This window comes from Streptomyces sp. NRRL WC-3618, from assembly GCF_001280005.1.
Classification (GTDB): domain Bacteria; phylum Actinomycetota; class Actinomycetes; order Streptomycetales; family Streptomycetaceae; genus Streptomyces.
On sequence record NZ_LGDW01000349.1, the window covers coordinates 1 to 57671 of the forward strand.

54 protein-coding genes are annotated in these 57671 nt (G+C 70.1%); 42 read left to right on the forward strand and 12 right to left on the reverse strand.

The genetic code is table 11. From position 1 onward, the window contains the following. Positions 1 to 35 precede the first annotated feature (35 nt). From ADL01_RS25950 to ADL01_RS26015, 14 genes are all read left to right on the forward strand, one after another. Positions 36 to 1988 (forward strand): peptidoglycan D,D-transpeptidase FtsI family protein, encoded by a 1953-nt coding sequence (locus tag ADL01_RS25950; RefSeq protein WP_324614637.1) that lies wholly within the window; start codon positions 36 to 38, stop codon positions 1986 to 1988. Between the two features lie 177 nt (positions 1989 to 2165). Next, positions 2166 to 3692 carry a UDP-N-acetylmuramoyl-L-alanyl-D-glutamate--2,6-diaminopimelate ligase gene (locus ADL01_RS25955; protein WP_053744443.1) on the forward strand — a complete coding sequence of 509 codons (1527 nt, stop codon included), beginning with the start codon at positions 2166 to 2168 and terminating at the stop codon, positions 3690 to 3692. A gap of 4 nt (positions 3693 to 3696) precedes the next feature. Then, the gene (locus ADL01_RS25960; RefSeq protein WP_053744444.1) at positions 3697 to 5127 is read left to right on the forward strand and encodes a UDP-N-acetylmuramoyl-tripeptide--D-alanyl-D-alanine ligase; all 1431 of its coding nucleotides are present in this window, start codon (positions 3697 to 3699) and stop codon (positions 5125 to 5127) included. Continuing rightward, positions 5127 to 6215 carry a phospho-N-acetylmuramoyl-pentapeptide-transferase gene (gene mraY / locus ADL01_RS25965; RefSeq protein WP_107090997.1) on the forward strand — a complete coding sequence of 363 codons (1089 nt, stop codon included), beginning with the start codon at positions 5127 to 5129 and terminating at the stop codon, positions 6213 to 6215. Before ADL01_RS25960 ends, mraY begins: the two co-directional genes overlap by 1 nt. After that, entirely contained in the window at positions 6197 to 7630 is a 1434-nt protein-coding gene (murD, locus tag ADL01_RS25970; RefSeq protein WP_420719738.1) for a UDP-N-acetylmuramoyl-L-alanine--D-glutamate ligase, read from the forward strand. The genes mraY and murD overlap by 19 nt, the downstream gene beginning before the upstream one ends. Positions 7631 to 7869: 239 nt before the next feature. Further along, on the forward strand, positions 7870 to 9249 hold the full coding sequence (gene ftsW / locus ADL01_RS25975) for a putative lipid II flippase FtsW (RefSeq protein ID WP_053744446.1): 1380 nt from the start codon (positions 7870 to 7872) through the stop codon (positions 9247 to 9249). A gap of 6 nt (positions 9250 to 9255) precedes the next feature. Next, positions 9256 to 10347 (forward strand): undecaprenyldiphospho-muramoylpentapeptide beta-N-acetylglucosaminyltransferase, encoded by a 1092-nt coding sequence (gene murG / locus ADL01_RS25980; RefSeq protein ID WP_053744447.1) that lies wholly within the window; start codon positions 9256 to 9258, stop codon positions 10345 to 10347. Positions 10348 to 10384: 37 nt separating this feature from the next. Further along, on the forward strand, positions 10385 to 11203 hold the full coding sequence (locus ADL01_RS25985) for a cell division protein FtsQ/DivIB (protein ID WP_053744448.1): 819 nt from the start codon (positions 10385 to 10387) through the stop codon (positions 11201 to 11203). A 275-nt stretch (positions 11204 to 11478) separates the two neighbouring features. Further along, positions 11479 to 12672, forward strand: coding sequence for a cell division protein FtsZ (ftsZ, locus tag ADL01_RS25990; protein WP_053744449.1), 1194 nt, complete (start codon positions 11479 to 11481; stop codon positions 12670 to 12672). After that, the gene (gene pgeF / locus ADL01_RS25995; RefSeq protein WP_199834928.1) at positions 12669 to 13406 is read left to right on the forward strand and encodes a peptidoglycan editing factor PgeF; all 738 of its coding nucleotides are present in this window, start codon (positions 12669 to 12671) and stop codon (positions 13404 to 13406) included. The genes ftsZ and pgeF overlap by 4 nt, the downstream gene beginning before the upstream one ends. 6 nt (positions 13407 to 13412) lie before the next feature. Then, positions 13413 to 14132, forward strand: a complete 720-nt coding sequence (locus ADL01_RS26000; protein ID WP_053744450.1) for a YggS family pyridoxal phosphate-dependent enzyme — start codon at positions 13413 to 13415, stop codon at positions 14130 to 14132. Positions 14133 to 14262: 130 nt separating this feature from the next. Then, positions 14263 to 14931 (forward strand): cell division protein SepF, encoded by a 669-nt coding sequence (gene sepF / locus ADL01_RS26005; protein ID WP_053744451.1) that lies wholly within the window; start codon positions 14263 to 14265, stop codon positions 14929 to 14931. Between the two features lie 84 nt (positions 14932 to 15015). Beyond that, positions 15016 to 15306, forward strand: coding sequence for a YggT family protein (locus ADL01_RS26010; RefSeq protein WP_053744452.1), 291 nt, complete (start codon positions 15016 to 15018; stop codon positions 15304 to 15306). 46 nt (positions 15307 to 15352) lie between these two features. Continuing rightward, on the forward strand, positions 15353 to 16624 hold the full coding sequence (locus ADL01_RS26015) for a DivIVA domain-containing protein (RefSeq protein ID WP_053744453.1): 1272 nt from the start codon (positions 15353 to 15355) through the stop codon (positions 16622 to 16624). Between the two features lie 172 nt (positions 16625 to 16796). Here ADL01_RS26015 and ileS read toward each other — a convergent pair whose 3' ends face one another. After that, the gene (gene ileS, locus ADL01_RS26020; protein WP_053744454.1) at positions 16797 to 19946 is read right to left on the reverse strand and encodes an isoleucine--tRNA ligase; all 3150 of its coding nucleotides are present in this window, start codon (positions 19944 to 19946) and stop codon (positions 16797 to 16799) included. Positions 19947 to 20525: 579 nt separating this feature from the next. Here ileS and ADL01_RS26025 point away from each other — a divergent pair. The 4 genes from ADL01_RS26025 to ADL01_RS26040 all read left to right on the forward strand — a co-directional run bounded on the left by ADL01_RS26025 (position 20526) and on the right by ADL01_RS26040 (position 23551). Continuing rightward, entirely contained in the window at positions 20526 to 21365 is an 840-nt protein-coding gene (locus ADL01_RS26025; protein WP_053744455.1) for a TraR/DksA family transcriptional regulator, read from the forward strand. Between the two features lie 115 nt (positions 21366 to 21480). After that, positions 21481 to 22053, forward strand: coding sequence for a signal peptidase II (lspA, locus tag ADL01_RS26030; RefSeq protein WP_053744456.1), 573 nt, complete (start codon positions 21481 to 21483; stop codon positions 22051 to 22053). A 77-nt stretch (positions 22054 to 22130) separates the two neighbouring features. Beyond that, positions 22131 to 23075, forward strand: a complete 945-nt coding sequence (locus ADL01_RS26035; protein ID WP_053744457.1) for an RluA family pseudouridine synthase — start codon at positions 22131 to 22133, stop codon at positions 23073 to 23075. Positions 23076 to 23080: 5 nt separating this feature from the next. Further along, entirely contained in the window at positions 23081 to 23551 is a 471-nt protein-coding gene (locus ADL01_RS26040) for a GNAT family N-acetyltransferase (protein WP_053744493.1), read from the forward strand. 99 nt (positions 23552 to 23650) lie between these two features. On the opposite strand, the gene ADL01_RS26045 is transcribed toward ADL01_RS26040, so the two are convergent. After that, positions 23651 to 24766: a mechanosensitive ion channel family protein gene (locus ADL01_RS26045; RefSeq protein ID WP_053744458.1), complete on the reverse strand. Its 1116-nt coding sequence runs from the start codon at positions 24764 to 24766 to the stop codon at positions 23651 to 23653. Between the two features lie 93 nt (positions 24767 to 24859). Between ADL01_RS26045 and ADL01_RS26050 the strand changes: the two genes are divergently transcribed. After that, positions 24860 to 25429, forward strand: a complete 570-nt coding sequence (locus tag ADL01_RS26050) for a dienelactone hydrolase family protein (protein WP_053744494.1) — start codon at positions 24860 to 24862, stop codon at positions 25427 to 25429. Positions 25430 to 25474: 45 nt separating this feature from the next. Here ADL01_RS26050 and ADL01_RS26055 read toward each other — a convergent pair whose 3' ends face one another. From ADL01_RS26055 to ADL01_RS26070, 4 genes are all read right to left on the reverse strand, one after another. Then, entirely contained in the window at positions 25475 to 27148 is a 1674-nt protein-coding gene (locus ADL01_RS26055) for an alkaline phosphatase D family protein (RefSeq protein ID WP_053744459.1), read from the reverse strand. A 136-nt stretch (positions 27149 to 27284) separates the two neighbouring features. Further along, on the reverse strand, positions 27285 to 28133 hold the full coding sequence (locus ADL01_RS26060; protein WP_053744460.1) for a thioredoxin domain-containing protein: 849 nt from the start codon (positions 28131 to 28133) through the stop codon (positions 27285 to 27287). A 112-nt stretch (positions 28134 to 28245) separates the two neighbouring features. Beyond that, positions 28246 to 28944 carry a hypothetical protein gene (locus ADL01_RS26065; RefSeq protein ID WP_053744461.1) on the reverse strand — a complete coding sequence of 233 codons (699 nt, stop codon included), beginning with the start codon at positions 28942 to 28944 and terminating at the stop codon, positions 28246 to 28248. Positions 28945 to 29026: 82 nt separating this feature from the next. Then, complete coding sequence (locus ADL01_RS26070) at positions 29027 to 30352, reverse strand: DUF2252 domain-containing protein (protein ID WP_053744462.1); 1326 nt, start codon at positions 30350 to 30352, stop codon at positions 29027 to 29029. Between the two features lie 216 nt (positions 30353 to 30568). Between ADL01_RS26070 and dnaE the strand changes: the two genes are divergently transcribed. Continuing rightward, positions 30569 to 34108, forward strand: coding sequence for a DNA polymerase III subunit alpha (dnaE, locus tag ADL01_RS26075; protein WP_053744463.1), 3540 nt, complete (start codon positions 30569 to 30571; stop codon positions 34106 to 34108). Between the two features lie 121 nt (positions 34109 to 34229). Here the strand turns inward: dnaE and ADL01_RS45470 are convergent, their stop codons facing one another. After that, positions 34230 to 34403 (reverse strand): hypothetical protein, encoded by a 174-nt coding sequence (locus tag ADL01_RS45470; protein ID WP_199834929.1) that lies wholly within the window; start codon positions 34401 to 34403, stop codon positions 34230 to 34232. Positions 34404 to 34640: 237 nt separating this feature from the next. On the opposite strand from ADL01_RS45470, the gene ADL01_RS26080 reads away from it, so the two are divergent. From ADL01_RS26080 to ADL01_RS26095, 4 genes are all read left to right on the forward strand, one after another. Further along, a complete protein-coding gene (locus ADL01_RS26080; protein ID WP_053744495.1) occupies positions 34641 to 35864 on the forward strand; it encodes an NYN domain-containing protein in 1224 nt (407 codons plus the stop codon). 120 nt (positions 35865 to 35984) lie between these two features. Then, on the forward strand, positions 35985 to 36956 hold the full coding sequence (locus ADL01_RS26085; RefSeq protein ID WP_053744464.1) for an ABC transporter ATP-binding protein: 972 nt from the start codon (positions 35985 to 35987) through the stop codon (positions 36954 to 36956). A 112-nt stretch (positions 36957 to 37068) separates the two neighbouring features. Continuing rightward, positions 37069 to 37896: an ABC transporter permease gene (locus ADL01_RS26090; RefSeq protein WP_053744465.1), complete on the forward strand. Its 828-nt coding sequence runs from the start codon at positions 37069 to 37071 to the stop codon at positions 37894 to 37896. A gap of 34 nt (positions 37897 to 37930) precedes the next feature. Beyond that, entirely contained in the window at positions 37931 to 38647 is a 717-nt protein-coding gene (locus tag ADL01_RS26095) for a hypothetical protein (protein WP_078960756.1), read from the forward strand. Between the two features lie 226 nt (positions 38648 to 38873). Here the strand turns inward: ADL01_RS26095 and ybaK are convergent, their stop codons facing one another. The 4 genes from ybaK to ADL01_RS26115 all read right to left on the reverse strand — a co-directional run bounded on the left by ybaK (position 38874) and on the right by ADL01_RS26115 (position 42908). Next, positions 38874 to 39371: a Cys-tRNA(Pro) deacylase gene (gene ybaK / locus ADL01_RS26100; protein ID WP_053744467.1), complete on the reverse strand. Its 498-nt coding sequence runs from the start codon at positions 39369 to 39371 to the stop codon at positions 38874 to 38876. Between the two features lie 11 nt (positions 39372 to 39382). Beyond that, positions 39383 to 40123, reverse strand: a complete 741-nt coding sequence (locus tag ADL01_RS26105; protein WP_053744468.1) for an LON peptidase substrate-binding domain-containing protein — start codon at positions 40121 to 40123, stop codon at positions 39383 to 39385. Positions 40124 to 40134: 11 nt separating this feature from the next. Continuing rightward, a complete protein-coding gene (locus ADL01_RS26110; protein WP_053744469.1) occupies positions 40135 to 41211 on the reverse strand; it encodes a hypothetical protein in 1077 nt (358 codons plus the stop codon). A 98-nt stretch (positions 41212 to 41309) separates the two neighbouring features. Further along, the gene (locus tag ADL01_RS26115) at positions 41310 to 42908 is read right to left on the reverse strand and encodes a hypothetical protein (RefSeq protein WP_053744470.1); all 1599 of its coding nucleotides are present in this window, start codon (positions 42906 to 42908) and stop codon (positions 41310 to 41312) included. Positions 42909 to 43115: 207 nt separating this feature from the next. Here ADL01_RS26115 and hisD point away from each other — a divergent pair, with 207 nt between their 5' ends. Genes hisD through hisF form a run of 8 tightly spaced genes read left to right on the forward strand, consistent with a single transcriptional unit; the run spans position 43116 to position 48832 of the window. Then, the gene (gene hisD, locus ADL01_RS26120; protein ID WP_053744471.1) at positions 43116 to 44441 is read left to right on the forward strand and encodes a histidinol dehydrogenase; all 1326 of its coding nucleotides are present in this window, start codon (positions 43116 to 43118) and stop codon (positions 44439 to 44441) included. Further along, positions 44438 to 45550, forward strand: coding sequence for a histidinol-phosphate transaminase (locus ADL01_RS26125; protein WP_053744472.1), 1113 nt, complete (start codon positions 44438 to 44440; stop codon positions 45548 to 45550). The genes hisD and ADL01_RS26125 overlap by 4 nt, the downstream gene beginning before the upstream one ends. Further along, the gene (gene hisB / locus ADL01_RS26130; protein WP_006377508.1) at positions 45547 to 46140 is read left to right on the forward strand and encodes an imidazoleglycerol-phosphate dehydratase HisB; all 594 of its coding nucleotides are present in this window, start codon (positions 45547 to 45549) and stop codon (positions 46138 to 46140) included. Before ADL01_RS26125 ends, hisB begins: the two co-directional genes overlap by 4 nt. A 4-nt stretch (positions 46141 to 46144) precedes the next feature. After that, the gene (locus ADL01_RS45475) at positions 46145 to 46309 is read left to right on the forward strand and encodes a hypothetical protein (protein ID WP_053744473.1); all 165 of its coding nucleotides are present in this window, start codon (positions 46145 to 46147) and stop codon (positions 46307 to 46309) included. Next, positions 46300 to 46956, forward strand: a complete 657-nt coding sequence (gene hisH, locus ADL01_RS26140; RefSeq protein WP_053744474.1) for an imidazole glycerol phosphate synthase subunit HisH — start codon at positions 46300 to 46302, stop codon at positions 46954 to 46956. Before ADL01_RS45475 ends, hisH begins: the two co-directional genes overlap by 10 nt. A gap of 3 nt (positions 46957 to 46959) precedes the next feature. Beyond that, the gene (gene priA / locus ADL01_RS26145; RefSeq protein WP_053744475.1) at positions 46960 to 47685 is read left to right on the forward strand and encodes a bifunctional 1-(5-phosphoribosyl)-5-((5-phosphoribosylamino)methylideneamino)imidazole-4-carboxamide isomerase/phosphoribosylanthranilate isomerase PriA; all 726 of its coding nucleotides are present in this window, start codon (positions 46960 to 46962) and stop codon (positions 47683 to 47685) included. Continuing rightward, the gene (locus ADL01_RS26150) at positions 47682 to 48080 is read left to right on the forward strand and encodes a RidA family protein (RefSeq protein ID WP_053744476.1); all 399 of its coding nucleotides are present in this window, start codon (positions 47682 to 47684) and stop codon (positions 48078 to 48080) included. Before priA ends, ADL01_RS26150 begins: the two co-directional genes overlap by 4 nt. Further along, the gene (hisF, locus tag ADL01_RS26155; RefSeq protein WP_053744477.1) at positions 48077 to 48832 is read left to right on the forward strand and encodes an imidazole glycerol phosphate synthase subunit HisF; all 756 of its coding nucleotides are present in this window, start codon (positions 48077 to 48079) and stop codon (positions 48830 to 48832) included. Before ADL01_RS26150 ends, hisF begins: the two co-directional genes overlap by 4 nt. A gap of 108 nt (positions 48833 to 48940) precedes the next feature. Here hisF and ADL01_RS26160 read toward each other — a convergent pair whose 3' ends face one another. Next, entirely contained in the window at positions 48941 to 49576 is a 636-nt protein-coding gene (locus ADL01_RS26160; RefSeq protein ID WP_053744478.1) for a TIGR03085 family metal-binding protein, read from the reverse strand. 83 nt (positions 49577 to 49659) lie between these two features. Here ADL01_RS26160 and hisI point away from each other — a divergent pair, with 83 nt between their 5' ends. The 10 genes from hisI to ADL01_RS26205 all read left to right on the forward strand — a co-directional run bounded on the left by hisI (position 49660) and on the right by ADL01_RS26205 (position 57625). After that, complete coding sequence (hisI, locus tag ADL01_RS26165) at positions 49660 to 50085, forward strand: phosphoribosyl-AMP cyclohydrolase (protein WP_053744479.1); 426 nt, start codon at positions 49660 to 49662, stop codon at positions 50083 to 50085. An 11-nt stretch (positions 50086 to 50096) separates the two neighbouring features. Continuing rightward, positions 50097 to 51575 carry an anthranilate synthase component I gene (locus tag ADL01_RS26170; RefSeq protein WP_053744480.1) on the forward strand — a complete coding sequence of 493 codons (1479 nt, stop codon included), beginning with the start codon at positions 50097 to 50099 and terminating at the stop codon, positions 51573 to 51575. A 106-nt stretch (positions 51576 to 51681) separates the two neighbouring features. After that, complete coding sequence (locus tag ADL01_RS26175) at positions 51682 to 52335, forward strand: TIGR02234 family membrane protein (RefSeq protein ID WP_053744481.1); 654 nt, start codon at positions 51682 to 51684, stop codon at positions 52333 to 52335. A gap of 133 nt (positions 52336 to 52468) precedes the next feature. Beyond that, positions 52469 to 52723: an HGxxPAAW family protein gene (locus ADL01_RS26180; protein ID WP_053744482.1), complete on the forward strand. Its 255-nt coding sequence runs from the start codon at positions 52469 to 52471 to the stop codon at positions 52721 to 52723. 94 nt (positions 52724 to 52817) lie between these two features. Continuing rightward, positions 52818 to 53267, forward strand: a complete 450-nt coding sequence (locus ADL01_RS26185) for a DUF2752 domain-containing protein (RefSeq protein ID WP_053744483.1) — start codon at positions 52818 to 52820, stop codon at positions 53265 to 53267. 164 nt (positions 53268 to 53431) lie between these two features. Beyond that, complete coding sequence (gene trpC / locus ADL01_RS26190; RefSeq protein WP_053744484.1) at positions 53432 to 54241, forward strand: indole-3-glycerol phosphate synthase TrpC; 810 nt, start codon at positions 53432 to 53434, stop codon at positions 54239 to 54241. 22 nt (positions 54242 to 54263) lie between these two features. After that, a complete protein-coding gene (gene trpM / locus ADL01_RS47885) occupies positions 54264 to 54437 on the forward strand; it encodes a tryptophan biosynthesis modulator TrpM (protein ID WP_107090998.1) in 174 nt (57 codons plus the stop codon). Positions 54438 to 54661: 224 nt separating this feature from the next. Further along, complete coding sequence (gene trpB, locus ADL01_RS26195) at positions 54662 to 55945, forward strand: tryptophan synthase subunit beta (RefSeq protein WP_053744485.1); 1284 nt, start codon at positions 54662 to 54664, stop codon at positions 55943 to 55945. Further along, positions 55942 to 56760, forward strand: a complete 819-nt coding sequence (trpA, locus tag ADL01_RS26200; protein ID WP_053744486.1) for a tryptophan synthase subunit alpha — start codon at positions 55942 to 55944, stop codon at positions 56758 to 56760. The genes trpB and trpA overlap by 4 nt, the downstream gene beginning before the upstream one ends. An 88-nt stretch (positions 56761 to 56848) precedes the next feature. Next, positions 56849 to 57625 carry a DsbA family protein gene (locus tag ADL01_RS26205; RefSeq protein ID WP_053744487.1) on the forward strand — a complete coding sequence of 259 codons (777 nt, stop codon included), beginning with the start codon at positions 56849 to 56851 and terminating at the stop codon, positions 57623 to 57625. Positions 57626 to 57671 lie beyond the last annotated feature (46 nt).

Here is a 57671-nt window from a genome sequence, read left to right on the forward strand (position 1 = left end):
ACCCTCCCCTCCACGACCCCCGGCAGGTGACGGAAGTGTCCGACAGGGAACCGCCGCGCCGCCGGGTGCCCGCCCCGGCCAGGCCCGTCCGCCCCGGCGCCCCCCGGCGTCCGGCCTCCGGAGCCGGCCCCGCCCGTCGTCCCGCCGCAGGCCGCCCCGGCGGGCCGAAGGTCATCCGGCTCGGCAGCCCCCGGCCCCGGCTGCGCATGGTCAGCCTCGCGCTTGCCCTGGTGATGATCGCCTTCGTCGTACGGCTGCTTCAGGTGCAGGCCGTCGACGCGAGCGTGTACGCCGCCAAGGCCGAGCAGAACCGGTACGTCGGCCGCACTCTGGCCGCCGAACGCGGCGAGATCACCGACCGCAACGGCATCGAACTGGCGACCAGCGTGGACGCGTACGACATCACCGCCGACCCGACGATGTTCACGCCGGAGAGCACGAAACTGGGCGATGCCCCTGAGCAGGCCGCCGCTCTCCTCGCCCCGATCCTCGGGCAGGACGCGAGTGACATCGCCAGGAAGCTGAAGACGCCCAACACGCGCTACACGCTGCTCGCGCACCGCCAGACCCCCCAGGTGTGGACGCAGATCAAGGACCTGAAGTCCACCCTGGCCGCCAAGACCGGAACCGACCCGACCACCGTCAGCGTCCTCGCCGGTGTGCTGGCCGTGCCCGCGAGCAAGCGCGTGTATCCGAACGCCGAACTCGCCGCCGGACTGCTGGGATGGGTCAGCGCCGACGGCAAGGGCGGCGGCGGCCTCGAACAGAAGCTGAACGGGGAGCTGTCGGGGAAGGACGGCGAGATCCGGTACGCGCAGTCAGGGGGACGGCAGGTGCCCACCGCCGACTCCACCGAGACGCCCGCGGTGCCCGGTTCCGACGTCGAACTGACCATCGACCGTGACATCCAGTGGGCCGCGCAGAACGCCATCACCGAGCAGGTGAAGGAGTCGAAGGCGGACCGCGGGTACGTGATAGTGCAGGACACCAGGACCGGTCAGATCCTGGCCATGGCCAACTCGCCCGGCTTCGACCCCAACGACCTCACCAGGGCGAACCCGGGCGCGCTCGGCAACGCGGCCCTCCAGGACGCCTACGAGCCCGGTTCCACCGCCAAGGTCATGTCGATGGCCGCCGTACTCGAGGAGAACGTGGCGACGCCCGCCACGCATGTCGTCGTGCCCAACCGGCTGCACCGGGGCGACCGGCTCTTCAAGGACGACATCGACCACCCGACCTGGTACCTCACCCTCAACGGCGTGCTCGCCAAGTCCAGCAACATCGGCACCATCCTGGCCACCGGGCAGCTCGGGAAGACACAGGCGCAGTCCAACCGGATCCTCTACTCCTACCTGCGCAAGTTCGGCCTCGGCAGCTACACCGGGCTGGACTTCCCCGGCGAGACCAAAGGCATCCTCGCGCCGCCCGGCCAGTGGTCGACCTCCCAGCAGTTCACGATCCCCTTCGGCCAGGGCGTCTCCCTCAACGCGCTGCAGGCGGCCTCCGTGTACTCGACGATCGCCAACGGCGGTGTCCGCGTGGAGCCGAGCCTGATCCGGGGCACCAACGGCGCGGACGGCAGGTTCACCCCCGCCGCCCAGCCCAGAAAGACCCGGGTCGTCAGTGAGAAGACGGCGAAGACCCTCGCCAAGATGCTGGAGTCGGTCGTGGACGACGAGGAGGGCACCGGCGCCAAGGCGCGCATTCCCGGCTACCGCGTGGCGGGCAAGACGGGTACCGCCAACCGCGTGGATCCGGCCACCGGCCGCTACCACGGATACACGTCGTCGTTCGCCGGGTTCGCACCCGCAGACAGCCCCCGCGTCACCGTGTACTGCGCCATCCAGAACGCCACCAAAGGCAGTTACTTCGGAGGTCAGATCTGTGGCCCCATCTACAAGGAGGTCATGGAGTTCGCCCTGAAAACCCTTCAGGTACCGCCCACCGGGGCCAAGGCCGCGAATCTCCCCGTGGCCTTCACACCCTGATCAGCACGGAAACCAGCCAGGAAACAGCTCGTGACTACGAACTCTCCCGACCCGGGGCCCAGCGCACCGTCGCCCACCCCGCCCGCGCCCTCACTTCGCTCGTCCGGGGGTGCGCCCGGTACGCTCACCGCCGTGCCACACGCTGATCAGTACCAAACCACCCAGAAGGGCGTTCCTGTGACATATCCGGGGCCGCCGAGGCCGGTTCACGTCTCCGCCACACCCCTCGCGGAACTCGCCGGACAACTGGGTGCCCCGCAGCCCCAGACCCCTGAGGACGCCGGAATCACGGGTATCACCCATGATTCACGCGCCGTCCGCCCCGGCGACCTGTACGCCGCCCTCCCGGGTGCCCGGCTGCACGGCGCGGACTTCGTGACGCAGGCCGCCGGACTCGGTGCCGCCGCCGTGCTGACCGACCCCACGGGCGCCGAACGCGCCGCCGCCACCGGCCTGCCGGTGCTGGTGGCCGACGACCCGCGCGCGCGGATGGGCGAACTGGCGGCCACGATCTACGGCCGTCCGGGGCGCGACCTGCTCCAGATCGGCATCACGGGCACCTCCGGCAAGACCACCACCGCGTACCTCGTCGAGGGCGGCCTGAAGACGGACCGGGCCACCGGGCTGATCGGCACGGTCGAGACGCGCATCGGCGATGAACGCATCAAGTCCGAGCGCACCACGCCCGAGGCCACCGATCTCCAGGCGCTGTTCGCGGTGATGCGCGAGCGCGGGGTCGAGGCGGTCGCCATGGAGGTCTCCAGCCACGCGCTGGTCCTCGGCCGGGTCGACGGCTGCGTCTTCGACATCGCCGTGTTCACCAACCTCAGCCCGGAACACATGGAGTTCCACTCCGACATGGAGGACTACTTCCAGGCCAAGGCGCGGCTGTTCACTCCCGAACGCAGCAGACTCGGCATCGTCAACCACGACGACGCGTACGGCCGACGGCTCGCCCAGGAGGCCACCGTCCCGGTCGTCACCTTCTCCGCCGAGGGCCACCCGGACGCCGACTGGCGCGCCGAGAACGTCCAGGTCGGCCCGATGGACTCGACGTTCACGGTGGTCGGCCCCAAGGAGCAGCGGATCGGCGCCAGAGCGCCGCTCGCCGGAACCTTCAACGTCGCCAACACCCTCGCCGCGATCGTCGCCCTCGCCGAGGCCGGGCTCGACCCGCAGGCCGCCGCCGACGGCATCGCCGCCGTACCGGGAGTGCCGGGGCGCCTCGAGCGGGTGGACGCGGGGCAGCCGTATCTCGCGGTCGTCGACTACGCGCACAAGACGGACGCCGTCGAATCGGTGCTGCGCGCGCTGCGCAAGGTCACCGAGGGAAGCCTGCACGTGGTGCTCGGCTGCGGCGGCGACCGGGACACGACCAAGCGCGGCCCCATGGGTGCCGCCGTGGCCAGGCTCGCCGACACCGCCGTACTGACCTCCGACAACCCCCGCACCGAGGACCCCCTCGCGATCCTCGCGGCCATGCTCCAGGGCGCGGCCTCCGTGCCGGCGCACGAGCGCGGTGAGGTCCAGGTGTTCGAGGACCGGGCCGCGGCCATCGCCGCCGCCGTGGCCCGCGCGCGGCCCGGGGACACCGTGCTGGTCGCGGGCAAGGGCCATGAGCAGGGCCAGGACATCGCCGGGGTGGTCCGTCCGTTCGACGACCGCCTGGTGCTTCGCGAAGCTATCCAGCAGACCCAGGGATGAACTTGTGATCGCCCTCTCTCTCGCCGAGATCGCAGCAGTCGTCGGCGGGCAGACCCACGACATACCGGATCCGTCGGTCCAGGTCACCGGACAGGTCGTCAGGGACTCCCGTGAGGTGGAGCCCGGCAGCCTGTTCGTCGCCTTCGCCGGCGAGCGCGTCGACGGCCACGACTTCGCGGCCGCGGTCGTCGAGGCGGGCGCGGTCGCCGTACTGGCCTCCCGGCCCGTCGGTGTGCCCGCGGTCGTCGTGGACGACGTCCAGCGGGCGCTGGGCGCCCTCGCACGGCACGTGGTCCAGAAGCTCGGCGCGACCCTCGTGGCCCTCACCGGCTCCGCGGGCAAGACCAGCACCAAGGACCTGATCGCCCAGGTGCTCCAGCACAAGGCGCCGACGGTCTACACCCCCGGCTCGCTCAACAACGAGATCGGGCTGCCGCTGACCGCGCTGAGCGCCACCGAGGAGACCAGGTTCCTGGTCCTGGAGATGGGCGCCCGCGGAATCGGTCACATCCGCTACCTGACCGAGCTGACGCCGCCGCGCATCGGCCTCGTCATCAACGTCGGCACCGCCCACATCGGCGAGTTCGGCGGACGCGAGCAGATCGCACAAGCGAAGGGCGAACTCGTCGAGGCACTGCCCTCCGAGTCCGACGGCGGTACCGCGATCCTGAACGCAGACGATCCCCTCGTACGGGCCATGGCGGTTCGAACAAAGGCGAAGGTGATCTTCTTCGGCGAGTCCGGCGAAGCGGATGTACGCGCCGAGAACGTGCGACTCACGGACAAGGGGCAGCCCGCCTTCAGGCTCCACACACCCTCCGGTGCAAGCGACGTGACCATGCGCCTGTACGGTGAGCACCACGTGTCGAACGCGCTCGCCGCCGCCGCCGTCGCCCATGAGCTGGGCATGTCCGCAGACGAGATCGCCACCGCGCTCTCCGAGGCGGGCTCCCTCTCCCGCTGGCGGATGGAGGTCACCGAGCGCCCGGACGGCGTGACGATCGTCAACGACGCCTACAACGCGAACCCCGAGTCCATGCGAGCGGCTTTGCGCGCGCTCGCGGCCATGGGCTCAGCCTCACGGGCCAAGGGGGGTCGTACGTGGGCGGTGCTCGGCAAGATGGCCGAGCTCGGGGACGAGGCGCTCGCCGAGCACGACGCGGTCGGACGGCTGGCCGTCCGGCTCAATGTCGGCAAGCTCGTCGCGGTCGGGGGCAGGGAAGCGTCCTGGCTCCAACTGGGCGCATATAACGAGGGTTCGTGGGGTGAGGAGTCGGTGCACGTGTCCGACGCACAGGCGGCTGTCGACCTGTTGCGCAGCGAGCTGCGCCCGGGGGATGTCGTGCTCGTGAAGGCGTCCCGGTCGGTCGGGCTGGAGAGCGTGGCGCAGGCGCTCCTGGCGACCGGTGCCGAGGGTGAGGTTTCCGCCCGATGATGAAGCAGATCCTGTTCGCAGGAGTCATTGGTCTTTTCCTGACCCTGATCGGCACCCCGCTGCTGATCAAGCTTCTTGCCCGCAAGGGCTACGGTCAGTACATCCGCGACGACGGCCCGCGCGAGCACCATGCCAAGCGCGGTACGCCGACGATGGGCGGTATCGCCTTCATCCTGGCGACGGTCGCCGCCTACTTCCTGTCCAAGGTCTTCACGGGCCTGGGAGAGGCCAGAACACCCGCGCCGACCTTCTCGGGCGTGCTGGTGCTCGGCCTGATGGCGGGCATGGGCCTGGTCGGCTTCCTCGACGACTACATCAAGATCGTCAAGCGCCGTTCACTCGGTCTGCGGGCCAAGGCGAAGATGGCGGGTCAGCTCGGCGGCGGTATCGCCTTCGCCGTCCTGTCACTCCAGTTCGCGGACAGCCGCGGCAACACGCCCGCCTCGACGAAGCTCTCCTTCGTCCAGGACTTCGGCTGGACGATCGGCCCGGTGCTGTTCGTCGTCTGGGCGCTCTTCATGATCCTGGCGATGTCGAACGGCGTGAACCTGACGGACGGTCTGGACGGCCTCGCCACCGGCGCCTCCGTCCTCGTCTTCGGCGCCTACACGTTCATCGGCGTCTGGCAGTTCCAGGAGTCCTGCGCCAACGCGGTGACCCTGACCAACCCGGCGGCCTGTTACGAGGTGCGAGATCCGCTGGACCTCGCTGTCGTCGCCTCGGCGCTGATGGGTTCCTGCCTCGGTTTCCTCTGGTGGAACACGTCACCCGCCAAGATCTTCATGGGCGACACCGGATCCCTGGCCCTGGGCGGCGCGCTGGCCGGCCTCGCGATCTGCTCCCGTACGGAACTGCTGCTGGCCCTGCTCGGCGGCCTGTTCGTCCTGATCACCATGTCGGTGGTCATCCAGGTCGGCTCGTTCCGCACGACCGGCAAGCGCGTCTTCCGGATGGCACCACTCCAGCACCACTTCGAACTCAAGGGGTGGTCCGAGGTCCTTGTCGTGGTCCGCTTCTGGATCATCCAGGGCATCTGCGTGATCGTCGGACTGGGCATCTTCTACGCGGGATGGGCGGCCGGCAAGTGACATCGGGTCAGGGCAGCGACTGGGAGGGCATGCGGGTCACCGTCGCCGGCCTCGGCGTCAGCGGCATCAGTGCCGCCCGCGCCCTGACCGCCCTCGGCGCCTCCGTCATCGTCGTGGACGGCGGGGACTCCGAGGCCCACCGGGAACGCGCGGCGGCCCTGGAGGGCATCGAGGTACGCCTCGGAGACGCGGAGACCCTGCCCGAGGGCACCCGGCTCGTCGTCACCTCGCCCGGCTGGAAGCCGAGTTCACCGCTCTTCGCGGCGGCGGCCGAGGCGGGCGTGGACGTGGTCGGCGACGTCGAGATCGCCTGGCGGCTGCGCGGCCCCGACGCCGCGCCCTGGCTGGCGATCACCGGCACCAACGGCAAGACGACCACCACCCAGATGCTCGCGTCGATCCTGCGCGCGGCAGGCCTGCGTACGGCCGCCGTCGGCAACATCGGCACACCGATCATCGACGTGGTCCTCGGCGAGGAGACGTACGACGTCCTCGCCGTCGAACTATCCAGCTACCAGCTCCACTGGGCGCCCTCCCTGCGCGCCCACTCCGCCGCCGTCCTCAACCTCGCCCCCGACCACCTCGACTGGCACGGCTCCATGGAGGCGTACGCCGCCGACAAGGGCCGTATTTACGAGGGCAATCGGGTCGCCTGTGTCTACAACGTTGCCGACAAGGCCACCGAGGACCTGGTGCGCGGCGCGGACGTCGAGGAGGGGTGCCGGGCCGTCGGGTTCACGCTCGGCGCGCCCGGACCCTCCCAACTCGGCGTCGTGGACGGCATCCTGGTCGACCGCGCGTTCGTGGAGAACCGGCAGCGCAACGCCCAGGAACTGGCCGAGGTCGGGGACGTCGACCCGCCCGCCCCGCACAACATCGCCAACGCCCTTGCCGCCGCTGCCCTCGCCCGCGCCTACGGGGTGCCCGCGAAGGCGGTCCGGGACGGCCTGCGGGCCTTCACCCCGGACGCGCACCGCATCGCGCGCGTGGCCGCCGTGGGCGGGGTCACGTACATCGACGACTCCAAGGCGACCAACACCCACGCGGCCGAGGCCTCCTTGGCGACGTACGAGTCGATCGTGTGGATCGCCGGCGGACTCGCCAAGGGCGCGACCTTTGATGAACTCGTAGCCAAGTCGGCAAAGCGACTTCGTGGGGTGGTGCTGATCGGCGCCGATCGTGCGCTGATCGGCGAAGCCCTTGCGCGACACGCGCCGGAAGTACCCGTCGTCGACCTCGACCGGACCGACACTGGGGCGATGCTCGCCGCTGTTCAGGAGGCCCAGCGGCTGGCCGCGGCGGGCGACACGGTACTGCTGGCCCCGGCCTGTGCCTCCATGGACATGTTCGCCAACTACAACGAGCGCGGTGACGCGTTCGCGCAGGCCGTTCTCGAACTAGGTGCGGGGACCTGACGGTCGGTCTTCGGCCGTGGTGGGTGCCTTTTGGGGGCCTTGGAGGGACGCGTGAGATCGGTTGTGGCTCGGGAACCATCGGTGGTTCGTTCGCCGCAGGTCGGTGGGGGCTGGTCGCTCCCCCACTCTCGGCTTCGCTCGAGCGGGGGGACCCCCATCGCGGCGGAGCCGCAGATCGACACAGCCCCGCGCCCCTTCGAGGGCGCTTCGCGCCGCTCTCGGTCGCGTCGGAGGCGCTGATGTCCAGTAGCCGTACCGGGCGGCCGCCCGTGCAGCGGGCTGTGAAGGTCCGTAGGCCCTCCGGGCCCCGCAGCCCCCGGCCGCCCCGGGACAACCCCGTACGGCGGCTTCACAGGCGCGTGCAGCGGACCTGGGACCGGCCGTTGACCGCGTACTACGTCATCCTCGGCGGCTCGATGCTGATCACGGTGCTCGGGCTGGTGATGGTCTACTCGGCCTCCCAGATCAAGGCGCTCCAGCTGTCGCTGCCCGGGTCCTACTTCTTCCGCAAGCAGTTCCTCGCGGCGACGATCGGTGGCGTGCTGCTGTTCGCGGCCTCGCGCATGCCGGTGAAGCTGCACCGGGCCCTCGCCTACCCGATCCTCGCCGGTTCCGTCTTCATGATGATCCTCGTGCAGGTGCCCGGGATAGGAGTGGCGATCAACGGGAACCAGAACTGGATCTCGTTGGGCGGCTCCTTCCAGATTCAGCCGAGCGAGTTCGGCAAGCTCGCCCTGGTGCTGTGGGGCGCCGACCTGATCGCGCGCAAGGAGGACAAGCGGCTGCTCACGCAGTGGAAGCACATGCTGGTGCCGCTGGTCCCGGTGACGTTCATGCTGCTCGGTCTGATCATGCTCGGCGGCGACATGGGGACGGCGATCATCTTGACCGCCATCCTTTTCGGCCTGCTGTGGCTGGCCGGTGCGCCCACGCGACTGTTCGTGGGTGTGCTGTCCGTCGCCGTGTTCATCGGGCTCGTACTCATCAAGACCAGCCCCAACCGCATGGGCCGCTTCCAGTGCATCGGCGCCACCGAACCCGGCACCGGGGCCACCTCCTGCTGGCAGGCCGTGCACGGCATCTACGCGCTCGCCTCCGGTGGCGTGTTCGGTTCGGGCCTCGGAGCGAGTGTGGAGAAATGGGGACAACTACCCGAACCGCACAACGACTTCATCTTCGCCGTCACCGGTGAGGAACTGGGCCTGGCGGGGACTCTGTCGGTGCTCGCCCTCTTCGCGGCTCTAGGCTATGCGGGTATCCGCGTGGCCGGACGCACGGAGGACCCCTTCGTGAGGTACGCCGCGGGAGGTGTGACCACCTGGATCACCGCTCAGGCAGTGATCAACATCGGTGCGGTGCTCGGCCTGCTGCCGATCGCCGGTGTCCCCCTCCCGCTGTTCTCCTACGGGGGTTCCGCCCTGTTGCCGACCATGTTCGCCATCGGACTGCTGATCGCCTTCGCACGCGACGAACCGGGTGCGCGGGCGGCGCTTTCGTTGCGGCAACCTCGCTTTGGTAGAAAGCGGGGGGCCGGGGGCCCGGTGTCCGATCGGAGCCCCCGGAGATGGAACACGATGAGACGGCGTGCCTCGGCGGCGCGTACGTCCGGAGAGCGGTGAATTTCGGTGCATGTCGTACTCGCCGGTGGGGGGACCGCCGGCCACATCGAGCCCGCGCTCGCCCTCGCGGACGCCCTGCGCAGGCAGGATCCCAGCGTGGGGATCACGGCCCTGGGCACGGAACGCGGTCTGGAGACCCGGCTCGTTCCCGAGCGGGGCTATGACCTGGCGCTGATCCCAGCGGTCCCCCTGCCGCGCAAGCCCACCCCCGAACTGATCACCGTCCCCGGGCGGCTGCGCGGCACGATCAAGGCCGCCGAGCAGATCCTGGAGCGGACCAAGGCCGACGCGGTCGTCGGCTTCGGCGGTTACGTGGCCCTGCCCGGCTATCTCGCCGCCAAGCGCCTGGGTGTGCCGATCGTCGTCCACGAGGCCAACGCCCGCCCCGGCCTCGCCAACAAGATCGGCTCGCGGTACGCCGCCCAGGTCGCCGTCTCCACCCCGGACAGCAAGCTCCGGGACGCCCGCTACATCGGCATCCCGCTGCGCCGTTCGATCGCCACCCTCGACCGGGCGGCGGTGCGCCCCCAGGCGCGGGCCGCGTTCGGGCTCGACCCGAGCCTGCCGACGCTGCTGGTCTCCGGCGGCTCGCAGGGCGCCCGGCACCTCAACGAGGTGGTCGAGCGGGTCGCGCCGTACCTCCAGCAGGCCGGTATCCAGGTGCTGCACGCGGTCGGCCCGAAGAACGAACTGCCGCAGGTACACCAGATGCCGGGGATGCCCCCCTACATCCCGGTACCGTACGTGGACCGGATGGACCTCGCGTACGCCGCGGCCGACATGATGCTCTGCCGCGCGGGCGCGATGACCGTCGCCGAACTCTCCGCCGTCGGACTCCCGGCCGCCTACGTCCCGCTGCCCATCGGCAACGGCGAACAGCGGCTGAACGCCCAGCCGGTGGTCAAGGCAGGCGGCGGCCTCCTGGTCGACGACGCGGACCTGACGCCCGAGTGGGTGCAACGACAGGTCCTGCCGGTGCTCGCCGACCCGCACCGGCTGTACGAGATGTCGCGCGCCGCCAGCGAGTTCGGCCGCCGGGACGCCGACGAGCTGCTCGTCGGCATGGTGTACGAGGCGATCGCCTCGCGCCACCGCTAGGGCCTGTCAGGGCGACGACGAGGGAAGGCAGGCAGGCGTGGCCGCAGGAGCGACGACCGCCGAACGCGGCGAACGACAGCCGGACAGCTCCGGCCCGCCCCGCCTGCCGGGGCTCCTGGGCAGGTTGGGGCCGCGCGGGCTTCGTACGGTCGTCGTCCTGGCACTCGCCCTGCTCGTTGTCGGCGGGGGCGCCCTGTGGGTGTTCTACTGGTCCCGGTGGACGCGTGTGGAGCGCGTGTCGGTGTCGGGAACCGACGTTCTGGCACCGGCGCAGGTGCGCGAAGCCGCCGACGTGCCGGTCGGGGAACCGCTCGTCTCCGTCGACATGGACGCCATTGAGTCCCGACTGCTCCAGAAATTGCCCCGAATTGACTCGGTTGAGGTCGCGCGATCATGGCCGCACGAAATCGGCTTGAAAGTGATCGAACGCACCCCTGTCCTGATTGTCGAAAGCACCGGTAAAGGGGGCAAGTATGTCGAAGTCGACGCGAAAGGCGTGCGATTCGCGAGGGTTTCAGTCGCCCCGAACGGTGTACCCGCGTTGCAATTGACGCTGTCCGGGACCGGTTCGCAGGCCGCCAGTCTGCGTCGCTTCGGCAGCGACCGGCTGGTGCGCGAGGCGGTACGGGTGGCAGGCGACCTGCCCAGTACCGTCGCGCGCGCCGTCAAGACGGTCAAGGTCCGCTCGTACGACTCCGTCTCGCTGGAGTTGGGCGACGGCCGGACCGTCGAGTGGGGGAGCGGCGAGAGGGGTGGTGCGAAGGCCCGTGCGCTCACCGCTCTGATGAAAGCGGCTCCCGGGGCTCGGCACTTCGACGTGAGTGTGCCCACGGCCCCTGCGTCATCAGGGAGTTGACGCCTGCCGACGCAGGCCACCACCCTGGTTGGGCATCGCTATGGCTGATCACATAGGGTGAAAAGAAAAACGGGAGGTTCGGCGTGTTCGTTGAACGTGCGCCACTTGTCGACTTAGTGTCCTGTTCGGAAGAGTCCAAGGAACAGACACACTGGTAACCCTAAACTTCAACGTTAGGGTTCGGGTCGGCGTTCGGACCGTCCCACTTCGGCATGAGTTGTCCGTTCGCCGTATCGCGAACGGCGACACGTAACTCGAGGCGAGAGGCCTTCGACGTGGCAGCACCGCAGAACTACCTCGCAGTCATCAAAGTCATCGGTGTCGGCGGCGGTGGTGTCAACGCCATCAACCGGATGATCGAGGTCGGTCTGAAGGGCGTCGAGTTCATCGCCATCAACACCGATGCTCAGGCGCTGTTGATGAGCGACGCCGACGTCAAGCTCGACGTCGGCCGCGAACTCACCCGCGGACTCGGCGCCGGCGCCAACCCGGCCGTCGGCCGCAAGGCGGCCGAGGACCACCGCGAGGAGATCGAGGAGGTCCTCAAGGGGGCCGACATGGTCTTCGTGACAGCCGGCGAGGGCGGCGGCACCGGCACCGGCGGCGCGCCCGTCGTGGCCAACATCGCCCGCAACCTCGGCGCCCTCACCATCGGCGTGGTCACCCGCCCGTTCACCTTCGAGGGACGGCGCCGCGCCAACCAGGCCGAGGACGGCATCGCGGAACTCCGCGAAGAGGTCGACACCCTCATCGTCATCCCCAACGACCGGCTGCTGTCCATCTCGGACCGCCAGGTCTCGGTCCTCGACGCCTTCAAGTCGGCGGACCAGGTCCTGCTCTCCGGTGTCCAGGGCATCACCGACCTGATCACCACCCCCGGTCTGATCAACCTCGACTTCGCCGACGTCAAGTCCGTGATGTCCGAGGCCGGTTCGGCCCTGATGGGCATCGGTTCGGCCCGCGGCGACGACCGCGCGGTGGCGGCGGCCGAGATGGCGATCTCCTCGCCGCTCCTCGAGGCCTCCATCGACGGCGCCCGGGGCGTCCTGCTCTCCATCTCCGGCGGCTCCGACCTCGGCCTGTTCGAGATCAACGAGGCCGCCCAGCTGGTCAGCGAGGCCGCACACCCTGAGGCGAACATCATCTTCGGCGCGGTCATCGACGACGCGCTCGGCGACGAGGTCCGCGTCACGGTCATCGCGGCCGGCTTCGACGGGGGCCAGCCCCCGGCCAAGCGCGACAACATCCTCGGCTCGGCCGGCGCCAAGCGCGACGAACCCACGCCGGTACGGTCCTCCTCCGAGAGCCGTCCGTCCTTCGGGTCGCTGGGCAGCGTCACGCCGAGGGAGGCCCCGGCACCCGCCCCGGAGCCGGTCAACGAACTCCCGGTCTCCCCGCCGGTCCCGCCGTCCCGGTCCTACTCGGACAGCGCGGCCGAGGAGCTGGACGTGCCGGACTTCCTGAAGTGATAGGACTGCGCTCCGAAACGAGCGACACGAGCGGCGCGCACTTCGCCTTCACCGACCGGTGGGGCGGAGTGAGCGCCGTTCCGTACGAGGAGCTCAACCTCGGCGGCGCGGTCGGCGACGACCCGGCCGCCGTCCGCACGAATCGTGAACTGGCCGCCAAGTCCCTGGGTCTCGACCCGGACCGGGTGGTCTGGATGAACCAGGTGCACGGCAACGACGTCGCAGAGGTCGACGGGCCGTGGACCACCCCGCTCACCCCGCCCGTCGACGGGCTGGTCACCGCCACTCGCGGTCTCGCCCTCGCCGTCCTCACCGCCGACTGCGTCCCGGTCCTGCTGGCCGATCCGGTCGCCGGAGTGGTCGCCGCGGCCCACGCGGGCCGGCCCGGCCTGGTCGCCGGGATCGTCCCCGCCGCCGTGGACGCCATGGAGTCGCTCGGCGCCGACCCCGCCCGAATCGTCGCCCGCACCGGCCCCGCGGTCTGCGGCCGGTGCTACGAAGTTCCGGAGGAGATGCGCGCCGACGTCGCCGCCGTCGAACCCGCCGCGTCCGCCGAGACCAGCTGGGGCACCCCGGCGGTCGACGTGGTCGCGGGCGTGCACGCGCAGTTGGAGCGGCTCGGGGTACGCGACCGGCAGCAGTCGCCGGTGTGCACGCGCGAGTCCGCCGACCACTTCTCGTACCGCCGAGACCGCACCACCGGGCGGCTCGCAGGCTATGTCTGGCTGGACTGATAGGACATGACGGACCGTAAGGGAGAAATCGCCGCGAATCTGGCGGCGGTCGAGGAGCGTATCGCGGCGGCCTGCTCGGCGGCGGGCCGCAAGCGAGAGGAGGTGACGCTGATCGTCGTCACCAAGACCTACCCCGCGAGTGATGTGCGGATCCTGTGGGAGCTCGGTGTGCGGCATGTGGCCGAGAACCGTGACCAGGACGCGGCGCCCAAGGCCGCGGAGTGCGCGGATCTGTCGCTCACCTGGCACTTTGTGGGTCAGTTGCAGACCAACAAGGTGCGTTCCGTGGTCGGTTACGCCGATGTCGTGCAGTCCGTCGACCGTGACCGGCTGGTCTCCGGGCTGTCCAGGGAGGCCGTACGGGCCGGGCGCGAGGTGGGCTGTCTGATCCAGGTCGCGCTGGACGCAGGGGAGGGCGGACGGGGGGAACGCGGGGGCGTGGCGCCGGGCGGAGTCGGGGAGTTGGCCGACCTCGTCGCCGAGGCCGAGGGGCTCAGGCTCGACGGGCTGATGACGGTCGCCCCGCTGACCGGACCGTACGCCGGACGTGAACGTGCGGCGTTCGAGCGGCTGATGGATTTGTCGACTGCTATGCGCCACAGGCATCCGGCTGCGAACATGGTGTCCGCAGGGATGAGTGCGGACCTCGAAAAGGCCGTGACGGCCGGAGCGACACATGTGCGCGTCGGCAGTGCGGTACTCGGAGTCCGTCCCAGGCTCGGGTAACGTCGCCAGGAAGTCGGACCACAGCAGAAAATATGGTCATTATCGCTGAGAGGCGGTAATAACGACCTCGTGGATCGCGGGCACTTGGCATTCGTCAGTCGATCCACCACAGAGCGGAGGACTCAGAGCAATGGCCGGCGCGATGCGCAAGATGGCGGTCTACCTCGGCCTCGTGGAGGACGATGGGTACGACGGCCGGGGTTTCGACCCCGATGACGACTTCGAGCCCGAACTCGACCCGGAGCCAGAGCGCGACCTGCGGCGGCGTGAGCCCTCGCACCAGCCGCACGGTTCGCATCAGTCCCACCAGTCTCATCAGCCCCACCAGTCCCAAAGGGACGAATCGGTACGAGTGGTGCAGCCGTCCGCTCCGCGCGATCCGGTGCCGCATTCCGCTTCGCTCGGTGCCGATTCCGGGCGTCCGGCGAGGATCGCGCCCGTGGCGTCCATCACACAAGAACGCCAAAGCATGGAGAAGAACGCACCGGTGATCATGCCCAAGGTCGTGTCGGAACGAGAGCCTTACCGGATCACCACGCTTCACCCTCGGACGTACAACGAGGCCCGTACCATCGGGGAACACTTCCGTGAGGGCACGCCGGTGATCATGAATCTCACTGAGATGGATGACACAGATGCGAAGCGACTTGTCGACTTTGCGGCCGGTTTGGTGTTTGGTCTTCACGGCAGCATCGAGCGGGTGACGCAGAAGGTGTTCCTGTTGTCGCCTGCTAACGTCGATGTCACGGCGGAGGACAAGGCCCGCATCGCAGAGGGCGGGTTCTTCAACCAGAGCTGAGACGCACGACCGGAACAGCAGTGACCAGGCAGTACCAGTAGCAGTACCAGCAGCATGGAAACAGGGGAGAGGTAAGCGCGGATCATGAGCGTGGTTGGACAGGTTATCTACATCGCGCTGATGTGCTTCCTCATCGTGCTGATCTTCCGGTTGGTCATGGACTACGTCTTCCAGTTCGCCCGCTCATGGCAGCCCGGCAAGGCGATGGTGGTCATTCTGGAGGCCACCTACACTGTCACCGATCCACCGCTCAAGCTTCTGCGGCGGGTCATCCCGCCGTTGCGTCTCGGGGGCGTGGCGCTCGACCTGTCCTTCTTCGTACTGATGATCATCGTGTACATCCTGATCACTGTCGTCAGGCAGGTGTTGGTGTGAACGATACGGTCTTGCCGAATGCCGACGACTACGTTGAGGTGAAGAGATGCCATTGACCCCCGAGGATGTGCGGAACAAGCAGTTCACGACCGTCCGCCTCCGAGAAGGCTATGACGAGGACGAGGTCGATGCCTTCCTCGACGAGGTCGAAGCCGAACTGACCCGCCTGCTCCGCGAGAACGAGGATCTGCGCGCCAAGCTGGCCGCTGCCACGCGCGCCGCTGCCCAGAACCAGCAGCAGGGCATGCGCAAGCCTCCTGAACAGCAGGACCAGCAGCAGGGCATGCAGCAGCAGGGGATGCAGCAACAGGGCATGCCCCAGCAAGGGATGCCGCAGCAGGGCATGCGAGGCCCGGGCGGCCCGGTGCCCGCCGGCATATCGGGCCCGCCGCAGCAGATGGGTGGCCCCATGGGTGGCCCGCCCCAGCTGCCCAGCGGCGCGCCGCAGTTGCCCCCCGGCGGTGGCCAGGGCGGTCCGCAGGGTCCCGGCCCGATGGGTCAGGGCCCCATGGGCCAGAACCCCATGCAGGGGCAGATGGGCCAGGGCGGCATGCCCGGCCAGATGCAGGGTCAGATGGGGCAGATGGGTCAGGGCGGCATGCCCGGCCAGATGCAGCAGATGCCCGGTCAGCAGATGCAGGGACAGATGCAGCAGATGGGCGGCCCGATGGGCGGTCCCATGGGTGGTCCCCCGCAGATGGGCGGCCCCGGTCAGGGTCCCGGTGGAGACAGCGCCGCGCGCGTTCTCTCGCTGGCCCAGCAGACCGCCGACCAGGCGATCGCCGAGGCTCGTTCCGAGGCCAACAAGATCGTCGGCGAGGCACGCAGCCGCGCCGAGGGCCTGGAGCGCGACGCCCGCGCCAAGGCCGACGCTCTTGAGCGGGACGCCCAGGAGAAGCACCGCGTCGCGATGGGCTCCCTGGAGTCCGCCCGCGCCACGCTGGAGCGCAAGGTCGAGGATCTGCGTGGCTTCGAGCGCGAGTACCGCACGCGTCTGAAGTCCTACCTGGAGTCGCAGCTGCGTCAGCTGGAGACCCAGGCCGACGACTCGCTGGCCCCGCCGCGCACTCCGGCCACGGCCTCTCTGCCGCCGTCCCCGGCGCCCTCGATGGCCCCGGCCGGCGCCGGTGTCCCGTCGTACGGCGGGAACCAGGGCATGGGTGGTCCCGGCCCGGCTGCCCCGTCCTACGGCGGCCAGCAGCAGATGTCTCCGGCCATGACCCAGCCCATGGCTCCGGTCCGGCCGCAGGGCCCGTCTCCGATGGGGCAGGCTCCTTCACCGATGCGCGGCTTCCTGATCGACGAGGACGACAACTGACGGCCTCTAGTACGCCTTAGGCGTCGTCGGCGTTCAGGGCGGGGCCCCGGATTTTCTTCCGGGGCCCCGCCCTTTTGCGTGTGCCGGTGACGCCGAAGGCCCGCTCCCGCCGACGACCGCAAGAACGGAAGTCGGGGGGAGCGGGCCTTCGTGTGTGCTGGGCGTGTCGCCGTTACGCCTTGCGCAGGCGGAACGTCAGTGACAGACCCTCGTCCGTGAACGGGTCCCCGAAGGTGTCGTCCGTCTCACCCTGGCCGAAGTCGGTGGCCAGGACCTCGTCGGAGATCAGACCGGAGTGCTCGGTCAGGGCGGCGGTGACCGCCGGGTCCGTGGACGTCCAGCGCAGGGCGATGCGGTCGGCCACGTCGAGGCCGCTGTTCTTGCGGGCCTCCTGGATCAGCCGGATCGCGTCACGCGCGAGGCCCGCCTGACGCAGCTCCTCCGTGATCTCCAGGTCGAGGGCGACCGTCGCGCCCGAGTCGGACGCCACCGACCAGCCCTCGCGCGGGGTCTCCGTGATGATGACCTCGTCCGGCGCCAGTGTGACCGTCTCGCCGTCGACCTCCACCGACGCCGTGCCCGCGCGCAGGGCGAGGGACAGCTCGGCGGCGTCGGCGTTCGCGACGGCCTTCGCCACGTCCTGGACGCGCTTGCCGAACCGCTTGCCCAGGGCGCGGAAGTTGGCCTTGGCGGTGGTGTCGACCAGCGAGCCGCCGACATCGGAGAGGGACGCGAGGGAGCTGACGTTGAGCTCCTCCGTGATCTGCGCGTGCAGTTCACGGTCGAGGGTCTCGAAACCGGCCGCCGCCACCAGGGCGCGGGACAGTGGCTGACGCGTCTTCACGCCCGACTCCGCGCGCGTGGCACGGCCGAGCTCGACCAGCCGCCGTACGAGCACCATCTGCTTCGACAGCTCCGGGTCGATGGCGGACAGGTCCGCCTCGGGCCAGGTGGTCAGATGGACGGATTCGGGGGCGCCCGGGGTCACCGGCACCACCATGTCCTGCCAGACCCGCTCGGTGATGAACGGGGTCAGCGGGGCCATCAGCTTCGTGACCGTCTCGACGACCTCGTGCAAGGTGCGCAGCGCGGCCTTGTCGCCCTGCCAGAAGCGGCGCCGGGACCGGCGCACGTACCAGTTGGACAGGTCGTCGACGAACGCCGACAGGAGCTTGCCGGCGCGCTGGGTGTCGTACGCCTCCAGGGACTGCGTCACCTGGTCGGTGAGCGCGTGGAGTTCGGACAGGAGCCAGCGGTCCAGGACCGGGCGGTCGGCGGGGGCCGGGTCCGCCGCGGAGGGGGCCCAGTTCGACGTACGCGCGTACAGGGCCTGGAAGGCGACCGTGTTCCAGTACGTGAGGAGCGTCTTGCGGACGACCTCCTGGATCGTGCCGTGGCCGACGCGGCGGGCCGCCCACGGGGAACCGCCGGCCGCCATGAACCAGCGCACCGCGTCCGCGCCGTGCCGGTCCATGAGCGGGATCGGGTCCAGGGTGTTGCCCAGGTGCTTGGACATCTTGCGGCCGTCCTCGGCGAGGATGTGGCCGAGGCACACCACGTTCTCGTAGGACGACTTGTCGAAGACGAGGGTGCCGACCGCCATCAGCGTGTAGAACCAGCCGCGGGTCTGGTCGATGCCCTCGCTGATGAACTGCGCCGGGTAGCGGGACTCGAACAGTTCCTTGTTCTTGTACGGGTATCCCCACTGCGCGAACGGCATCGAACCCGAGTCGTACCAGGCGTCGATGACCTCGGGCACGCGTGTGGCCGGCTGTCCGCAGTCGCCCTGGGGGCAGGCGAAGGTGACCGCGTCGATGAAGGGGCGGTGCGGGTCGAGGTTCGACTGGTCCGTGCCGGTCAGCTCGGTCAGCTCGGCCCTGGAGCCGACGCAGGTGAGGTGGCCCTCCTCGCAGGTCCACAGCGGCAGCGGAGTGCCCCAGTAGCGGCTACGGGACAGGGCCCAGTCGATGTTGTTGCTCAGCCAGTCGCCGAAGCGGCCGTTCTTGACCGTGTCCGGGAACCAGTTGGTCTTCTCGTTCTCCTGGAGGAGACGGTCCTTGACGGCCGTGGTGCGGATGTACCAGGACGGCTGCGCGTAGTAGAGGAGCGCGGTGTGACAGCGCCAGCAGTGCGGGTAGCTGTGCTCGTACGGGATGTGCTTGAAGAGGAGGCCGCGCTGCTGGAGGTCCTCGGTGAGCTGTTCGTCCGCCTTCTTGAAGAAGACGCCGCCCACGAGGGGGACGTCCGCTTCGAAGGTGCCGTCCGGGCGCACCGGGTTGACGACCGGCAGGCCGTAACTGCGGCACACCTTGAGGTCTTCCTCACCGAAGGCGGGGGACTGGTGGACCAGGCCCGTACCGTCCTCGGTCGTCACGTAGTCCGCGTTCACCACGTAGTGGGTGGGCACGTCGGCCGGGAACTCGATCAGCTCGAACGGACGTTGATAGGACCAGCGCTCCATCTCGGCGCCGGTGAAGGTTCGGCCGGTGGACTGCCAGTCCTCGCCGAGCGCCTTGGTGAGCAGCGGCTCGGCGACGACGAGCTTCTCTTCACCGTTCGTCGCCACCACGTAGGTGACGTCGGGGTGGGCGGCGACCGCGGTATTGGAGACCAGCGTCCAGGGCGTCGTCGTCCAGACGACGAGGGCGGCCTCGCCGGCCAGCGGACCGGAGGTGAGCGGGAAACGGACGTACACGGACGGGTCGACGACCGTCTCGTAGCCCTGGGCCAGCTCGTGGTCCGACAGGCCCGTGCCGCAGCGCGGGCACCAGGGGGCGACGCGGTGGTCCTGGGTCAGCAGTCCTTTGTTGAAGATCTCTTTCAGCGACCACCAGACCGACTCGATGTACTCGGGGTCCATCGTGCGGTAGGGGTCGTGGAGGTCGGTCCAGTACCCCATGCGGTTCGTGAGCGCCTTGAAGGCGTCCGTGTGCCGGGTCACCGACTCGCGGCACTTGGCGTTGAACTCGGCGATGCCGTACGCCTCGATGTCCTGCTTGCCGGAGAAGCCGAGCTCCTTCTCGACCGCCAGCTCCACCGGGAGGCCGTGGCAGTCCCAGCCGGCCTTGCGGGCCACGTGGTAGCCGCGCATGGTGCGGAAGCGCGGGAACACGTCCTTGAAGACGCGGGCCTCGATGTGGTGGGCCCCTGGCATGCCGTTGGCGGTGGGCGGGCCCTCGTAGAACACCCATTCGGGGCGGCCCTCGGACTGCTCGAGGCTCTTGGCGAAGATCTTCTGCTCGTCCCAGAACTCGAGCACGGCGTGCTCAAGGGCGGGCAGGTCGACCTGGGCGGGCACCTGGCGGTACGTCGGCGTTGTCATCAGCGAGCTTCCTCCGGCGGACTTTCTGCCTTCCGTCGGAGGGACGAGAGCCGGAATTCTCCGGACGCCGTGTACGGCGTACTCCCGCGGTACCACCCTCCTTGGCTCCCCGGTGCGCCGTGCGCACCCGTGAGCCCCCTCATTGGGGTCGCGATACCGGGTCTACTGGCCTTGGCTGTCCTGCTCGCCTCGCTGCGGCTTTCTTCCGGCGGCTCCGGGGTGATCTTCGCGTCGCGCTCGCCCCCGGGCTTCCACCGTCCCCGGGTCGCTCTGGGCTGCGTACGCCGCTACTCGTCCCCATCCACGCTTCTCGCTCCGCCCAGTGTACGGCGCCCCGCCGACAGCGGCCGACCGGTTTTCCGGCCACCCGAACGGCGAGGGCCGAGTATCCGGATTCCAGGACGCCCGGCTCGGCGGATTACCTGGCCAAGAGCTGGGCACAACGCTTGCAGGCTTGCCCCGCGGGACCGGCGAGGTGGGCGGATCGGGTGGCGTTCCGCGTTGCCGCGGGACTCAAGTCGATTTATCGTCCCAGCACGATTCGCGAGCAGGATCCCACTATGTGAAGGGGCCGCGGTCATGGTGGCGAAGAAGACCGCCGTACAGCAGTCGGCGTCCAGCAGTTCCACGGGATCCACGGCCGCGGAGGCCTCCGGCGGTGGCAAGGGCACGGACGCGAAGAAGAGCGCCCTCAAGAAGGGCGCCGCGAAGAAGACGGCGGCCACGAAGACGGTGGCCGGGAAGGCCGTCGTGAAGACAGCTGCCAAGGCGGCTGCCGTGAAGACAGCCGTCGTGCAGACGGCTGTCGAGAAGAAGGCCGCCGCGTCCCGACGCGACGCGGCTGCGGGCGGCGCCGGCAAACGCACCTCCAAGAAGAGCACGGCCAACAAGGCGGGCGCGGCCGAGGCCGCGAAGAAGACGGGAGCCACGACGGTGGTTGCGAAGAAGAGTCCTGGCACGGCCACGGCGGCGGAGAAGCCCGGCGCGGTACCCAAGGCGCGGATCGTCACGGCGGCCGAACCGGGCGAGCTCGCCGTACGCCCCGGTGAGGACCCCTGGACACCGCAGGAGGTGGCTCAGGCGCGCGCCGAGCTGCAGTCCGAGGTGCTGCGGCTGCGCGCCGAGATCGAGACGTCCGAGCAGTCGCTCGTGGGTCTCATGCGGGACTCGGGGGACGGCGCGGGCGACGACCAGGCGGACACCGGTACCAAGAACATCACGCGCGAGGGAGAGATGGCCCTGGCGGCCAACGCGCGCGAGATGCTGAGCCAGGACGAGCGGGCCCTGGAGCGGCTGGACGCGGGCACGTACGGCCTGTGCGAGAACTGCGGCAACCCGATCGGCAAGGCGCGTATGCAGGCCTTCCCGCGCGCGACGCTGTGTGTCGAGTGCAAGCAGAAGCAGGAGCGGCGCTACTGACCGTTCCGGGAAGCCCTGTCGTGCCGATTCGCGCCGTGCGCCTCCTGCACTCATGTGTGCCAGGAGGCGTGTCGTACTCTCGTCCTCAGTCAGGAACCTAGGTTGAGGGACTCACGTGGCAGAGGCGGAGCGCATCATCGGTACGCCGGACATCCCAGACGCGGCGGGAGCCGATCCGGAGACCCCGGACCAGCGGCCCCGGGGCAGGCGCCGGATCGTCGTCCTGTTCACGGTCGCCGCGCTGGCATACGCCCTGGACCTCGTCAGCAAGATGGTCGTCGTCGCCAAGCTGGAGCACCACGCGCCGATCGAGATCATCGGGGACTGGCTGAAGTTCGAGGCGATCCGCAACGCGGGCGCCGCCTTCGGCATGGGCCAGGCCTTCACCGTGATCTTCACGGTCATCGCGGCGTCCGTGATCGTCGTGATCGTCCGCCTGGCCCGCAAGCTCTACAGCCTGCCCTGGGCGATCGCGCTCGGTCTGCTGCTCGGCGGCGCGCTGGGCAATCTGACCGACCGGATCTTCCGCTACCCGGGCGTCTTCAAGGGCGAGGTCGTCGACTTCATCGCGCCCAAGCACTTCGCGGTCTTCAACCTCGCCGACTCGGCGATCGTCTGCGGCGGCATCCTGATCGTCCTGCTGTCCTTCAAGGGGCTCGACCCGGACGGGACCGTCCACAAGGACTGAGGGCTTCAGGGGGGCTTGAGGGGGGTTTGTCCACAGGCCCGGTCGGGGGTTCCGGGCCGGTCCGGCATACTCGACGGGTGAGTACGATTCCCGAGATCCGCAACCTGCCCGTGCCGGACGGCCTGGAGGGCGAGCGCGTCGACGCCGCCATCTCCCGGATGTTCGGCTTCTCCCGTACGAAGGCCGCCGAGCTGGCCGCGGCGGGGAAGGTCATGGTCGACGGCTCGGTGGTCGGCAAGTCGGAGCGGGTGCACGGCGGCGCCTGGCTCGAGGTCGAGATGCCGCAGGCACCCGCGCCCGTGCAGGTGGTGGCCGAGCCGGTCGAGGGCATGGAGATCGTGTACGACGATGACGACATCGTCGTGATCGTCAAGCCCGTGGGCGTGGCCGCGCACCCGTCGCCCGGCTGGACGGGGACGACCGTCATCGGCGGGCTCGCCGCCGCCGGCTACCGCATCTCCACTTCCGGCGCCGCCGAGCGCCAGGGCATCGTGCACCGGCTTGACGTCGGCACCTCCGGCCTGATGGCGGTCGCCAAGTCGGAGCGCGCGTACACGTCGCTCAAGCGCCAGTTCAAGGAGCGCACGGTCGACAAGCGCTACCACACGCTGGTCCAGGGCCACCCCGACCCGATGAGCGGCACGATCGACGCACCCATCGGTCGGCACCCGAACCACGACTACAAGTGGGCGGTCACGGCCGAGGGCAAGCCGTCCGTCACGCACTACGACCTCATCGAGGCGTTCCGTGCGGCCTCCCTGCTCGATGTGAAGCTGGAGACCGGCCGCACCCATCAGATCCGCGTCCACATGGCCGCCCACCGGCACCCCTGCGTCGGCGACCTGACGTACGGGGCGGACCCGACGCTCGCCAAGCGGCTCGGCCTGACCCGCCAGTGGCTGCACGCCGTACGTCTCGGCTTCGAGCACCCCGGTGACGGCACGTGGGTCGAGTTCGAGAGCGTCTACCCGGACGACCTGGCGGGCGCCCTGGAGCGGGTCCGCGAGGAGACCTACGCGTGACCTCGCTGACTCCGCCGCCGTACGTGGTGCGTGTCGCCGAGGATTCCGCCGACCGCGAGGCCTGCTTCGCGTTGCGCAAGGAGGTCTTCGTCGCCGAGCAGCGGGTGCCGGAGGATCTGGAGTACGACGAGTTCGACGCGGGCGCGCTGCATGTGCTGGCCGTCCGGGAGGACGGGGTGGCGCTCGGCACGGGGCGGCTGCTGTACGGGGAGGCGGCGGCCGGGCGGACCGGGGGCGATCTGTCCGTGGGGTCGCTGGGACGGCTCGCGGTGCGGAAGGAAGCGCGCGGGCTGGGGGTCGGGGTCGCGCTGGTCCGGGGGATCGAGGAGGCGGCTCGGGGACTGGGGCTTGTCGCCGTGGACCTGCATGCGCAGAGCGCCGCGGCGGGGTTCTACGAGCGGCTCGGGTATGCCGGATACGGGGAAGAGTTCTGGGAGGCGGGCATCGCTCATCTTGCGATGCGCCGTTCTTTTTGAGGGTTTTCTCTCACCCGCGCACCGCCCGTGGCGGGTCCGTTGAAAAGTGGACCTCGCCAGTGGGGGGTGCTGTTCGTCGGCGGCCGACCCGCCGTGGGTTCAGGTTCTGCTCGCCGTCCTTGGTGTGTCGTGCGCCCTTCGTGGTGCTCCGTCGTGGAAGCGGCGAGTCGTCTCGGTGCCCGGGGGCAGGGCCGCGTCCGCCGTGTTGACCCGGGGCAGGGCGTACGCGTGGTGTTCGGTCAGCCAGCGGATCATGCCCTCGCGGACGTGCACCCGGACCTTCCAGACGTCGTCCGCGTCCTTCGCCGTCACCAGCGCGCGGACCTCCATGGTGCTCGGGGTGGCGTCCGTCACGGACAGGTCGCAGGCGCGGCCGTCCCAGGCTGGGCACTCGCGCAGGAGGTCGCGAAGCTTCTCGCGCATCGCCTCCATGGGCGCGGTGTGGTCCACGTGCCAGAAAACGATGCCGGTCATCTGCGCACCGCCCCGCGACCAGTTCTCGAAGGGCTTCGAGGTGAAGTAGGAGACCGGCATCGTGATGCGGCGCTCGTCCCAGGTGCGCACGGTCAGGAACGTCAGCGTGATCTCGTCGACGGTGCCCCACTCGCCGTCCACCACGACCGTGTCGCCCATGCGCACCATGTCGCCGAAGGCGATCTGGAACCCCGCGAACATATTGCTCAGCGTCGACTGGGCCGCCACACCGGCGACGATGCCGAGGACACCGGCGGAGGCCAGCAGGGAGGCGCCGGCCGCGCGCATCGCCGGGAACGTCAGCAGCATCGCCGCCACCGCCACGACGCCCACGATCGCCGCGACCACCCGCATGATCAGCGACACCTGGGTACGCACCCGGCGAACCCGGGCCGGGTCGCGGTGGGCGCGGGCGTAACGGGAGTACGAGGTGTCCACGATCGCCGCCGTGATGCGCACGACCAGCCACGCCGTCGAGCCGATCAGGACCAGCGTCAGGGCACGGCCGAGGGTGACCTCGTGTCCGTGGAGCAGATCGGCCTCGTCGTAGGACCCTCTGAGCAGCGCCGCGCACAGGACGAGCTGGTAGGGCACGCGGCCCCGCCGCAGCAGTCCCCACAGGGGTGTCTCGGTGTGTCCTTCGTCCGCCTTGCGCAGCAAACGGTCCGTGACCCAGCCGATGAGCAGCGTGAGCACGACCGAGCCACCCAGGACGATCAACGGGCGCAGTACGTTCTCCATGCGGGAGAACGTAACCGGAGAAGGGGGGTCATGAACATGTGGCCCCGGGTGGGCTGGCACACACGGCGAATTCGGGGCTGGCACGATGTGTTCATGAACGTCATGCTCTTTCACTCGACCTATGGACTTCGGCCCGCGGTGCACGCCGCGGCGGACCGGCTGCGGGCGGCCGGACACGAGGTGTGGACCCCCGACCTCTTCGACGGGCACACCTTCGAGACCGTCGAGGAGGGCATGGCCTTCAAGGACGCCACAGGCAAGGACGAGCTGCTCAAGCGGGCGATCCTGGCCGCCGCGCCCTACTCCGGGCGCGGTCTGGTGTACGCGGGGTTCTCCTTCGGCGCCGCGACCGCGCAGACGCTCGCGCTCGGCGACGACAAGGCGCGCGGGCTGTTGCTGCTGCACGGCACGTCGGACATCGCCGAGACGGCGTCGGTGGACGAGCTGCCGGTCCAGCTGCACGTGGCCGAGCCGGACGCGTTCGAGACCGACGACTGGCTGGGCTCCTGGTATCTCCAGATGGGCAAGGCGGGCGCCGACGTGGAGATCTACCGGTATGCCGGTGCCGGGCACCTCTACACCGACCCCGGCCTGCCGGACTACGACGAGGAGGCGGCCGAGGCCACCTGGCGGGTGGCGCTCGGCTTCCTCGACAGTCTGTAGACCGGGGGCGCGGGTACTCGCGGCCGTCTACACCGGGTCGGCCGTCTACACCGGGTCGTACGTCCGTTCCATCTTCTGCGTGCCGCTGAGTGTGCGGTACGAGCGCCACCAGGCCGAGGTCGCGTTCGGCTTCGTGCGGTCGGACAGTACGTAGTAGTCCATCTGCGCGCGGTCGGCGGTGATGTCCAGGACGCCGTAGCCGTGGCGGTCGGTGTCGACCCAGTGGACGTGCCGGTTGGCCGCGCGGATGATCGGCGCGGCGAGCGCGGTGACGGTTCCCTCGGGGACCTTGACGAGGTCGTCGAGGTTGTCGGAGGTGACCGACGTGACGACGAACTCCGTGGCGGCCGACGGCGACAGGGGGTAGGTCCCGGCGTCCACGGGCACGTCGTTGGCCCACGCCATGTGGATGTCGCCGGTCAGGAAGACGGTGTTGCGGATCGCGTTCGAGCGCAGGTGGGCGAGGAGTTCACGGCGGTCGTCCGTGTAGCCGTCCCACTGGTCGGTGTTGAGGGCGAGGCCCTCCTTGGGCAGGCCGAGCAGCTCGGCGAGGGGCTTGAGGAGGTCGGCGGTGAGGGAGCCGATGGCGAACGGCGAGATCATCACCGAGTTCCCGACCAGCCGCCAGGTGGTGTCCGAGGCCTTCAACCCGGCTTTCAGCCAGTCCAGTTGGGCCCGGCCGGTGATCGTACGCGCCGGGTCGTCGACTGAGCCCTTGCCCACGGCCGCCTGCTGGGAGCGGAACGAGCGCAGATCGAGGAGGGAGAGGTCGGCGAGCTTGCCGAAGCGCAGGCGCCGGTAGGTGGTGCCCGCGATCGCGGGGCGGACCGGCATCCACTCGAAGTAGGCCTGCTTCGCGGCGGACTGGCGGTTCGACCAGGCGCCCTCAGTGCCCTCGGTGTGGTTCTCGGCGCCGCCCGACCACGCGTCGTTGGCGAACTCGTGGTCGTCCCAGATCGCGATGACGGGGGCTGTCGCGTGGAGGGCCTGGAGGTCGGCGTCGGTCTTGTAACGGCCGTGCCGTACGCGGTAGTCGGCGAGGGTGAGGATCTCGTGGGTGGGGGCGTGCGGGCGTACGACGGTGCCACGGGTGCCGTACTCGCCGGTGCCGTACTCGTAGATGTAGTCGCCGAGGTGCAGCCAGGCGTCCAGGTCGCGGCGGGCCGCGAGGTGGCGGTACGAGGAGAAGTAGCCGGCTTCCCAGTTGGCGCAGGAGACCACGCCGAAGCGGAGACCCGTCACGGCGGCGTCCGCGGCGGGCGCGGTGCGGGTGCGGGCGGCGGGGGAGTCCGTGCCGCCGGCCGAGAAGCGGAACCAGTAGTCCGTGGCGGGCGCGAGGCCCCGGATGTCCGCCTTGACGGTGTGGTCGCTGGCCGCCGTCGCGGTGGTCGAGCCCTTGGACACAAGGTTCGTGAACGCCTTGTCGCGGGCGACGATCCAGCTCACCTCGGTGTCCGGGCCGATCCCGGAACCGGGTATCGCTTCGGCCGTGGGCGTCACACGCGTCCACAGCAGGATGCCGTCAGGCAGCGGATCGCCGGAGGCGACGCCGTGCAGGAAGGCGGGGGCTTCGGCGGCTGCGCTCGCGGGCAGCGCGGCGGCCAGGGGGCCGGCCAGTACGGCGGTGGCCGCGGCGGCCTTGACGACCGTACGGCGGCGCGGGGCGAGGGAGTTGGCCTCGGCGCCCGTGGACTCGGTGGAACTGATTCGACTCGTCACGGGCGCTGAGATTACTGATCAGTAAGCCGGTGGAACGGGCGAACCGGCTAAAGTTCGCCCGCTCTTCGGCTGATCGTCCACTGGGGCCGAGCGGCGCACCGTACGACAGGCGCTCTGGACGCCGCGAAGCCGCTGCTCAGGCCTTCAGCGCCGCCGCGATCGCGGTGGTGAAGTCGGCGGCAGTCATGGGCGCGGCCTTGCCGTCGGGGCCCGTGAGCTTCTTGCCGTCCATCACCAGGCTCGGCGTGCCGTTGACGCCGTCCTTGTTGGTGTTGAACGTCTCGGACATGGCCAGTGCCCAGGCGTCGTACGTGCCGTTCTTGACGGCGGTCTGGAACGTGGCGTTGTTCTTGAGCGCGGCGACCGTGTTCGCGACCTTGATCAGGTAGTCGTCGCTCTTGAACTTGTCCTCCGTCTCCTCGGGGTGGAACTTCGGCGAGTAGAGCGCGGTCTTGTACTCCAGGAACGCCTCCGGGCTCACGTTCAGCGCGGCGCCCATGGCGCTCATCGCGTTCTTGGAGCCCTCGCCGCGGGAGCCGACCTCGATCTTCCCGTTGTTGTCGGTGTCACCGTCGATGAACGTGCCACCGATGTACTGGATCTTGAACTTGCCCGCGTCGAAATCCTGCTTGAGGGTCGGGCCGACCGTCGCCTCGAACTGGGCGCAGATCGGGCAGCGCGGGTCCTCGTACAGCTTGAGGGTCTTCTTGGCGGTGCTCTTGCCGAGGACCACCGTCGTGCCGTTCGTCCCGGTGGTGTTGGCCGGCGCGACGACCTTCTCGTCCTTCGCCGCGGCCCAGTGGCTCGGCTTGTTGCCCTGCACGACCGCGTAGCCGATACCGCCGGCTATCGCGAGGACGGCGACGACGGCGCCGGCCACGACGACCTGCCGCTTGACCTTGTCGCGCTTGGCCTGGCGCTCGCGCTCCTCGCGCAGACGCTCACGTGCCGCGCTCTTGGACGCGTGGCTGTTTCGCTGGCTCATGCTGATGATCTCCCTGGTGAACGCGTACGCGTCATGGGCGTCGTACGCGGAAGTGAAATGAAGGACTTGCCAGTGCGCGTCGCTCTGCGCTGTCGCTCGGGCGAGTGGTCGCTCAGGCGATGGCGAGCGGACTCGGGCTCGGGCTCGGCGGTCCTCGTCGTCCCAGGGAGTGCACGAGCAGGCGTGTGCGGAGGGCGGCGGTGCGCTGAGTCGGCCGCGGCAGGCGGCGTACCGCCGGGGCGGACCGGACCGTCACCGCGGCGGCCAGCAGCAGCGGGCGGAAGGTGGAGGTGGTGACCCCGGCGAGCAGCTGGGCCAGGGCCCGTTCGCCCCGGCGCAGCCAGGCGGCGGCCAGCAGCCCCACGCCGACATGCGCGGCCAGCAGCAGCCAGGCGGCCTGGGGGCCCGCGTCGGCGAGCAGCGCCGTCACCCGGTCGGTGTCGGTACCCGTCACCCGGGCCAGCGGGGTGCCCACGCCGTCACCGGCGCACAGCACGTCGAAGCCGACCGAACGGAGCGGGCCGGCGACCGGGCCGCCCGCCCGGCCGTAACAGACCGTCTGGCCGGTGGTGAAGACCGTGTCGGCGGCCAGCTCCAGCGGGATCAGCAGGGCCGCGATCCGGGCGAAGCCGCGCTCACGGCCGGCCAGCGCGTACGCGACGACGAAGACGGCGGCGGCGATCACGGCCACCGTCCCCATCGGCAGCGGAACCCTGGACAGCAGCACGTGCGACGCGGTGCTGAGCGTCACGACGAGTGCCGTGAACAGCGCCGCGCGTACGGCTCTGAAGGGGGTCCCGGATATGTCCATAGCGGTGGAGAGTGTGTCACGGACTCACGTAGGAGGCCCCTAAAAAATCCCTGTGAGCCTGTGCACTGTCCGAAGGGGCCGCCTACAGGCCCGGGATCCGGCCGTTGCGGAACAGGTCCACGAAGATCTGGTGGTCGCGGCGCGCGCGTGCCCCGTACTCGTGGGCGAACTCCACCAAGAGGTCCGCGAAGCCCGCCTCGTCAGCCGCGATCACCGCGTCGATGGCCCGCTCCGTGGAGAAGGGCACCAGGGACTCGCCGGACTGGTCGTCCGCCGCCGCGTGCATCGTGGCCGTCGCCCGGCCCAGGTCGGCGACGACGGCCGCGATCTCCGCCGGGTCGTCGATGTCACCCCAGTCCAGGTCCACGGCGTACGGCGACACCTCGGCGACCAGCTGACCGCGGCCGTCCAGCTCGGTCCAGCCCAGCCAGGGGTCGGCGTGGTCCTGGAGGGCGCGCTGCGAGATCACCGTGCGGTGGCCCTCGTGCTGGAAGTAGCCCCGGATCGCCGGGTCGGTGATGTGCCGGGAGACGGCCGGGGTCTGGGCCTGCTTGATGTAGATCACCACATCGTTCTCCAGGGCGTCCGTGGCGCCCTCCAGAAGGATGTTGTACGAGGGGAGCCCGGCCGAGCCGATGCCGATGCCGCGCCGGCCGACGACGTCCTTCACCCGGTAGGAGTCCGGGCGGCTCAGGGACGACTCCGGCAGCGTCTCCAGGTAACCGTCGAACGCGGCCAGCACCTTGTAGCGCGTGGCCGCGTCCAGCTCGATGGAGCCGCCGCCCGGCGCGAAGCGGCGCTCGAAGTCGCGGATCTCCGTCATCGAGTCGAGCAGTCCGAACCGGGTCAGCGAGCGCGCGTCGCGCAGCGCGTCCAGCAGGGGTCCCTGGGCGGTGTCCAGGGTGAACGGCGGCACCTCGTCGCTCTTGGCACCCGTGGTGAGGGCGCGGACGCGCTCGCGGTACGCGTCCGCGTACGTGCGCACCAGGTCGGTGATCTGCTCGTCGGAGAGAGCCTTCGCGTACCCGATGAGAGCCAGGGAGGCGGCGAGGCGCTTGAGGTCCCAGGTGAACGGGCCGACGTACGCCTCGTCGAAGTCGTTGACGTTGAAGATCAGCCGGCCCTGCGCGTCCATGTACGTGCCGAAGTTCTCCGCGTGGAGGTCGCCGTGGATCCACACGCGCGAGGTGCGCTCGTCCAGGTAGGGACCGCCCCGCCGTTCCGCCTCCAGGTCGTGGTAGAAGAGGCACGCCGTACCCCGGTAGAACGCGAACGCGGAGGCCGCCATCTTGCGGAACTTCACGCGGAACGCGGCCGGATCGGCGGCCAGGAGCTCGCCGAACGCGGTGTCGAACACGGTGAGGATCTCCTCGCCGCGGTGCTCGGCGCTGAGCTGCGGAACCGACATCGCTGGGTGCCTCCTGGTGCAGGTGATGCATGACGAATGGGGCCCGGACGGGCCGATGGGCGGGACGGATGACTCCGTCGTCCCTCCAACGTCCGAAGGTACGCCTCAGTGCCCACGGCCCACCCACGGAATGTCAGTGCCGAGGCATAGACTTCGTCGCTGTCCCCCCAGACTGCCCGCAGCCTGTCGCCGAGTGTTTTCCATGGAGGCCATGCCGTGTCAAAGCCGCCGTTCACGCACCTGCACGTCCACACCCAGTACTCGCTGCTGGACGGTGCCGCGCGGCTCAAGGACATGTTCAACGCGTGCAACGAGATGGGCATGACCCATATCGCCATGTCCGACCACGGCAACCTGCACGGGGCCTACGACTTCTTCCACACCGCCAAGAAGGCGGGCGTCACGCCGATCATCGGTATCGAGGCGTATGTGGCGCCGGAGTCGCGGCGCAACAAGCGCAAGATCCGCTGGGGCCAGCCGCACCAGAAGCGCGACGACGTGTCCGGTTCGGGTGGTTACACCCACAAGACGATCTGGGCGGCCAACGCGACGGGCCTGCACAACCTGTTCCGGCTCTCCTCGGACGCGTACGCCGAGGGCTGGCTGCAGAAGTGGCCGCGCATGGACAAGGAGACCATCTCCCAGTGGTCCGAGGGGCTCATCGCCTCCACGGGCTGCCCGTCCGGTGAGCTCCAGACCCGGCTGCGACTGGGGCAGTTCGACGAGGCGCTGAAGGCCGCCTCCGAGTACCAGGACATCTTCGGCAAGGACCGGTACTTCCTGGAACTGATGGACCACGGCATCGAGATCGAGCACCGGGTCCGCGACGGCCTCCTGGAGATCGGCAAGAAGCTCGGCATCCCGCCCCTGGTGACGAACGACTCGCACTACACGTACCCGCACGAGGCGGGCGCGCACGACGCGCTGCTGTGCATCCAGACCGGCAAGAACGTCTCCGACCCGGACCGCTTCAAGTTCGACGGCACCGGCTACTACCTGAAGTCCACGGACGAGATGTACGCGGTCGACTCCTCGGACGCCTGGCAGCAGGGCTGCGCCAACACCCTCCTGGTGGCCGAACAGGTCGACACGGCAGGCATGTTCGAGGCGAAGAACCTCATGCCGAAGTTCGACATCCCGGACGGCTTCACCGAGATCACCTGGTTCCAGGAGGAGGTCCGCCGGGGCATGGAGCGCCGCTTCAACGGCAACGTCCCCGAGGACCGCCAGAAGCAGGCCGAGTACGAGATGGACGTCATCATCCAGATGGGGTTCCCGGGGTACTTCCTCGTCGTCGCCGACTTCATCATGTGGGCCAAGAAGCAGGGCATCGCGGTCGGCCCCGGCCGTGGTTCGGCGGCCGGTTCGATCGTCGCGTACGCCATGGGCATCACCGACCTCGACCCGATCCCGCACGGTCTGATCTTCGAGCGGTTCCTCAACCCCGAGCGCGTCTCCATGCCCGACGTCGACATCGACTTCGACGAACGCCGGCGCGTCGAGGTGATCCGCTACGTGACGGAGAAGTACGGCGCCGACAAGGTCGCCATGATCGGCACGTACGGCAAGATCAAGGCGAAGAACGCCATCAAGGACTCCGCGCGCGTGCTGGGCTACCCGTACGCGATGGGCGACCGGCTCACCAAGGCCATGCCCGCCGACGTCCTCGGCAAGGGCATTGACCTCAACGGCATCACCGACCCCTCGCACCCGCGCTACAGCGAGGCCGGCGAGATCCGGGCGATGTACGAGAACGAGCCGGACGTGAAGAAGGTCATCGACACCGCGAAGGGCGTCGAGGGCCTGGTCCGGCAGATGGGTGTGCACGCCGCCGGCGTCATCATGTCCAGCGAGCCCATCGTCGACCACGCGCCCGTGTGGGTGCGGCACACCGACGGTGTGACCATCACACAGTGGGACTACCCGCAGTGCGAGTCGCTCGGCCTGCTGAAGATGGACTTCCTGGGCCTGCGCAACCTGACCATCATGGACGACGCCGTCAAGATGGTGAAGGCGAACAAGGGCGTCGAACTCGACCTGCTGGCCCTGCCGCTGGACGATCCGGCGACCTTCGAACTGCTCCAGCGCGGCGACACCCTCGGTGTGTTCCAGTTCGACGGCGGCCCCATGCGCTCGCTGCTGCGCCTGATGAAGCCCGACAACTTCGAGGACATCTCCGCCGTCTCCGCGCTCTACCGTCCCGGCCCGATGGGCATGGACTCGCACACCAACTACGCGCTTCGCAAGAACAAGCTCCAGGAGATCACCCCGATCCACAAGGAGCTCGAGGAGCCTCTCCAGGAGGTCCTCGCGGTCACCTACGGCCTGATCGTCTACCAGGAGCAGGTGCAGAAGGCCGCCCAGATCATCGCCGGGTACTCCCTCGGCGAGGCCGACATCCTGCGCCGCGTGATGGGCAAGAAGAAGCCCGACGAACTGGCCAAGAACTTCACCATCTTCCAGGCCGGCGCCAAGAAGAACGGCTACAGCGACGAGGCGATCAAGGCCCTGTGGGACGTCCTGGTCCCGTTCGCCGGGTACGCCTTCAACAAGGCTCACTCGGCGGCCTACGGCCTGGTCTCCTACTGGACCGCCTATCTGAAGGCGAACTACCCGGCCGAGTACATGGCCGGTCTGCTCACCTCGGTCAAGGACGACAAGGACAAGTCCGCGATCTATCTGAACGAGTGCCGGCGCATGGGCATCAAGGTGCTCCCGCCCAACGTCAACGAGTCGATGTCCAACTTCGCCGCCCAGGGCGACGACGTGATCCTCTTCGGCCTCTCGGCGGTGCGCAACGTCGGTACCAACGTCGTCGATTCGATCATCAGGTCCCGCAACGCCAAGGGGAAGTACGCCTCCTTCCCCGACTACCTCGACAAGGTCGAGGCCGTCGTCTGCAACAAGCGGACCACGGAGTCACTGATCAAGGCCGGCGCGTTCGACAGCATGGGGCACACCCGCAAGGGCCTCACCGCGCACTTCGAGCCGATGATCGACAACGTGGTCGCGGTGAAGAGGAAAGAGGCCGAGGGACAGTTCGACCTCTTCGGCGGCATGGGCGACGAGGACACCAGCGAGCCCGGCTTCGGTCTCGACGTCGAGTTCACCACCGACGAGTGGGACAAGGCCTATCTCCTCGCCCAGGAACGGGAGATGCTCGGCCTGTACGTCTCCGACCACCCCCTCTTCGGCCTGGAACACGTCCTGTCCGACAAGGCCGACGCGGGCATCTCCCAGCTCACCGGAGGTGAGCACGCCGACGGCGCGGTCGTCACCATCGGCGGCATCATCTCCGGCCTCCAGCGCAAGATGACCAAGCAGGGCAACGCCTGGGCCATCGCCACCGTCGAGGACCTCGCCGGTTCCATCGAGTGCATGTTCTTCCCGGCGACCTACCAGCTGGTGTCGACCCAACTCGTCGAGGACGCCGTCGTGTTCGTCAAGGGACGCCTTGACAAGCGGGAGGACGTGCCCCGGCTGGTCGCGATGGAACTCCAGGTCCCCGACCTGTCCAACGCGGGCACCAACGCGCCCGTGATCCTCACCATCCCCGCGCTGAAGATCACCCCGCCGATGATCAGCAGGCTCGGTGAGATCCTCAGCCACCACAAGGGCGAGAGCGAGGTTCGCATCAGACTCCAGGGACCGAGCAAGACCACGGTGCTGCGACTCGACCGGCACCGGGTGAAGCCCGACCCGGCCCTCTTCGGCGACCTGAAGGTGCTGCTCGGCCCGTCCTGCCTGGCCGGCTGAGCAACTCCTGGCCGGCTGAGCAACTGACGTGCGCGAGGGGCGCACCCTGAACGGGTGCGCCCCTCCTTGTGTCTGGGCTTCGACAGCCCGCTGTTCAGACGTCCGTCGTACTCGCGCGGGCTCAGTTGTGGCCGAAGCGCTTCTGCCGGCCCTTACGTGCCATGTCACCGGGAGTCACCTGGCTGGCGCGCTGCTCGGCCTGCGACTCGATCGAGGAGGACTTCGCCTGCTCGGTACCGCGCTCGGCCTGTGACGCCTGTTGGTGCGAGCGACTCTGCTTCTTGTTCTTGGCCATGGTGATCTTCCTCCTGAGGGGGATCTAGGGGCCAGGACCGCATCCAGATTCACACGGCCCGACAAAGCGTGCATGTCGGAGAATTACCGTGCGTAATAAGGTCGGACCGTGCGGCGGGACCCGCGACCGACGAGGGAAACGCCACGCCGAAGATCGAGTTCGGGCCGTTAACCTCCGCGTGGTCGGGCAGACTCGAAGGAAGCCCGAAGCAAACCTCCCGGAAAGAGGGTGGAACGCGTGGACCGCTGCATCGTCCTGGTGGACGCCGGGTATCTGCTCGGGGCCGCGGCGAGTCTTCTCGCCGGAGAGCCCTCGCGGTCCCGGATCACCGTCGACCACACCGCCCTCATCCAGGGCCTGCGAGAACGCGCCGAGTCGGACACCGAACGGCCACTGCTGCGCATCTACTGGTTCGACGGCGCCCCCGACCGGGTGCCCCAGCCCGAGCACCGCAGACTGCGCGTGATGCCCCGGGTCACCGTCCGGCTCGGCGCCCTGACCCGCAGCGACGGACGGTGGGCCCAGAAGGGCGTCGACGCCGCCATGCACGCCGAGCTGACCGAGCTGGCCCGCAACCGCGCCTGCTCCGACATCGTCCTCGTCACCGGCGACGGCGATCTGCTGCCGGGCATGATGGCGGCCAAGGAACACGGAGTCGCCGTACACCTGTGGGCCGTGCAGGCTGCCGACGGGGACTACAACCAGTCCGAGGACCTGGTCGCCGAGGCCGACGAGCGGCGCGTCCTCGACCGTACGTGGATCACCAAGGCCGTACGGGCCAAGGAGATCGGCGGGATCTGCGCGCCGCAGCCCGCGCCCCGGCCCGAGATCGCCGCGATCCTGTCCGCGCCGCTGCCCGAGTCGTCGCTCGCGCAGACCGGCGAGCGGGCCGCCGACGAGCAGCAGCAGGAGCACACGGCGGCGCCGGACGCGCAGAACGGCGCCCAGGAGCGGGTGCCCGCGCCCAAGGGCGTCCCGACCCCGAAGGACCTGGCCGCGCTGCGGGCCCCCGGCGCCCAGCCCGCCCAGCATCCCGCGAACGCGACCCTGCGCTGGTCCTCCGACAAGGGCTGGGTCGACCGGCCGGGCGTGGCCTCCGAGCCCCCCGAGATCGCGTCCATGCCGACGCTGGCCCAGCTCACCTCGGCCGAGCAGCGCTGGGCGGACCGCGAGGAGGACATCACCACGGTCGGCGGTGATCCCTACGAGGTCGGACAGGTGTTCGCGCGCCGCTGGATGGAACGCCTCCCGGAACCCGCTCAAGTGCAGAAACTGTCCACCATGTACCCCCGTATCCCGCACCGCGTCGACGGCGAGCTGCTGCGCTACGCCGCCCGCTTCGGTCTGCTCGCCCACAAGGACGACCAGATCGACGAGCACGACCGGTACGCGATCAGGGCCGGCTTCTGGCGTGAGATCGACGTCCGTACGGCGGCGGAGCACGCACCCGCCGGCGAGTGAGCGGCCCGGTCCGGACAAGGACCGGGCGGGGGTTGAATTTCAGGCGGTGTCGGGCACCCCGTACTCTCGTCCTTCGTGAGTACGAGCACGGCACACGCAGCCCTACACGGTGACGATGTCGTGTGCGCGGTGCGCGATCTCACCAAGACCTATCGCGCGGTACGCGGCCGGCGCGGCGCCCCCGGAACCCCAGAGGTACGGGCCACCGACGCCGTGGAGCTGGACGTCCGGCGCGGTGAGATCTTCGGACTGCTCGGGCCGAACGGTGCCGGCAAGTCGACCCTCGTCCGGCAGATCACCGGCCTGATGCGCCCCGACCGGGGCAGCGTAGAGATCCTGAGCCACGACGTCGTGCGCCACCCCGAGCGAGCCGCGCGCATCCTCGCCTACCTCGGCCAGGAGTCCAGCGCCCTCGACGAACTGACCGTCTCGCTCGCCGTCGAGACCACCGCGCGACTGCGCGGCCTCGATGTGCGGCAGGCGCGCGCGGAACGGGACGCGGTCCTGGAGGAACTCGGGATCACGGCACTGGCCGCCCGGCCCCTCCGCAAGCTGTCCGGTGGGCAGCGGCGGCTCGCCTGTTTCGCCACCGCGCTGGTCGGGGAACGGCCGCTGCTCGTCCTCGACGAGCCGACGACCGGGATGGATCCCGTGGCGCGGCGGGCCGTGTGGTCGGCGGTGGACCGGCGGCGCGCCGAACGCGGTACGACGGTGCTGCTGGTCACCCACAACGTGATCGAAGCGGAAACGGTTCTCGACCGGGTCGCCGTTCTCGACCGGGGGCGCGTGATCGCGTGCGACACGCCTGCCGGACTGAAGGAGCAGGTCGCGGGCGAGGTCCGGGTCGATCTGGTCTGGCGGGAGTCGGCGCCGCTGCACGTCCCCGAGGTCGCCGCGCTGCGGGACCGGGCCGTCGAATCGGGGCGCAGGTGGACGTTGCGGCTGGCCCCCGAGGAGGCCCGCGCGGCCGTCGCCACCGTCACCGGCGGGGCCGCCTTCACCGCGCTGGACGACTTCACGCTGGCCACGCCGAGCCTGGAGGACGTGTATCTGGCGCTCGGGGGCAACGTGCAGGGGCTGGTGAAGGCGTGAGCGGGCTGAGCGTGGTGAGCGTGGGCGGCTTCGGATCCGTACGGGTGTGTGTGCGGGGAGTGGCGGGGGAGAGGGCGGCTGTCGTGACCGGGACGAAGAGGAGCAGCTCGACGTGAGTTTCGTACCCGCCGAGGTGCTGCCGGGCAGCGCCCTGGCCGCGCAGAAGACGCCCGCGCGCCGCGCGGCGGCCGAGCTGGGGCCGCGTGCGCGGCTGTGGCCCGCGCTGGTCGCGGTGTACCGGGCGCAGCTGTCCCGGGCCCGGGTCGCGCGGATTCCGCTGCTGTTCGTGGCGACCTTCCAGTCCGTCGGGATCATGATCCTGATGCGGGGGGTCGTGGACGGGGGCGGCGAGGCGCGGGCCGTGGTGGCCGGGGCTTCGGTGCTGGTGGTGGCTTTCGTCGCGCTGAATCTGCTCGCTCAGTACTTCGGGCAGTTGCGGGCCAGCGGCGGGCTCGATCACTACGCCACGCTGCCGGTACCGCCGGCGGCCGTGGTGCTGGGGGCCGCGGGGGCGTACGCCTCCTTCACCGTGCCGGGGACCGTCGTCACGGCGGTGTTCGGGTGCCTGCTCTACGGGCTGCCGCTGACACATCTGTGGGTGCTCGCCTTGGTGATCCCGCTCGCGGGGGCCGCGCTCGCCGGGCTCGGCGCCGCGTTCGGGCTGCTCGCGCCGCGGCCGGAACTGGCCACGCTGCTCGGGCAGTTGGGTATGTCGGCGGCGCTGTTGCTGGGCGTGCTGCCGGCGGAGCGGATGCCCGGGGTGGTGCGGTTCGCGCGGGATCTGCTGCCTTCGACGTACGGCGTGGAGGCCTTCGCCCGGACCTTCGGGCCCGAACCCGACTGGGCCTTCGTGTTCGGTGACCTCGCCGTGTGCGCGGGGGTCGGGGTGGTCTCGCTGGCCGTCGCGACCTGGGCGTACCGTCGGGCGGCCGTCCGGTGACGCGCCGCGTGGACGGGCCTGGCACGATGTCAGTGTGACCGCACCGCTGACTCCGCCTCCGCCGCCGCATCAAGATCCCTCGCATGGACATGGCGAGGCTTCGCGGCCCCAGCAGCCCCTGCAGCAGCAGCCCTCGCTCCAGGAGGCGCAGGACGGCCGGTCCTGGCAGTTCTGGCCGGAGCCGTCCGGGGGAAGCGGGTTCGCGCCGGCGTACGGACAGGACGGCCCCGGTATGAAGACCGAACTGCGGGAGGCCGCCGTCGTCACGGTGGCGATGGCGCTCGGTGGGGTGCTGCTCGGGCTGCTGTGGTGGTGGCTGGCGCCGAGTGTGCCGTTGATCGGGGACGTCGTCGACGGCAGGTGGGTCGTGTACGTCAAGGACAGCGAGGGTGAGCAGGCGATCGGGGTCGACGGAACGTTTACTCTGCTGGCGCTGGCCTTCGGGGCGGTCAGTGCGCTGGGGGCGTTCCTGGTGCGGCGGCGTGGGGGTGTGCCGCTGGTGGTCGCGCTGGCGGTGGGGGGCGTGCTCGGGTCGGTGCTGGCGTGGCGGCTGGGGGTGTGGCTGGGGCCGGCGCAGGATGTGATCGCTCACGCGAAGGGTGTGGGCAAGGGGGTGACGTTCTCGGCGCCGTTGAAGTTGGGGGCGAAGGGGGTGTTGCTGGTGTGGTCTGTGGCTGCGCTGGTGGTGCATCTGGGGTTGATGGGGTTGTTCGGGCCGCGGGACCCGGATGGGGTGGCTCCGCCGGTTTAGGGGGGTGTTCTCGCCCCCGCCGCCCATACCCGTCCCATCCCGGGGGCTGCCGCCCCCGGGCCCCCGCTGTCGGCCCTGAAGGGGCCTTGTCCTCAAACGCCGGACGGGCTGAGGGGGCGGGGCCTGGGCTGGATAGATGCGGCGCACGGGTGGGTCGGCCTGGCTGCGGAAACGGCGCGGGCGGCTGGGCGGGAGAGAAGGCCGGGCTGGAGGGGCAAGCTGCGTCCTAGTTGCGGGCGATCGGGGCCCTGATTGCCTGGGTGAGGGTCGTGAGGGACTCGGGGGAGAGTTCTACCTCCAGGCCCCGGCGGCCCGCCGAGACGCAGATTGTGGGGTGGGCGTCCGCCGAGTTGTCCAGGACCGTGCGGAGCTTCTTGCGCTGGCCCAGGGGGGAGATTCCGCCCCGTACGTAGCCCGTCGTGCGCTCCGCGAGTGCGGGGTCCGCCATGGACGCCCGTTTGCCCGACACCGCCGCCGCCAGCGCCTTCAGGTCCAGCTGGCCCGCCACGGGGACCACCGCGACCGTCAGTACCCCGTCCACGTCCGCCACCAGGGTCTTGAAGACGCGCTCCGGCGACACCCCCATCGCCTCGGCGGCCTCCTCGCCGTACGAGGGATGCGCGGGGTCGTGCTCGTACGCGTGCACCGTGTACGCGACGCCCGCCGCCGTCAGTGCCACTGTCGCCGGGGTGCCCACCGACTGCTGCTGCTTCTTCTTCGCCATGCGGCTCCCCCTCAGTTGAGGCTCGTCGGGGCGCGGGTCAGGTCCGCCGCGGGCAGCGACGGGAGGTTGCGGATGATCGCCGTCTCCGTGCGCAGGAGGTTCAGTTCCTCGCGGAGCCGGGACGACGTGTCCGGGGCTTGGAGCAGGCGCTGCTTCGACGGGGTGTCCAGCATCATCGCGGCCGCCACCAGGTACGACACCACCGCCGGCTCGTCGGGCAGCTCCGCGCCCGTCGACAGGGACCGTTCCCGTGCGCCCGCCAGACGCTTCTGGTACTGCCGGAAGGCTCGCAGGACGCCCTCCGCCAGCGCGCCCGCCTCGTCGCCGGGGGATTCCTCCAGCTCCTCCAGTTCCGCGGTCAGGAAGGGGCCCGACGCGTCCACCGACACCAGCCGCACCCGGGTCGTACCGGTGGCCAGCACCTCGAACGTGCCGTCCGCGCGTTCCCTGATCGTCGCCGCGTCCGCCACGCATCCCACGGAGTGGAACGCCTTGACCGGGTCGTCGCCGAAGCCCGCCGTGGGCCCGCGGTCGGGCACCGCCGTCTGGTCGGGCAGGCCCTGCGCGCTGGGTGCCACCTCGTGGCCGTCGCGGATCGTCACGACGGCGAACCGGCGCGGTTCGTCCTCGGGGGTCTTCAGGAGCTCGCGCATCATGGCGCGATATCGCTCCTCGAAGACGTTCAGCGGGATGACGAGTCCCGGGAACAGCACCGAGTTGAGCGGGAAGAGCGGCAGTTGGACGGTGGTCACGACGGGAAAGCCTAATGGTCGCCGGAGTGGGCGCGTCCGACGTGCTCACTCCGTGGGCGAGCGGCGCACGCCGGGCAGCGGGCGGCGGGCGCGTTGCGGTGGATCTCCTCGCGTGCTTCGAGGAACCTGCCGAGCGGGTCGTCCGAGAACCGGTCCCAGGGGAAGGACGTGGTGTACGGGCCGGTCAGACGCAGTTGGAGGAGGGCGTCCTGCCAGCGGCCGAGCGCGATCAGGACGTAGATGAGCAGGTTGCGCAGTTCGGCCGGCCACGGGTCCGCCGCCGGGTACGTCGCGGACAGCGCCAGGGCCGTGTCCGCCGCCGCGTCCAGGCGACAGCGGTCCACCACCGTCCTGCCGTCGCCCTCGGTCAGGCAGATGAAGGCCGCGTGCAGGGGCAGCGCCTGGACGAGGGTGCCGGGCAGGGCGTCCTGTGCGGCCCGCTCGGCGAAGTCGAAGCACTCGCGGTACGAGCCGGGGCCGCGCGGGGACCGGAAAGGGCCCGTGGACAGGTACTGGAGCGCCGCCACATGGCAGCCGTAGTGGTGGGGAGAGCGGCGTACGGCCTCCGCCCAGAGCCTCTCGAACTCGCCGTGCTCCGCGTCGCTGCCCCGCGCCCGGTCCAGCGCGATGCGCCAGGGCACCGGGTCGCGCGGGTCACCCGCCGCCGCGGCCTCCACCAACGGGCCGGTCTGCAGCAGGAATTCGGCCCGGGCGGGGGACTCCCAGGCGTGGACCACCGCCAGTTCGGCCGCGATCAGCAGCGCGTCCGGGTCCTCCGGGGCGGCGGCCCGCCAGGACGTGAGCCACTCGGCGCGGGAGTGCGCGAACGCGGCCAGCCGGATCACGTAGCGGTCGCGGTTGTCCCACTCGCCCGTGGCGCGGGTGGCGGCCAGCAGTGCGGACGCGGGCCCGTACTCGCCCCGGCCGGCCGCGACCAGTGCGGGGCCGAGCCGGGCGTCGGGCGCGTCGAGCAGTACCTCGTCGTCGGCGGGCAGTCCGGCGGGGGCGAGGCGTGGAGACGGCGGAGTGTTCCGTTCCGTCCTGGTGGCACGGAGGAACGCACGCAGCGAAGCCATGGTGTCGACCATTGAAAGGCGCAGGTAGGGGCCGCGCCAGACCAAATGGGCACCCGATTTTTAGTTGTACGGCGAGAGGTGAGGGGATGGTGAAGAAAAATGAGCGCTGCTCAGCTTCTGCGCAGCGTCCGGGTCGCCCCCGCCGCCACCGTCGTCGCCAGGACCCAGCCCAGCATGATGATCGCGGCGGCCAGCCACTGCCAGCCGCCGCGCAGCTGCCAGAACCCCACCTGGCCCAGATCGATCACCGGGAGAAGCAGGTCCAGGGCGAAGAGCGAGGGGTTCCACGGCGGGTGTTCCCCACTGTTCAGCGGCGGATGGCTCGCGTGCGCGAACGCCACCGAACTCGCCGCCCACAGCACCGCCATCCACACGGCGGCCCGGCCGGGCCGGTACCCGTAAGCGACCGTCCAGTCCTGCACGTACCCCCACAGCTTCGCCGCAGGCGGCAGGGTCTCGCGGCGCCGACGCTGCTTGGCGAGCAGTACCTCGCGCGCGTCCTCGTCCTCACCGCTGTTGCGCAGCACGGCGGCCAGCCGCTCGTACGGCTCCGGGCTGTACTCGGCGGTCGCCGCCGCCACCCACGCCAGCCGCTGCGCCGGCGGGAACGGCCCCTGCGGTACGAGGTTCTCGTATCCGAAGCCGCCCATGTGCAGGTTGCCCGGTCCCGGCCAACTGCCCGCCCGGTCCATGAGGTTGACGACCTTGGCGCCCGACAGGACCACCTTGCCGCGCTCCGGCCGGTCCCCGAGGAAGCGCAGCTCGGGTGTCTGCACCCGGCGCAGCGACAGCTCCTGGTCGTCCGTGAACGTGAGCCGGGCGCGTTCGAGGTCGACGGCGTCGCCGAACCGGCCGTCGTCCAGCCGGATGCCGCCCTCGCACTCGAAGCGCTGGATGCGCGTCCCGCGCGCGGGGGTCGTGCCGCTGGTCATGATGGGGTTCCAGACCCCGGCGGGGGTCAGATACAGCGTGCGGCCCACGGTCAGCTGGGGGGCGTTGAGCGCGAGTCTCCCGTACGGATTGGCGAGCCTGCTGCCGCGCAGGCTCAGGGAGACGCCGATCGTCGCCCCGCGCAGGCTCAGCTCGCCGTGCGACTCCAGCATCTCGGCCTGGAGGTCCTGCCCGACGTTCATCCCGTCCCCGACCAGCGAGCGCCCACGCCGGTCCCGGTAGACGACGGCCTGGTTGAGCAGCAGATCCGTACCGATGTGCGCGTCGGTGAGGCGTACGCCGTTGTGGAAGCGGCAGCGGGGGAGATGCAGATCGCCCTCGGTGTGCACCCGGGCCGCCTCCAGTCGCGGCACCGAGCAGTCCACCATCCGTACGGTCGTGAAGTGGGCCTCCGGCAGCAGGATCTCGTTCTCGAACCGGCAGCCCTTCAGCTCGACGTACGGCTCGACCGTGCCGCCGGCCAGGTCGAGCGTGCCGCTGATCTGCACGCCGGTGAGCTTGAGGGACGACACGCGCCCCGCGAGCGCGGGCGGGCCGTCGAGGAGCAGCCAGCACACGATGCGGGCCCGCACCGTCCGGTCGGCGCCCCACGGATGGCCGCCGTGCGGATCGTCGACGACGGTGTCGCCGCTGCTCAGGTCCAGCACGCTGCCGTTGCGGAAGGCCTGCCACATGCCGACCTCGGCGGCGCTCAGGTCGTCCGGCGGTTCCCCCGCGGTCCGCGAGTCCCCCGTGCGGATCCCGGCACCCTCTGTCACGACGTTTTCCCACTCCTCCCCGTGTCACCAGGCGTTACCAACAGGTTTAGTACAACCGTTCTGCCCGCTCAGTAACCCTCTGAACTCAAGACGTGAAGCTGATCTTCCGAGTTCCCGTGCGGAGCCCGCGGGGGGCCACGCAACGCTCCGTATCAGCCACTGATACGCGCGAACGGCGCCCGATCGACGTCTGAGAGAATTGACCGCGTGATCTCTCGAATCGATCTGCGCGGCGACGCCCTCCCTGAGGGACCCGCCCTGCGCGACCTGCTGCCCCGAGCCGACTTCGACGTCTCGGCCGCCCTGGAGAAGGTGCGTCCGATCTGCGAGGCCGTGCATCATCGGGGCGACGCGGCGCTGATCGACTTCGCCGAGAAGTTCGACGGCGTCCGGCTGGAAACCGTACGCGTGCCCGTCCAGGCCCTCGCCGACGCGCTCGAGCAGCTCGACCCGGCCGTCCGCGCGGCCCTCGAGGAGTCCATCCGCCGCGCCCGTCTCGTCCACCGCGAGCAGCGCCGTACGACGCACACGACCCAGGTCGTGCCCGGCGGCTCGGTCACCGAGAAGTGGGTGCCCGTGGACCGGGTCGGGCTCTACGCGCCCGGCGGCCGGTCCGTGTACCCGTCCTCCGTGATCATGAACGTCGTGCCCGCGCAGGAAGCGGGCGTCGAGTCCATCGCCCTCGCCTCCCCCGCCCAGGCCGACTTCGACGGGCTGCCGCACCCCACCATCCTCGCCGCCTGCGCCCTGCTCGGCGTCGACGAGGTGTACGCGGCCGGCGGTGCCACCGCCGTCGCGATGTTCGCGCACGGCACCGAGTCCTGCCCGCCCGCCAACATGGTGACCGGTCCCGGCAACATCTGGGTCGCCGCCGCCAAGCGGTACTTCGCGGGGAAGATCGGCATCGACACCGAGGCCGGCCCCACCGAGATCGCGATCCTCGCCGACGACACCGCCGACCCGGTGCACGTCGCCGCCGACCTGATCAGCCAGGCCGAGCACGACCCGCTGGCCGCCGCCGTCCTCGTCACGGACTCCGTGGCCCTCGCGGACGCGGTCGACAAGGAGCTGGAGTCGCAGGTCGCGGCCACCAAGCACGTCGACGATCGGATCGCCCCGGCGCTGGCCGGCCGGCAGTCCGCGATCGTCGTCGTGGACGGCGTGGAGGAGGGGCTGCGGGTCGTCGACGCGTACGGCGCCGAGCACCTGGAGATCCAGACGGCGAACGCGGCGGCCGTGGCCGACCGGGTGCGCAACGCCGGCGCGGTCTTCGTCGGACCCTGGGCGCCGGTCTCCCTCGGCGACTACGCGGCCGGATCCAACCACGTCCTGCCGACCGGCGGCTGCGCCTGCCACTCCTCCGGCCTCTCCGTCCAGTCCTTCCTGCGCGGCATCCACATCGTGGACTACACGCGGGACGCGCTGGCCGACGTGGCGCAGCACGTGGTGACGCTGGCGGAGGCGGAGGACCTGCCCGCGCACGGCGCGGCGGTCAAGGCGCGGTTCGGGTGGAAGGTGCCTGAGAGCAAGTGAACTTCGGAATCGACGATCTCCCCGTACGGGACGAGCTGCGCGGCAAGTCGCCGTACGGCGCGCCCCAACTGGACGTCCCCGTACGGCTGAACACCAACGAGAACCCCTATCCGCTGCCCGACGCCCTCGTCGAGCGGATCGCCGAGCGCGTGCGCGAGGCGGCCCGGAACCTCAACCGCTACCCCGACCGGGACGCCGTGGAGCTGCGCACGCGGCTCGCCGAGTACCTGACGGACACCTCGGGCCACGAGGTCGGCCTCGCCAACGTGTGGGCCGCCAACGGCTCCAACGAGGTCATCCAGCAGCTGCTCCAGACCTTCGGCGGGCCCGGCCGCACCGCGATCGGCTTCGAACCGTCGTACTCGATGCACGGCCTCATCGCGCGCGGGACGGGCACCGGATGGATCTCCGGTCCCCGCAACGAGGACTTCACCATCGATCTCGCGGCGGCCGAGAAGGCCATCGCCGAGCACCGGCCCGACGTCGTCTTCGTCACCACCCCCAACAACCCCACCGGCAACGCGGTCCCGCGCGAGACGGTCCTCGCCCTGTACGAGGCCGCGCAGGCCGCCCGGCCCTCGATGGTGGTGGTCGACGAGGCGTACGTCGAGTTCAGCCACGGCGACTCACTGCTGCCGCTGATCGAAGGACGGCCGAATCTCGTCGTCTCCCGGACGATGTCCAAGGCGTTCGGGGCGGCGGGGCTGCGCCTCGGCTATCTCGCCGCGCACCCGGCCGTCGTCGACGCCGTGCAGCTCGTACGGCTGCCCTACCACCTGTCGGCCGTGGCGCAGGCGACCGCCCTGGCCGCCCTGGAGCACACCGGCACGCTGCTGAAGTACGTCGAGCAGCTCAAGGCCGAGCGGGACCGGCTGGTCGGCGAACTGCGCGCCATCGGGTTCGACGTCACCGAGTCCGACGCCAACTTCGTGCAGTTCGGCACCTTCGCCGACTCCCACGAGGCCTGGCAGCGGATCCTCGACCGGGGCGTCCTGGTCCGCGACAACGGCGTACCGGGATGGCTGCGGGTCACCGCGGGAACTCCCGCCGAGAACGACGCGTTCCTGAACGCGGTCCGTGAACTGAAGAAGGAGCAGGACGAGTCATGAGCCGCGTCGGACGCGTGGAGCGCACCACCAAGGAGACATCGGTCCTCGTCGAGATCGATCTCGACGGCACCGGCAAGGTCGAGGTGTCGACGGGCGTCGGCTTCTACGACCACATGCTCGACCAGCTCGGCCGGCACGGTCTGTTCGACCTCACCGTGAAGACCGAGGGCGACCTGCACATCGACTCGCACCACACCATCGAGGACACCGCCCTCGCCCTCGGAGCCGCCTTCAAGCAGGCACTCGGCGACAAGGTGGGCATCTACCGCTTCGGCAACTGCACGGTCCCCCTGGACGAGTCCCTCGCCCAGGTGACCGTGGACCTGAGCGGCCGCCCCTACCTCGTGCACACCGAGCCCGAGAAGATGGCGCCGATGATCGGCGAGTACGACACCACGATGACCCGGCACATCCTGGAGTCCTTCGTCGCCCAGGCCCAGATCGCGCTGCACGTGCACGTGCCCTACGGGCGCAACGCGCACCACATCGTGGAGTGCCAGTTCAAGGCGCTCGCCCGGGCGCTGCGCTATGCCTCCGAGCGCGACCCGCGCGCGGCGGGCATCCTCCCCTCCACGAAGGGCGCCCTGTAAAGCCATGAGCGGCCTTTCCACCATCCTGATCGTCGTCGGCCTCTTCCTGCTCGGCGGGATCTACTCCTTCGTCAAGCAGAAGATGCCGATGAGCCTCATCGTGCTGCTCTCGATAGCCGCCGCGATGTGTCTGGTCGCCGGCGTCATGAGGCTGGAGGTATGGAATTGAGCGCGTCCACAGCGTCCAAAAAGGTCGTTGTTTTCGACTACGGGTTCGGGAACGTGCGGTCGGCGGAACGCGCTCTCGCGCGCGCGGGTGCCGACGTCGAGATAACGCGTGACTTCGACACGGCCATGAACGCGGACGGGCTGCTCGTACCGGGCGTCGGCGCCTTCGCCGCCTGTATGCAGGGCCTGAAGGAAGCGCGCGGCGACTGGATCGTCGGTCGCCGGCTCGCCGGCGGGCGTCCCGTCATGGGCATCTGCGTGGGCATGCAGATCCTCTTCGCGCGCGGTATCGAACACGGTGTCGAGACCGAGGGCCTCGACGAGTGGCCCGGCTCCGTCGAGCCGCTCCAGGCCGACATCGTGCCCCACATGGGCTGGAACACCGTCGACGCCCCCGCGGACTCCCAGCTCTTCGCGGGCCTGGACGCCGACGCGCGCTTCTACTTCGTCCACTCGTACGCCGTCCACGACTGGTCCCTGGAGACCACGAACCCGCTGATGCGCGCCCCCAAGGTCACCTGGTCGACCCACGGCAAGCCCTTTGTGGCGGCTGTCGAGAACGGCGCCCTGTGGGCCACCCAGTTCCACCCCGAGAAGTCCGGCGACGCCGGAGCGCAGCTGCTCACCAACTGGATCGGAACCCTGTAGACCATGGCCAAGCTCGAACTCCTCCCCGCCGTCGACGTCCGCGACGGCCAGGCCGTTCGCCTCGTGCACGGCGAGTCCGGTACGGAGACCTCGTACGGCTCTCCCCTGGAGGCCGCCCTCGCCTGGCAGAGCTCCGGCGCGGAATGGCTGCACCTGGTCGACCTGGACGCCGCCTTCGGTACCGGCGACAACCGCAAGCTGATCGCCGAGGTCGCCGGGGCGATGGACATCAAGGTCGAGCTGTCCGGCGGTATCCGCGACGACGACACGCTGGCCGCCGCCCTCGCCACCGGCTGCACCCGGGTGAATCTCGGCACGGCCGCCCTGGAGACCCCGGAGTGGGTCGCCAAGGTCATCGCGCAGCACGGCGACAAGATCGCGGTCGGCCTGGACGTACGGGGCACCACGCTCCGCGGACGCGGCTGGACCCGCGACGGCGGCGACCTCTACGAGACGCTGGAGCGCCTCAACTCCGAGGGCTGCGCGCGGTACGTCGTGACCGACATCGCCAAGGACGGCACCCTCCAGGGCCCGAACCTGGAGCTGCTGAGGAACGTCTGCGCGGCGACCGACCGGCCCGTCGTGGCCTCCGGCGGCGTCTCGTCCCTGGACGACCTGCGGGCCATCGCCGAGCTGGTACCCCTGGGTGTCGAGGGCTCCATCGTCGGGAAGGCCCTGTACGCGAAGGCGTTCACCCTGGAAGAGGCCTTGGAGGCGGTGGCCAAGTGAGCGACGTACGGCGTGTCACGACCGGTGCGCCCTGGGAGGAGACCTTCGGGTACTCCCGCGCGGTGGAACTGCCGAACGGCCTGGTGCTGGTCGCCGGCTGTACGTCGATAGTGGACGGCCAGATCGCCGGCGGCGGTCCGTACGAGCAGACGGTCAACGCCTTCAACGTCGCGTTCGCGGCGCTGGAGCAACTGGGTCTCGGGCGCGACGACGTGGTGCGCACGCGCATGTACATCACGCACGCGCGGGACGTGGACGACGTCGGACGGGCTCACAAGGAGCTGTTCGACTCCGTCCGCCCCGCCGCATCGATGATCATCGTCTCCGGCTTCGTGGACCCCAGCCTGGTCGTCGAGGTCGAGGTGGAAGCGTTCCGGGGGGTGTCCGCGGCATGACCCTCGCCGTACGAGTCATCCCCTGCCTGGACGTGGACAACGGCCGGGTCGTCAAGGGCGTCAACTTCCAGAACCTCCGCGACGCGGGCGACCCCGTCGAGATGGCCAAGGTGTACGACGCCGAGGGGGCCGACGAACTGACGTTCCTGGACATCACCGCCTCCTCGGGCAACCGCGAGACCACCTACGACGTGGTCCGCCGCACCGCCGAGCAGGTGTTCATCCCGCTCACCGTGGGCGGCGGGGTGCGCGCGGCCGAGGACGTCGACAAGCTGCTGCGCGCCGGCGCCGACAAGGTCGGCGTCAACACGGCCGCCATCGCGCGTCCGGAGCTGATCCGCGAGATCGCCGAGCGCTTCGGCCGACAGGTGCTGGTGCTGTCCGTGGATGCCCGCCGTACCGACTCCGGCTCCTTCGAGGTCACCACCCACGGCGGCCGACGCGGTACCGGGATCGACGCGGTCGAATGGGCGCACCAGGCTGCCGAACTGGGCGCCGGTGAGATCCTGCTCAACTCGATGGACGCGGACGGTACCAAGGACGGGTACGACATCGAGATGATCGAAGCGGTACGTAAGCACGTGCGCGTGCCGCTGATCGCCAGTGGGGGAGCGGGGCGGCTCGCCGACTTCGCGCCGGCCGTCGCGGGCGGTGCGGATGCGGTTCTGGCGGCGTCCGTCTTTCACTTCGGGGATCTTCGGATCGGGCAGGTGAAGGACGCCCTGCGGGCTGCTGGGCATCCGGTTCGCTGACACGCGGTTCTTTTGCTGCGGCTCCGGTGGGGCTTGTCGCGCCCACGCGGCGGAGCCGCGCATAGACGCAGCCCCGCGCCCCTGAAGGGGCGCGGGGCTGCGTCCTTCTCAGATGCCCAGCTGTTTTGATTCGTGGAGCTTGGTGATCGCGTCCTTGTCGCCTTCCAGCTCCACGTCGGCGACGTCCTGGCGGCCGTACACGAAGAGCAGCAGTTCGGACGGTTCGCCGGTCACCGTGACCACCGGGGTGCCGCGGTGGGCGACCGCCGTCTGGCCGTCCGGGCGGCGCAGTACCAGGCCCGTCGCCGCGCCGCGGCCCGCCAGGCGGGCGGTGCGCTCCAGCCGGGACCACAGGGTGTCCTGGAAGACCGGGTCCAGCTCGCGGGGTGTCCAGTCGGGGCGCGCCCGGCGCACGTCCTCCGTGTGGACGTAGAACTCGACGATGTTCGACGCCTCGTCCACCTGCTTCAGCGAGAACGGCGAGAAACGCGGCGGGCCGGTACGGATCAGCTGGATCAGTTCCTCGTACGGCTTGTCGGCGAACTCCGCCATCACCCGTTCGAGTCGGGGACCGAGCTGCTTGATCAGCAGACCTCCGGCGGCGTCCGGCCGACGCTCGCGCACCACCACGTGCGCGGCGAGATCACGGGCCCGCCAGCCCTCGCACAACGTCGGGGCGTCGGGACCCTCGGTCTCCAACAGGTCGGCGAGAAGAAGTCGTTCACGCTTCGCATAGGTAGACATGCCGACAAGCGTACGACCGGGTCTACGGTCCGCCCAGTGGACGTACCGAGGGGAGTGTCAGTGGGGCGCGGCACAATGGCCCCATGACCAGCAGCACACCCCCGCCCAGCAGGTCCAGCGGCCCCAGCCCCCTGGCCCCGGAGATCGCCGCGCGCCTCAAGCGCGGCCCCGACGGGCTCGTGCCCGCCGTCGCCCAGCAGTACGACACCGGTGAGGTGCTCATGCTCGGCTGGATGGACGACGAGGCGCTGCACCGCACCCTGACCACCGGCCGCTGCACCTACTGGTCGCGCAGCCGCCAGGAGTACTGGGTCAAGGGCGACACCTCCGGTCACTTCCAGCACGTGAAGTCCGTCGCCCTCGACTGCGACGCCGACACCGTGCTCGTCAAGGTCGACCAGGTGGGCGCCGCCTGCCACACCGGCGCCCGGACCTGCTTCGACGCCGACGTCCTGCTCGACGTGTCGTTCGAGGACGCCGATTCCGGCGTCCTGCCCCAAGGTCAGTAAGGTCAGCGGCCATGGACCTCGAGACCTTCCGCAAGCTGGCCACCGACCGGCGCGTCATCCCCGTCACCCGCAAGCTCCTCGCCGACGGAGACACCCCGGTCGCGCTCTACCGAAAGCTCGCCGCCGAACGCCCCGGCACCTTCCTGCTGGAGTCAGCCGAGAACGGTCTGTCCTGGTCCCGCTACTCCTTCGTCGGCGTCCGCTCGAGCGCCACCCTCACGGCCCGCGACGGCGAGGCGCACTGGCTCGGCACCCCACCCGTCGGCGTGCCCACGGACGGCGACCCGCTCGCCGCCCTGCGCGCCACCATCGAGACCCTCCACACCCCCCACCAGGAGGACCTGCCGCCCTTCACCGGCGGCATGGTCGGCTACCTCGGTTACGACATCGTGCGCCGCCTGGAGAAGATCGGCCCCGGCGAGCGCGACGACCTCCAGCTGCCCGAGCTGACCATGCTGCTCACCAGCGACCTGGCCGTCATGGACCACTGGGAGGGGTCGGTCCTGCTGATCGCCAACGCGATCAACCACAACGACCTCGACACGGGCGTCGACGAGGCCTACGCGGACGCCGTGGCCCGCCTCGACGCCATGCAGGCCGACCTCTCGCGCGCGGTCGCGCAGCCGCCCGCCGCGCTCCCGCCCTCCGAACTCCCCGAGTACACGGCCCTGTGGGGCGGCCCCGACTACCAGCTGGCCGTCGACGACATCAAGGAACGCATCCGCGCCGGGGAAGCCTTCCAGGTGGTCCCCTCCCAGCGCTTCGAAACACCGTGCACGGCAAGCGCGCTGGACGTCTACCGGGTCCTGCGCGCCACCAACCCGTCCCCGTACATGTACCTGTTCCGCTTCGACGGGTTCGACGTCGTCGGATCGTCCCCCGAGGCCCTCGTCAAGGTCGAGGACGGGCGCGCGATGGTCCACCCCATCGCCGGCACCCGGCATCGCGGATCCACCCCGCAGGAGGACCAGGCCCTGGCCGAGGAACTGCTCGCCGACCCCAAGGAGCGAGCCGAGCACCTCATGCTCGTCGACCTCGGGCGCAACGACCTCGGCCGGGTCTGCGAGCCCGGCTCCGTCGAGGTCGTCGACTTCATGTCCGTCGAGCGGTACTCGCACGTCATGCACATCGTCTCGACCGTCACCGGCCGCGTCGCACCCGGCCGCACCGCTTTCGACGTCCTGACGGCCTGCTTCCCGGCCGGCACGCTCTCCGGGGCGCCAAAGCCGCGCGCGATGCAGATCATCGACGAACTGGAGCCGTCCAGGCGGGGGTTGTACGGCGGCGCCGTCGGCTATCTCGACTTCGCGGGCGACTCCGACACCGCCATCGCCATCCGCACGGCCCTCCTGCGCGACGGCACGGCCTACGTCCAGGCGGGCGCCGGCGTCGTCGCCGACTCCGACCCGGTCGCCGAGGACAACGAGTGCCGCAACAAGGCGGCGGCGGTCCTGCGCGCGGTCCACACGGCGAACCGGCTCGGACAGTAAGGCGTTTCCCGACGAGGAGAGCGCGAACGGGACGACGACGGGGGCGACGAATGGGGCGCTTCTCACGTGAGCCCCGGGTGACGGTTCACCCGGGGTTCAGGACATAGTGGGGTACGTGACTGCCGTACCCGTACCCGTGCCTCTTCCGCGTTCCGAAGCCCCCCTCTCCGGCCGGGCCGGCCGCCTCAGCCTCGCCGTCGCCCTGCTGGCCGGTGCGCTGGGCGCGGCCGTCGCGCTGCTCGCCACCCGCCAGCGCTGGTCGGAGGGCACCGCGACCGTGGCCGGCGGCGCCTTCCCGCTGACCGCCAGGGGCAGCGACGTCACGGGCGTTCCCGCGGCCCTCGCCATAGTGGGCCTTGCCGCGCTCGTCGCCGTCTTCGCCGTCCGTCGCTCCGGCCGCCTCCTGGTCGCCGGACTGCTCGCGCTGTCCGGCGTGGGCACGATCGCCTCCGCCCTCCTCGGCGCCTCCGACAGCTCCGCCCTCGACGAGAAGGCCGCGCGGGCCACCGGCGACACCGCGGCCACCGTGCACACCCTCAGCCACACCGGCTGGCCGTACGCGGCCGCCGTCGGCGGTGTGCTGATCCTCCTCGCCGGCCTGCTCGCCCTGCGCTACGGCCGCCTGTGGCCCGGCATGTCAGGCCGGTACGAGCGTGGTGGCGCGCCGCGTCCGCCCCGCCGGGCGGGGGCCGTCGACCCCGACCGGCCCGAGGAGATCTGGAAGGCACTCGACCGGGGCGAAGACCCCACCGGGGCATAGCCCCGTCGGGTGACTCGCTGGGCTGACCCCCGGGCGTCCCCCACGCGTGCGCGTGCGGGACAATGGACGTCGAGCTTCCGGCTCACCGCGTTCTGCATTCAACAACCAGCAACTCAGCAACGAGGAGCAAGTCATGGCGGGCACTAGCCACGGTCACACTCTGGCCGCCTGGACCGGCGTCACCATCGCCATCATCGGTTTCTGCGTATCGGGCGCGTTCATGGTGATGGCCGAGCCGCTGGGCTTCTGGGCCGGCATGGTGATCGTGGTCCTCGGCGGTGTCGTCGGCTGGATCATGGCCGCGATGGGCCTCGGCAAGCAGAAGCCGACCACCCAGGGCCGCCAGGGCCACCAGGTCGCGAGTGAGCCGGCGGGTGCCGGCAGCTGAACCCCTTAGGGGACCGGTTCTCGGACTGGCGAGGGGCGGCCCGGCGAAAGCGCCGGAGCCGCCCCTCGCGCGTGTACGCGCCGGAAGGGGCAGAATGCGTCGGGTGGACATCGAGCGGGCTCAGCAGGGCGTGCCGACGGGCGTCGGTGCCGTGGCGGGACGGGTGGCCGTGCCCGCCGGGGTGCTCGCGGCCGTCGCCGGGGCCTTCGCCTACGTCGGGACGGTCGACCCCAACGAACCCGGCCACTACCCCGTCTGCCCGCTCCTGCGCCTGACCGGCGTGTACTGCCCCGGCTGCGGCGGTCTGCGCAGCGCCTACGCCTTCGTACACGGAGACTGGGTGACGGCCCTCGGTGCCAACGCGCTCGCCGTGACGGGATACCTGGCCTTCGCCGTCCTGTGGACCGTCTGGGTGGTTCACGCGGTGCGTGGACGGCCGATGCGGATCGACCTGGGGCCGGCGCAGCTGTGGAGCCTTGGAGCATTGCTGCTGGTCTTCACCGTTGTCCGGAACCTGCCGTTCGGTGGCTGGCTTCACCCTTGATCAACAACAAATGTCCAGGTAATGGGACCGATGTCAACCGGATGTGAGGGGGATGCCCTCCTCCGGATACCATCGAAGTGACCAGCTTTGACAGTTTGTGCAGCTTCGATGCTGTGAATGGTTTGAACAGTCAATCGCCTACCGTCTGGAAGGGGGCCGCTCGCGTGAGTGTGCTCGACGAGATCATCGACGGAGTCCGTGCCGACCTCGCGGAGCGGCAGGCGCGCGTCAGCCTCGACGAGCTCAAGGAGCGCGCGGCGAAGGCTCCCGCTGCCAAGGACGGCGTCGCCGCACTGCGCGGCGACGGCGTCAAGGTCATCTGCGAGGTCAAGCGGTCCAGCCCCTCCAAGGGCGCGCTGGCCGCGATCGCCGACCCGGCGGCCCTCGCCGCGGACTACGAGGCGGGCGGCGCGGCCGTCATCTCCGTCCTCACCGAACAGCGCCGCTTCGGCGGATCACTGGCGGACCTGGAGGCGGTGCGCGCCCGGGTGGACATCCCCGTGCTGCGCAAGGACTTCATCGTCACGTCGTACCAGCTGTGGGAAGCGCGGGCGTACGGGGCCGACGTGGTCCTGCTGATCGTCTCGGCCCTCGACCAGCCGGCCCTGGAGTCCCTCGTCGAGCGCGCCGAGTCCATCGGGCTCACCCCGCTCGTCGAGGTGCACGACGAGGACGAGGTCGAGCGGGCGGTGGACGCGGGGGCCCGGATCATCGGTGTCAACGCGCGCAACCTGAAGACCCTCGAGGTCGACCGCACCACGTTCGAGCGGGTCGCCCCGGAGATCCCCGACAGCATCGTCAAGATCGCCGAGTCCGGTGTCCGCGGCCCGCACGACCTGATCGCGTACGCCAACGCGGGCGCCGACGCCGTACTGGTCGGCGAGTCGCTCGTCACCGGGCGCGATCCCAAGTCGGCGGTGGCCGATCTGGTGGCGGCGGGGGAGCATCCCGCGCTGCGGCACGGGCGGGGCTGATCTCCCGCTAGTGTTGGCGCCGATGACTCTCACCCTGACACCCATGGACCGGTACGCCCGCCTCGCGCGCGGCTGCCGGCCTCGTGGCTGTCGTGCGCCCGCGCGGCGGGTGCATGGGCGGCGGGTTCGGTATGTCATCGGGGATGAGCCTGGACAGGTCAACGGGATGCGATGGCCCTGCGGGGCTTGGCAGTAGGGTGCGAGCCGTCTGATCGGGCCGCGCCCCTGGCTTTGCGCTTCGCGAGCGGTGTGTTTTCGGGTGCGGGTCCGTTGTGGCTTGTCGCGCAGTTCCCCGCGCCCTATGGGGCGCGTCTTCGGCGGCGCGGTTTTCACGGCGCCCGCCCCGCTCCCCGAAACGCTCCCTCACGCTTCCCATGTCCAGATCGAACCCCGGGGCTTGTGCCCCTGCGAGGTAGACGTATGTCCAGTGCGTTTTTCATTCCTGATCCGGATGGTCAGGTTCCCAATGTCGATGGGTACTTCGGTGCCTTCGGTGGCAAGTTCATTCCGGAGGCGCTTGTCGCCGCCGTGGACGAGGTCGCCGTCGAGTACGACAAGGCGAAGTCCGACCCGGAGTTCGCCCGTGAGCTCGACGATCTGCTCGTCCACTACACCGGGCGGCCCAGTTCTCTCACCGAGGTGCCCCGGTTCGCCGAGCACGCCGGGGGTGCCCGGGTCTTCCTCAAGCGGGAGGACCTGAACCACACCGGGTCCCACAAGATCAACAACGTGCTCGGGCAGGCCCTCCTCACCAAGAGGATGGGCAAGACCCGAGTCATCGCCGAGACCGGCGCCGGTCAGCACGGGGTCGCCACCGCCACCGCCTGTGCGCTCTTCGGGCTCGAGTGCACCATCTACATGGGTGAGATCGACACCCAGCGCCAGGCCCTCAACGTGGCCCGGATGCGCATGCTCGGCGCCGAGGTCATCGCCGTGAAGTCCGGGTCGCGCACTCTCAAGGACGCCATCAACGAGGCGTTCCGCGACTGGGTCGCCAACGTCGACCGCACGCACTACCTGTTCGGGACCGTGGCCGGGCCCCACCCCTTCCCGGCCATGGTGCGCGACTTCCACCGGGTCATCGGTGTCGAGGCCAGGCGGCAGCTCCTGGAGCAGGCAGGGCGGCTGCCCGACGCCGCCGTCGCCTGCGTGGGCGGCGGGTCCAACGCCATCGGGCTCTTCCACGCCTTCATCCCCGACGCCGACGTACGGCTCATCGGATGCGAGCCCGCCGGGCACGGTGTCGAGACCGGCGAGCACGCCGCCACCCTCACCGCCGGCGAGCCCGGCATCCTGCACGGGTCGCGGTCGTACGTCCTGCAGGACGAGGAGGGGCAGATCACCGAGCCCTACTCCATCTCCGCCGGACTCGACTACCCGGGCATCGGGCCCGAGCACTCCTACCTCAAGGACAGCGGTCGCGCCGAGTACCGCGCGGTCACCGACGACGCCGCCATGCAGGCGCTGCGTCTGCTGTCCCGTACCGAGGGCATCATCCCGGCCATCGAGAGCGCGCACGCGCTGGCCGGTGCCCTCGAGGTCGGCAAGGAGCTGGGCAAGGACGGGCTGATCGTCATCAACCTCTCCGGGCGCGGCGACAAGGACATGGACACCGCCGCCCGGTACTTCGGCCTGTACGACACCGACGCCGAGGTCGCCGCGAACACGGCCGACGTCGCCGAGATCGAGGGGGACGCCAAGTGAGCGGCAACATCCAGCTGTTGGGCGACACTCTCGCCGCCGCCAAGGCCGAGGGGCGCTCCGCGCTCATCGCGTACCTCCCCGCCGGGTTCCCCACCGTCGACGGCGGGATCGACGCCATCAAGGCCGTGTTCGACGGCGGCGCCGACATCGTCGAGGTCGGGCTGCCGCACAGCGACCCGGTGCTCGACGGGCCGGTCATCCAGACCGCCGACGACATCGCGCTGCGCGGCGGGGTCAAGATCGCGGATGTCATGCGCACGGTCCGGGAGGCGCACGAGGCCACCGGGAAGCCGGTGCTCGTCATGACGTACTGGAACCCGATCGACCGCTACGGAGTCGAACGGTTCACCGCCGAGCTCGCAGAGGCGGGCGGCGCCGGGTGCATCCTGCCCGACCTGCCCGTGCAGGAGTCGGCGCTGTGGAGGGAGCACGCCGAGAAGCACGGTCTCGCGACCGTGTTCGTCGTCGCGCCCAGCAGCAGGGACGCACGGCTCGCCGAGATCACCGCGGCGGGCAGCGGGTTCGTGTACGCCGCATCGCTGATGGGTGTCACCGGGACGCGGGCGTCGGTCGGCGCCCAGGCCCAGGCCCTGGTCGAGCGCACCCGGGGCACCGGCACCGGCCTGCCGGTCTGTGTCGGGCTCGGTGTCTCCGACGCGGCGCAGGCCGCCGAGGTCGCCGGCTTCGCCGACGGCGTGATCGTCGGGTCGGCCTTCGTGAAGCGGATGCTCGACGCGCCGGACCACGCGGCCGGTGTCGAGGCCGTGCGGGAACTCGCCGCCGACCTCGCGAAGGGTGTACGCGGCTCGGCGTGATCCGGCGGGACATTTCGTACGGGTAGCCCGAACGGGTGGACCTGGGGCCGGGGAGACGCAATGCGTCTCCCCGGTTCGTTCTGCGGGTGTGAGCGAGAAGAATCGTGACGGAAAGCGCACCGCCCGCGAGCGGCTGGCGGTCGAGCGTGAGAAGCAGAAGTCCGCGGACAAGCGGCGGCGGGTGCTGATCGTGGGCGCCAGTGTCGTCTGCGTGCTGGGACTCGCGGCGGTGATCGGCGTCGTCGCCGCGAACTCCGGCAAGGACGGCAAGAGCGAGAGCGCCGGTCCGGTGGTGGCGCCCTCGGGCGCGCTGGGCAAGGACAGTCTCGCGATCCCCGTGGGTGAGGAGGGCGCCAAGTCGACGCTCACGGTGTGGGAGGACTTCCGCTGTCCGGCCTGCCAGGCCTTCGAGACCAACTACCGGTCAACCATTCATGAGTTGACGGCCGCGGGCAAGCTGAAGGTGGAGTACCACCTGGCGACGATCATCGACGGCAACATGGCCGGCAGCGGCTCCCGGCACGCCGCCAACGCCGCGGCCTGCGCCCAGGACACCGGCAGGTTCACCGCCTACCACGACGTGCTGTACGAGAACCAGCCGCCGGAGACCGACGACGCCTTCGCGAAGGACGGCAGACTCATCGAGCTGGCCGCGAAGGTCAAGGGACTCGACGCACCGGCGTTCCGGACGTGTGTCGAGGACGGCACGCACAACAGCTGGGTCGTGAAGTCGAACAAGGCCTTCCAGACCGGCGGCTTCGGCGGCACGCCGACCGTGCTGCTCAACGGGAAGAACATCTACCAGGACCAGACGATGACTCCGGCGAAGCTGAAGCAGCTGGTCGAGGCGGCCGACAAGGCGTAGGGGCCGGCCGTTCCCGGGCCGCCCGGGTGCCTCCGGTCCACCGTCG

Bases quoted from the DNA above. Each gene is read 5' to 3' on its own strand.
- mraY (WP_107090997.1), top strand. From the start codon at position 5,127: ATGAAGCAGATCCTGTTCGCAGGAGTCATTGGTCTTTTCCTGACCCTG.
- murD (WP_420719738.1), top strand. From the start codon at position 6,197: ATGGGCGGCCGGCAAGTGACATCGGGTCAGGGCAGCGACTGGGAGGGC.
- ftsW (WP_053744446.1), top strand. From the start codon at position 7,870: ATGTCCAGTAGCCGTACCGGGCGGCCGCCCGTGCAGCGGGCTGTGAAG.
- ADL01_RS26000 (WP_053744450.1), top strand. From the start codon at position 13,413: ATGACGGACCGTAAGGGAGAAATCGCCGCGAATCTGGCGGCGGTCGAG.
- sepF (WP_053744451.1), top strand. From the start codon at position 14,263: ATGGCCGGCGCGATGCGCAAGATGGCGGTCTACCTCGGCCTCGTGGAG.
- ADL01_RS26010 (WP_053744452.1), top strand. From the start codon at position 15,016: ATGAGCGTGGTTGGACAGGTTATCTACATCGCGCTGATGTGCTTCCTC.
- ADL01_RS26015 (WP_053744453.1), top strand. From the start codon at position 15,353: ATGCCATTGACCCCCGAGGATGTGCGGAACAAGCAGTTCACGACCGTC.
- ileS (WP_053744454.1), bottom strand. From the start codon at position 19,946: ATGACAACGCCGACGTACCGCCAGGTGCCCGCCCAGGTCGACCTGCCC.
- ADL01_RS26025 (WP_053744455.1), top strand. From the start codon at position 20,526: ATGGTGGCGAAGAAGACCGCCGTACAGCAGTCGGCGTCCAGCAGTTCC.
- ADL01_RS26045 (WP_053744458.1), bottom strand. From the start codon at position 24,766: ATGGAGAACGTACTGCGCCCGTTGATCGTCCTGGGTGGCTCGGTCGTG.
- ADL01_RS26050 (WP_053744494.1), top strand. From the start codon at position 24,860: ATGAACGTCATGCTCTTTCACTCGACCTATGGACTTCGGCCCGCGGTG.
- ADL01_RS26060 (WP_053744460.1), bottom strand. From the start codon at position 28,133: ATGAGCCAGCGAAACAGCCACGCGTCCAAGAGCGCGGCACGTGAGCGT.
- ADL01_RS26065 (WP_053744461.1), bottom strand. From the start codon at position 28,944: ATGGACATATCCGGGACCCCCTTCAGAGCCGTACGCGCGGCGCTGTTC.
- ADL01_RS26070 (WP_053744462.1), bottom strand. From the start codon at position 30,352: ATGTCGGTTCCGCAGCTCAGCGCCGAGCACCGCGGCGAGGAGATCCTC.
- ADL01_RS45470 (WP_199834929.1), bottom strand. From the start codon at position 34,403: ATGGCCAAGAACAAGAAGCAGAGTCGCTCGCACCAACAGGCGTCACAG.
- ybaK (WP_053744467.1), bottom strand. From the start codon at position 39,371: ATGGCGAAGAAGAAGCAGCAGCAGTCGGTGGGCACCCCGGCGACAGTG.
- ADL01_RS26110 (WP_053744469.1), bottom strand. From the start codon at position 41,211: ATGGTCGACACCATGGCTTCGCTGCGTGCGTTCCTCCGTGCCACCAGG.
- hisB (WP_006377508.1), top strand. From the start codon at position 45,547: ATGAGCCGCGTCGGACGCGTGGAGCGCACCACCAAGGAGACATCGGTC.
- ADL01_RS45475 (WP_053744473.1), top strand. From the start codon at position 46,145: ATGAGCGGCCTTTCCACCATCCTGATCGTCGTCGGCCTCTTCCTGCTC.
- hisH (WP_053744474.1), top strand. From the start codon at position 46,300: ATGGAATTGAGCGCGTCCACAGCGTCCAAAAAGGTCGTTGTTTTCGAC.
- priA (WP_053744475.1), top strand. From the start codon at position 46,960: ATGGCCAAGCTCGAACTCCTCCCCGCCGTCGACGTCCGCGACGGCCAG.
- hisF (WP_053744477.1), top strand. From the start codon at position 48,077: ATGACCCTCGCCGTACGAGTCATCCCCTGCCTGGACGTGGACAACGGC.
- ADL01_RS26160 (WP_053744478.1), bottom strand. From the start codon at position 49,576: ATGTCTACCTATGCGAAGCGTGAACGACTTCTTCTCGCCGACCTGTTG.
- hisI (WP_053744479.1), top strand. From the start codon at position 49,660: ATGACCAGCAGCACACCCCCGCCCAGCAGGTCCAGCGGCCCCAGCCCC.
- ADL01_RS26170 (WP_053744480.1), top strand. From the start codon at position 50,097: ATGGACCTCGAGACCTTCCGCAAGCTGGCCACCGACCGGCGCGTCATC.
- ADL01_RS26180 (WP_053744482.1), top strand. From the start codon at position 52,469: ATGGCGGGCACTAGCCACGGTCACACTCTGGCCGCCTGGACCGGCGTC.
- ADL01_RS26185 (WP_053744483.1), top strand. From the start codon at position 52,818: ATGCGTCGGGTGGACATCGAGCGGGCTCAGCAGGGCGTGCCGACGGGC.
- trpM (WP_107090998.1), top strand. From the start codon at position 54,264: ATGACTCTCACCCTGACACCCATGGACCGGTACGCCCGCCTCGCGCGC.
- trpB (WP_053744485.1), top strand. From the start codon at position 54,662: ATGTCCAGTGCGTTTTTCATTCCTGATCCGGATGGTCAGGTTCCCAAT.